Source organism: Roseateles saccharophilus (genome assembly GCF_004342485.1).
Lineage (GTDB): Bacteria > Pseudomonadota > Gammaproteobacteria > Burkholderiales > Burkholderiaceae_C > Pelomonas > Pelomonas saccharophila.
Window position 1 is genome coordinate 108,971 of record NZ_SMBU01000010.1, and the last position, 53,901, is coordinate 162,871.

General features: G+C 70.0%; 57 protein-coding genes (2 of these 57 only partly in view). 30 read left to right on the plus strand and 27 right to left on the minus strand.

The features are described from left to right. Positions 1-67: the 5' portion of a c-type cytochrome gene (locus EV671_RS10945; RefSeq protein WP_132571350.1), read on the minus strand. The gene continues 269 nt to the left of window position 1, outside the view; the window shows 67 of its 336 coding nt (coding positions 1-67); its start codon is at positions 65-67; its stop codon lies off the left edge, out of view. A 106-nt stretch (positions 68-173) separates the two neighbouring features. Between EV671_RS10945 and EV671_RS10950 the strand changes: the two genes are divergently transcribed. From EV671_RS10950 to EV671_RS10960, 3 genes are read left to right on the plus strand one after another with little or no spacing between them, the layout of a single operon-like run. Continuing rightward, complete coding sequence (locus EV671_RS10950) at positions 174-605, plus strand: YchJ family protein (RefSeq protein ID WP_132571351.1); 432 nt, start codon at positions 174-176, stop codon at positions 603-605. 5 nt (positions 606-610) lie between these two features. Beyond that, positions 611-1,297, plus strand: a complete 687-nt coding sequence (locus EV671_RS10955) for a pseudouridine synthase (protein WP_132571352.1) — start codon at positions 611-613, stop codon at positions 1,295-1,297. A 34-nt stretch (positions 1,298-1,331) separates the two neighbouring features. After that, positions 1,332-2,330 (plus strand): zinc-dependent alcohol dehydrogenase family protein, encoded by a 999-nt coding sequence (locus EV671_RS10960; RefSeq protein ID WP_132571353.1) that lies wholly within the window; start codon positions 1,332-1,334, stop codon positions 2,328-2,330. An 8-nt stretch (positions 2,331-2,338) separates the two neighbouring features. Here EV671_RS10960 and EV671_RS10965 read toward each other — a convergent pair whose 3' ends face one another. After that, positions 2,339-3,061 carry a substrate-binding periplasmic protein gene (locus EV671_RS10965; RefSeq protein ID WP_165917527.1) on the minus strand — a complete coding sequence of 241 codons (723 nt, stop codon included), beginning with the start codon at positions 3,059-3,061 and terminating at the stop codon, positions 2,339-2,341. A 184-nt stretch (positions 3,062-3,245) separates the two neighbouring features. On the opposite strand from EV671_RS10965, the gene EV671_RS10970 reads away from it, so the two are divergent. Further along, on the plus strand, positions 3,246-3,551 hold the full coding sequence (locus EV671_RS10970; RefSeq protein WP_132571355.1) for an Arm DNA-binding domain-containing protein: 306 nt from the start codon (positions 3,246-3,248) through the stop codon (positions 3,549-3,551). Between the two features lie 21 nt (positions 3,552-3,572). Here EV671_RS10970 and EV671_RS10975 read toward each other — a convergent pair whose 3' ends face one another. Next, positions 3,573-3,776, minus strand: a complete 204-nt coding sequence (locus EV671_RS10975) for a hypothetical protein (protein ID WP_132571356.1) — start codon at positions 3,774-3,776, stop codon at positions 3,573-3,575. Positions 3,777-3,891: 115 nt separating this feature from the next. On the opposite strand from EV671_RS10975, the gene EV671_RS10980 reads away from it, so the two are divergent. Further along, on the plus strand, positions 3,892-4,896 hold the full coding sequence (locus tag EV671_RS10980) for an STAS-like domain-containing protein (protein ID WP_132571357.1): 1,005 nt from the start codon (positions 3,892-3,894) through the stop codon (positions 4,894-4,896). A 214-nt stretch (positions 4,897-5,110) separates the two neighbouring features. Here the strand turns inward: EV671_RS10980 and EV671_RS10985 are convergent, their stop codons facing one another. From EV671_RS10985 to EV671_RS10995, 3 genes are all read right to left on the minus strand, one after another. Then, entirely contained in the window at positions 5,111-7,012 is a 1,902-nt protein-coding gene (locus EV671_RS10985) for a CocE/NonD family hydrolase (protein ID WP_132571358.1), read from the minus strand. A gap of 70 nt (positions 7,013-7,082) precedes the next feature. After that, positions 7,083-8,159 (minus strand): WD40/YVTN/BNR-like repeat-containing protein, encoded by a 1,077-nt coding sequence (locus EV671_RS10990; protein WP_132571359.1) that lies wholly within the window; start codon positions 8,157-8,159, stop codon positions 7,083-7,085. Between the two features lie 3 nt (positions 8,160-8,162). Then, positions 8,163-8,432, minus strand: a complete 270-nt coding sequence (locus EV671_RS10995) for a MoaD/ThiS family protein (RefSeq protein ID WP_132571360.1) — start codon at positions 8,430-8,432, stop codon at positions 8,163-8,165. Between the two features lie 90 nt (positions 8,433-8,522). On the opposite strand from EV671_RS10995, the gene rarD reads away from it, so the two are divergent. From rarD to EV671_RS11010, 3 genes are all read left to right on the plus strand, one after another. Then, the gene (rarD, locus tag EV671_RS11000; RefSeq protein WP_132571361.1) at positions 8,523-9,398 is read left to right on the plus strand and encodes an EamA family transporter RarD; all 876 of its coding nucleotides are present in this window, start codon (positions 8,523-8,525) and stop codon (positions 9,396-9,398) included. Positions 9,399-9,425: 27 nt separating this feature from the next. Next, positions 9,426-9,668, plus strand: coding sequence for a glutaredoxin domain-containing protein (locus EV671_RS11005; RefSeq protein ID WP_132571362.1), 243 nt, complete (start codon positions 9,426-9,428; stop codon positions 9,666-9,668). Positions 9,669-9,777: 109 nt separating this feature from the next. Next, on the plus strand, positions 9,778-10,257 hold the full coding sequence (locus EV671_RS11010; protein WP_132571363.1) for a hypothetical protein: 480 nt from the start codon (positions 9,778-9,780) through the stop codon (positions 10,255-10,257). 84 nt (positions 10,258-10,341) lie between these two features. On the opposite strand, the gene ahpF is transcribed toward EV671_RS11010, so the two are convergent. From ahpF to lysA, 4 genes are all read right to left on the minus strand, one after another. Next, positions 10,342-11,919, minus strand: coding sequence for an alkyl hydroperoxide reductase subunit F (gene ahpF, locus EV671_RS11015; RefSeq protein ID WP_132571364.1), 1,578 nt, complete (start codon positions 11,917-11,919; stop codon positions 10,342-10,344). A 131-nt stretch (positions 11,920-12,050) separates the two neighbouring features. Beyond that, the gene (gene ahpC, locus EV671_RS11020; protein ID WP_132571365.1) at positions 12,051-12,614 is read right to left on the minus strand and encodes an alkyl hydroperoxide reductase subunit C; all 564 of its coding nucleotides are present in this window, start codon (positions 12,612-12,614) and stop codon (positions 12,051-12,053) included. A gap of 127 nt (positions 12,615-12,741) precedes the next feature. After that, entirely contained in the window at positions 12,742-13,875 is a 1,134-nt protein-coding gene (locus EV671_RS11025) for an HD-GYP domain-containing protein (RefSeq protein ID WP_132571366.1), read from the minus strand. Between the two features lie 51 nt (positions 13,876-13,926). Beyond that, on the minus strand, positions 13,927-15,171 hold the full coding sequence (lysA, locus tag EV671_RS11030) for a diaminopimelate decarboxylase (protein WP_415840425.1): 1,245 nt from the start codon (positions 15,169-15,171) through the stop codon (positions 13,927-13,929). Between the two features lie 70 nt (positions 15,172-15,241). On the opposite strand from lysA, the gene EV671_RS11035 reads away from it, so the two are divergent. Then, the gene (locus EV671_RS11035) at positions 15,242-16,150 is read left to right on the plus strand and encodes a LysR family transcriptional regulator (RefSeq protein WP_132571367.1); all 909 of its coding nucleotides are present in this window, start codon (positions 15,242-15,244) and stop codon (positions 16,148-16,150) included. Here EV671_RS11035 and dxs read toward each other — a convergent pair. The 3 genes from dxs to xseB are packed head-to-tail and all read right to left on the minus strand — an operon-like array spanning position 16,098 to position 19,147. Beyond that, positions 16,098-17,993, minus strand: a complete 1,896-nt coding sequence (dxs, locus tag EV671_RS11040; RefSeq protein WP_132571368.1) for a 1-deoxy-D-xylulose-5-phosphate synthase — start codon at positions 17,991-17,993, stop codon at positions 16,098-16,100. The two genes, EV671_RS11035 and dxs, sit on opposite strands and share 53 nt — an antisense overlap. 11 nt (positions 17,994-18,004) lie before the next feature. Then, positions 18,005-18,892 carry a polyprenyl synthetase family protein gene (locus EV671_RS11045; protein ID WP_132571369.1) on the minus strand — a complete coding sequence of 296 codons (888 nt, stop codon included), beginning with the start codon at positions 18,890-18,892 and terminating at the stop codon, positions 18,005-18,007. Between the two features lie 3 nt (positions 18,893-18,895). Then, complete coding sequence (gene xseB / locus EV671_RS11050; protein ID WP_132571370.1) at positions 18,896-19,147, minus strand: exodeoxyribonuclease VII small subunit; 252 nt, start codon at positions 19,145-19,147, stop codon at positions 18,896-18,898. 233 nt (positions 19,148-19,380) lie between these two features. On the opposite strand from xseB, the gene EV671_RS11055 reads away from it, so the two are divergent. The 4 genes from EV671_RS11055 (at position 19,381) to EV671_RS11070 (ending at position 22,745) form a co-directional block, all read left to right on the plus strand. Next, the gene (locus EV671_RS11055) at positions 19,381-20,505 is read left to right on the plus strand and encodes an aromatic ring-hydroxylating oxygenase subunit alpha (RefSeq protein WP_132571371.1); all 1,125 of its coding nucleotides are present in this window, start codon (positions 19,381-19,383) and stop codon (positions 20,503-20,505) included. Next, complete coding sequence (locus EV671_RS11060; protein WP_243655680.1) at positions 20,505-21,407, plus strand: DMT family transporter; 903 nt, start codon at positions 20,505-20,507, stop codon at positions 21,405-21,407. Before EV671_RS11055 ends, EV671_RS11060 begins: the two co-directional genes overlap by 1 nt. A gap of 2 nt (positions 21,408-21,409) precedes the next feature. Then, positions 21,410-22,243 (plus strand): sulfurtransferase, encoded by an 834-nt coding sequence (locus EV671_RS11065; protein ID WP_132571372.1) that lies wholly within the window; start codon positions 21,410-21,412, stop codon positions 22,241-22,243. A 67-nt stretch (positions 22,244-22,310) separates the two neighbouring features. Continuing rightward, positions 22,311-22,745 carry a universal stress protein gene (locus tag EV671_RS11070; protein ID WP_132571373.1) on the plus strand — a complete coding sequence of 145 codons (435 nt, stop codon included), beginning with the start codon at positions 22,311-22,313 and terminating at the stop codon, positions 22,743-22,745. A 124-nt stretch (positions 22,746-22,869) separates the two neighbouring features. Here the strand turns inward: EV671_RS11070 and EV671_RS11075 are convergent, their stop codons facing one another. The 5 genes from EV671_RS11075 to EV671_RS11095 all read right to left on the minus strand — a co-directional run bounded on the left by EV671_RS11075 (position 22,870) and on the right by EV671_RS11095 (position 27,403). Further along, positions 22,870-23,466 (minus strand): PAS domain-containing protein, encoded by a 597-nt coding sequence (locus EV671_RS11075; RefSeq protein ID WP_132571374.1) that lies wholly within the window; start codon positions 23,464-23,466, stop codon positions 22,870-22,872. Between the two features lie 117 nt (positions 23,467-23,583). Continuing rightward, positions 23,584-24,621: an alpha/beta hydrolase family protein gene (locus EV671_RS11080; RefSeq protein WP_132571375.1), complete on the minus strand. Its 1,038-nt coding sequence runs from the start codon at positions 24,619-24,621 to the stop codon at positions 23,584-23,586. Between the two features lie 96 nt (positions 24,622-24,717). Continuing rightward, on the minus strand, positions 24,718-25,767 hold the full coding sequence (locus EV671_RS11085; protein ID WP_132571376.1) for an AraC family transcriptional regulator: 1,050 nt from the start codon (positions 25,765-25,767) through the stop codon (positions 24,718-24,720). Beyond that, complete coding sequence (locus EV671_RS11090; RefSeq protein WP_132571377.1) at positions 25,754-26,536, minus strand: ZIP family metal transporter; 783 nt, start codon at positions 26,534-26,536, stop codon at positions 25,754-25,756. The genes EV671_RS11085 and EV671_RS11090 overlap by 14 nt, the downstream gene beginning before the upstream one ends. A gap of 63 nt (positions 26,537-26,599) precedes the next feature. Beyond that, on the minus strand, positions 26,600-27,403 hold the full coding sequence (locus tag EV671_RS11095) for a dienelactone hydrolase family protein (protein ID WP_132571378.1): 804 nt from the start codon (positions 27,401-27,403) through the stop codon (positions 26,600-26,602). Positions 27,404-27,457: 54 nt separating this feature from the next. On the opposite strand from EV671_RS11095, the gene EV671_RS11100 reads away from it, so the two are divergent. After that, positions 27,458-28,951: a Ppx/GppA phosphatase family protein gene (locus EV671_RS11100; protein WP_132571379.1), complete on the plus strand. Its 1,494-nt coding sequence runs from the start codon at positions 27,458-27,460 to the stop codon at positions 28,949-28,951. 23 nt (positions 28,952-28,974) lie between these two features. Here EV671_RS11100 and EV671_RS11105 read toward each other — a convergent pair whose 3' ends face one another. Both EV671_RS11105 and ppk1 read right to left on the minus strand, forming a co-directional pair. Continuing rightward, a complete protein-coding gene (locus EV671_RS11105; RefSeq protein WP_132571380.1) occupies positions 28,975-29,436 on the minus strand; it encodes a SixA phosphatase family protein in 462 nt (153 codons plus the stop codon). Between the two features lie 10 nt (positions 29,437-29,446). After that, positions 29,447-31,507: a polyphosphate kinase 1 gene (ppk1, locus tag EV671_RS11110; protein WP_132571381.1), complete on the minus strand. Its 2,061-nt coding sequence runs from the start codon at positions 31,505-31,507 to the stop codon at positions 29,447-29,449. A 62-nt stretch (positions 31,508-31,569) separates the two neighbouring features. Between ppk1 and EV671_RS27370 the strand changes: the two genes are divergently transcribed. The 7 genes from EV671_RS27370 (at position 31,570) to EV671_RS11140 (ending at position 40,110) form a co-directional block, all read left to right on the plus strand. After that, the gene (locus tag EV671_RS27370; protein WP_165917528.1) at positions 31,570-32,445 is read left to right on the plus strand and encodes a hypothetical protein; all 876 of its coding nucleotides are present in this window, start codon (positions 31,570-31,572) and stop codon (positions 32,443-32,445) included. Positions 32,446-32,456: 11 nt separating this feature from the next. Then, positions 32,457-34,169 (plus strand): single-stranded-DNA-specific exonuclease RecJ, encoded by a 1,713-nt coding sequence (gene recJ / locus EV671_RS11115; RefSeq protein ID WP_243655681.1) that lies wholly within the window; start codon positions 32,457-32,459, stop codon positions 34,167-34,169. A 123-nt stretch (positions 34,170-34,292) separates the two neighbouring features. Next, positions 34,293-36,113, plus strand: a complete 1,821-nt coding sequence (locus EV671_RS11120; RefSeq protein WP_132571383.1) for a bifunctional diguanylate cyclase/phosphodiesterase — start codon at positions 34,293-34,295, stop codon at positions 36,111-36,113. Positions 36,114-36,130: 17 nt separating this feature from the next. Further along, positions 36,131-38,047 carry a methyl-accepting chemotaxis protein gene (locus EV671_RS11125; protein WP_132571384.1) on the plus strand — a complete coding sequence of 639 codons (1,917 nt, stop codon included), beginning with the start codon at positions 36,131-36,133 and terminating at the stop codon, positions 38,045-38,047. 102 nt (positions 38,048-38,149) lie between these two features. Then, a complete protein-coding gene (locus EV671_RS11130; protein ID WP_132571385.1) occupies positions 38,150-39,019 on the plus strand; it encodes a 3',5'-nucleoside bisphosphate phosphatase in 870 nt (289 codons plus the stop codon). 38 nt (positions 39,020-39,057) lie between these two features. After that, complete coding sequence (locus EV671_RS11135; RefSeq protein ID WP_132571386.1) at positions 39,058-39,693, plus strand: L-threonylcarbamoyladenylate synthase; 636 nt, start codon at positions 39,058-39,060, stop codon at positions 39,691-39,693. 147 nt (positions 39,694-39,840) lie between these two features. Beyond that, a complete protein-coding gene (locus tag EV671_RS11140; RefSeq protein WP_132571387.1) occupies positions 39,841-40,110 on the plus strand; it encodes a hypothetical protein in 270 nt (89 codons plus the stop codon). Between the two features lie 94 nt (positions 40,111-40,204). On the opposite strand, the gene EV671_RS11145 is transcribed toward EV671_RS11140, so the two are convergent. Together EV671_RS11145 and EV671_RS27750 are read right to left on the minus strand one after the other, a co-directional pair. Next, entirely contained in the window at positions 40,205-40,549 is a 345-nt protein-coding gene (locus tag EV671_RS11145) for a glutaredoxin family protein (RefSeq protein WP_132571388.1), read from the minus strand. Between the two features lie 57 nt (positions 40,550-40,606). Further along, entirely contained in the window at positions 40,607-42,328 is a 1,722-nt protein-coding gene (locus EV671_RS27750; RefSeq protein ID WP_132571389.1) for a methyl-accepting chemotaxis protein, read from the minus strand. Between the two features lie 255 nt (positions 42,329-42,583). Between EV671_RS27750 and EV671_RS27755 the strand changes: the two genes are divergently transcribed. From EV671_RS27755 to EV671_RS11170, 4 genes are all read left to right on the plus strand, one after another. Next, positions 42,584-44,146, plus strand: a complete 1,563-nt coding sequence (locus tag EV671_RS27755) for a methyl-accepting chemotaxis protein (protein WP_132571390.1) — start codon at positions 42,584-42,586, stop codon at positions 44,144-44,146. A 122-nt stretch (positions 44,147-44,268) separates the two neighbouring features. Beyond that, positions 44,269-44,652, plus strand: a complete 384-nt coding sequence (locus EV671_RS11160) for a BlaI/MecI/CopY family transcriptional regulator (protein ID WP_132571391.1) — start codon at positions 44,269-44,271, stop codon at positions 44,650-44,652. Beyond that, positions 44,645-45,865: a M56 family metallopeptidase gene (locus EV671_RS11165; RefSeq protein ID WP_132571392.1), complete on the plus strand. Its 1,221-nt coding sequence runs from the start codon at positions 44,645-44,647 to the stop codon at positions 45,863-45,865. Before EV671_RS11160 ends, EV671_RS11165 begins: the two co-directional genes overlap by 8 nt. 7 nt (positions 45,866-45,872) lie before the next feature. After that, the gene (locus tag EV671_RS11170; protein WP_132571393.1) at positions 45,873-47,087 is read left to right on the plus strand and encodes a M56 family metallopeptidase; all 1,215 of its coding nucleotides are present in this window, start codon (positions 45,873-45,875) and stop codon (positions 47,085-47,087) included. A gap of 21 nt (positions 47,088-47,108) precedes the next feature. Here the strand turns inward: EV671_RS11170 and EV671_RS11175 are convergent, their stop codons facing one another. From EV671_RS11175 to EV671_RS11190, 4 genes are all read right to left on the minus strand, one after another. Beyond that, positions 47,109-47,888, minus strand: coding sequence for an oxygen-binding di-iron domain-containing protein (locus EV671_RS11175; RefSeq protein WP_132571394.1), 780 nt, complete (start codon positions 47,886-47,888; stop codon positions 47,109-47,111). A gap of 106 nt (positions 47,889-47,994) precedes the next feature. Beyond that, the gene (locus tag EV671_RS11180; RefSeq protein WP_132571395.1) at positions 47,995-48,351 is read right to left on the minus strand and encodes a RidA family protein; all 357 of its coding nucleotides are present in this window, start codon (positions 48,349-48,351) and stop codon (positions 47,995-47,997) included. After that, a complete protein-coding gene (plsY, locus tag EV671_RS11185) occupies positions 48,348-49,031 on the minus strand; it encodes a glycerol-3-phosphate 1-O-acyltransferase PlsY (protein WP_415840427.1) in 684 nt (227 codons plus the stop codon). Before plsY ends, EV671_RS11180 begins: the two co-directional genes overlap by 4 nt. Then, positions 49,028-49,522: an aminoacyl-tRNA deacylase gene (locus EV671_RS11190; RefSeq protein WP_132571397.1), complete on the minus strand. Its 495-nt coding sequence runs from the start codon at positions 49,520-49,522 to the stop codon at positions 49,028-49,030. The genes plsY and EV671_RS11190 overlap by 4 nt, the downstream gene beginning before the upstream one ends. An 89-nt stretch (positions 49,523-49,611) precedes the next feature. Between EV671_RS11190 and EV671_RS11195 the strand changes: the two genes are divergently transcribed. Genes EV671_RS11195 through EV671_RS11215 form a run of 5 tightly spaced genes read left to right on the plus strand, consistent with a single transcriptional unit; the run spans position 49,612 to position 52,459 of the window. Then, the gene (locus EV671_RS11195) at positions 49,612-50,160 is read left to right on the plus strand and encodes a DUF2975 domain-containing protein (RefSeq protein WP_132571398.1); all 549 of its coding nucleotides are present in this window, start codon (positions 49,612-49,614) and stop codon (positions 50,158-50,160) included. Further along, positions 50,160-50,390 carry a helix-turn-helix domain-containing protein gene (locus EV671_RS11200; RefSeq protein WP_132571399.1) on the plus strand — a complete coding sequence of 77 codons (231 nt, stop codon included), beginning with the start codon at positions 50,160-50,162 and terminating at the stop codon, positions 50,388-50,390. Before EV671_RS11195 ends, EV671_RS11200 begins: the two co-directional genes overlap by 1 nt. A gap of 5 nt (positions 50,391-50,395) precedes the next feature. Continuing rightward, positions 50,396-51,127: a hypothetical protein gene (locus EV671_RS11205; RefSeq protein WP_132571400.1), complete on the plus strand. Its 732-nt coding sequence runs from the start codon at positions 50,396-50,398 to the stop codon at positions 51,125-51,127. Beyond that, positions 51,124-51,771, plus strand: a complete 648-nt coding sequence (locus EV671_RS11210; RefSeq protein WP_132571401.1) for a hypothetical protein — start codon at positions 51,124-51,126, stop codon at positions 51,769-51,771. The genes EV671_RS11205 and EV671_RS11210 overlap by 4 nt, the downstream gene beginning before the upstream one ends. A gap of 52 nt (positions 51,772-51,823) precedes the next feature. Next, on the plus strand, positions 51,824-52,459 hold the full coding sequence (locus EV671_RS11215; RefSeq protein ID WP_132571402.1) for a LysE family translocator: 636 nt from the start codon (positions 51,824-51,826) through the stop codon (positions 52,457-52,459). Here the strand turns inward: EV671_RS11215 and EV671_RS11220 are convergent. Further along, positions 52,439-53,901, minus strand: partial view of an acetate--CoA ligase gene (locus tag EV671_RS11220; RefSeq protein WP_132571403.1) — the 3' portion only. Its footprint extends 238 nt past the window's final position; the window shows 1,463 of its 1,701 coding nt (coding positions 239-1,701); its start codon lies beyond the right edge, outside the window — the gene reads right to left on this strand; its stop codon occupies positions 52,439-52,441. The genes EV671_RS11215 and EV671_RS11220 overlap by 21 nt on opposite strands.

Genomic DNA, 53,901 nt, shown 5'->3' on the forward strand with positions numbered 1-53,901 from the left:
CGGCGGTGCCGGCCAGACCCAGGGCGACCGAGGCGACCAGGGCCGCGAGCGTCAGAGATGTCTTCATGTCGAACCTCCGCACCAACCAGATGGTGAGGCAAGGATAGGCAGGCGTGCCCGCGGCGAATTGCGCCAGATCAACGCCCCTGCGCGTCGGCCGTAGAGTGCCTGCCATGCTCAATCCACACGCCCCATCACGCTCACCCGCCCGGCCCTGCCCCTGCGGCTCCGGGCTGGACGACGCCGCCTGCTGCAGTGCGCTGCACGCTGCCTTCGACACCGGCCTTGGCCTGGGTGCCGCGACGCCCGAGGCGCTGATGCGCTCGCGCTACACCGCCTTCGTGCGGGACCTGCGCCCCTATCTGCTCGCGAGCTGGCATCCCAGCACGCGGCCGGCGGCGCTCGAACCGCCCGAGCCGGGCCTGAAATGGCTGGGCTTGAGCGTGAAGGGCAGCGCGATGCAGGACGCCGACCACGGCACGGTCGAGTTCGTCGCCCGCAGCAAGCTCGGCGGCCGGGCGCACCGGCTGCACGAGGTCAGCCGCTTCGTGCGCGAGGGCGGCGAATGGTTCTATGTCGATGGCGACTTGAAGGCGGCGACCTGAGCGTGATGCTGCCCCTGCTCCACGCGGACGAGCACCTCGTCGCCATCGACAAGCCGCCGGGCCTGCTGGTGCACCGCACCCAGCTCGCCGCCCGCGAGGACGAGGCCGCGCTGCAGTTGCTTCGCGACCAGCTCGGCCGGCCCGTCTGGCCCGTGCACCGGCTGGACCGCGGCACCTCGGGCGTGCTGCTGTTCGCGCTGTCGCCCGAGGTGGCCGCGCTGCTCGGCACGATGTTCGAGCAGGGATGCATGCACAAGCGCTACCTGGCCCTGGTGCGCGGCTGGCCGCACGAGGACGCGGGCCTCATCGACCACCCGCTGGCGCGCGACCCCGAGCAGCCCTCGGCCGGCCAGCCCATGCTCGACGCGCAGACCCGCTGGCACGTGCTGAGGCGCGACGAGTGGCCGGTCGCCAGCGACCCGCGCTTCCCGACCACCCGCGTCGCCCTGCTGGAGGCCGAGCCGCTGCAGGGCCGCCGCCACCAGATCCGCCGCCACCTGAAGCACATCGCCCATCCCATCCTCGGCGATGCGACGCATGGCAAGGGGCCGCTGAACCGCGCGGTCGCCGCCTTTCTCGGCACGCAGCGGCTGTGGCTGCATGCGCGAGAGCTGAGCCTGGTGCATCCGGTCACTGGCGTGCCGCTGCAACTGCAGGCGCCACCCGATGCACGGTGGCCCGCTTCGGGATAAGAATCCTCCGCTCCAACCCCGACAGGAGACCGGCATGGCCATCCAAGGCATCAAGGCGCAGTACGAGCATCGCGGCCCGGTGCCGCAGGACGTCATCCAGGCCCTGGCCTTCGAGCCGCCCGCGCCGGGCTCCGGCCAGGCTCTCGTGGCCGTGCTGGCCGCGCCCATCAACCCATCCGACGTGCTGATGCTGACCGGCGGCTACGGCATCCTGCCGCCGCTGCCGGCCGTGGGCGGCAGCGAGGGCGTGGGCCGCGTCATCAGCGTCGGCGAGGGCGTGAGCCATCTCGCGGCCGGCCAGACGGTGCTGCTGCCGGCCGGCAGCGGCACCTGGGCCAGCCATCTCGTCGCCGACGCGAAGCGCCTCGTGCCCCTGCCTGCCGGTGCGGACGCGCAGCAGCTGTCGATGCTGACGGTGAACCCCGCGACGGCCTCGCTGATGCTGTCGGAGTTCGTCGCGCTGCAGCCGGGCGACTGGGTCATCCAGAACGTCGCCAACTCGGGCGTGGGCGGCTACCTGACCCAGCTGGCCCGGCTGCGTGGCCTTCGCACGGTCAACATCGTGCGGCGCGAGAGCGCGGCGGCCGTCGTGAAGGCCGATGGTGGCGACGTGGTGCTGGTGGATGGCGACGACCTCGCCAGGCGCGTGAAGGACGCGGTGTCGGGCGCGCCCATCCGTTTGGGGCTGGATGCCGTGGGCGGCAAGGCGACGAACCGGCTGGCGATGTGCGTCGCCGAGGGCGGCACCGTCATCAACTACGGGCTGATGAGCGGCGAACCCTGCGTCGTGTCGCCGCAGTCCTTCGTGTTCAACGACCTGACGCTGCGTGGCTTCTGGCTGGCCAAGTGGTTCCGCACCGCCAGCCGCGAGGCCCAGATGGCGCTGTATGGCGAGCTGACGAAGCTGATCGCCACCGGCCAGCTGAAGGTGCGCATCCACGCGACCTATCCGGTGGAGCAGATCAAGGAGGCCATCGCCGCCGCAGCCAGCGGCGAGCGCGACGGCAAGATCCTGGTCGTGCCCCACCCCTGAGAAGGGGCTCAGCGGACTGCGGCGGGCAGCCAGCGCGCGCGGATGCGCTGCAACTCGCCGCGCGCCTCCAGGCGCTGGATGGCCTGGTCGAAGGCCTGCAGGTCGGCCTCGGTCAGCGTCTTGCGGCTGAGCTTGTAGCTGACGCTGTCGTGCAGCATGGGGATGGCCAGCTCGACGAGGGGCAGGTCGGCCGCGCGCGCGGCGTAGGCGATGGCCATGCTGTCGCCGAACAGCACGTCGCCGCGGCCGAGTTGCAGCAGCTGCACGCCCTTGGCATAGTCTTCGAACCGGGTCAGCAGGCCGCGCGCTTCGAACTCGCCGACGATGGCCAGGCTCGCCGGCCCGCGGTGGGTGAGCAGGCGCAGACCGGCGCCCAGCAGCTCGTCCATCGAGCGGGCCTTGGGTATGGGTGCGTCGGCACGCACGAAGGCGCCGTAGGCCTCCTCGCGGTAGGGCCGCGTGTACCAGGCCACGGCGCTGGGGACGACGGTCGCGGCGACCAGCAGGTCGAGCTCGCCACGGGTCAGCATCGGCAGGCGGCGGTTGCGCGGCACCTCGCGCACATAGCTCACCTCGCAACCCACCTCCTTGGCGACGGCCGCGAGCAGCTCGGTCTCCAGGCCGGTGTGATGGCCGTCCGCATCGACGAAGGAATAGGGTCGCCAGTCCTCGAAGGGCACGCGCAGCGGCCGCGTGCAGGCCGCTGCTGCCATCAGCGGTGCGAGCAGCATCAGCCACCCCATAAGAACAAATCATGTGAACGCATGAAGACGCAAAAGCCCCAGGCGCATCAAGCACTTGGGGCTTTTTTCATGTCACGTCCGATCATGTCCGCGCATTGCAGCGCAGGGGAACAAGGGGCACATTTGGAGGAACGGAGGCGAAATCGCCCCACCGGCCGAGGATTGTTCCCCTATGCCCCTCACCGACCTGGAATGCAGGAACGCCGCTTGCCCGGCTGAACTGAAGCGCGTCCGGTTTGCCGATGGCCAGGGTCTTTACTTGGAAGTCGCGCCCAACGGCTCCAAGCGCTGGTTCTGGAAGTACTACTTCGACGGCAAGGAGAAGCGCCTGGCGCTGGGCTCCTACCCCGAGACTGCGTCGAAGGCCGCACGGCTGAGGCGAGATGAAGCCCGGCTGCTCCAGCAGGCCGGCTCGGACCCTGCGCAGGAGCGGATCGTTGCCAAGCTGCAACGCAAGGCGGTAGCTCGATCAGGGTGAAGACACCCCCGTCGGCCAGCGTCAGTTCTCGACGCCGGCGCCCTGACCAGTTCGTGCAACGGGCTCCGCGTGTCGACAGAACCAGGCCACGAAGGAGGACTTGGCGCGGGGCCTGCTGTAGCGCTGCTTCCTGAACGTCAGGCGGACGCGACCTGCCCAGCCGGCATCGATCTCGACGCGCATCTCGTCGTCGATGGCACAAGCAGGGTCGGGCAAACTGAGCATGAACAGCTACACGCCAGCCCGACGCCGGGAGTCCAGCCTCATCACAAGGGAGGCAACTTGACATTTTCTTTGTGGATGCTTTCCAATTATTGTCGACGTGCTTTACAATTTTGGTATGACAACCGCAGACGAATTCCAGCTTCTACGGCTAGTGGCGGCTGACGCGCGCAACGTGGCCACGCGGCTGGCCATTGCATTAGGCCTCACCCGCCAGGCCGCCAGCGCGCGGCTGCTCAAGGCCGTAAAGGCAGGGCTGCTTGAGCGCACTGGTCATGGTGCCGGGGTGCGCTATGCCCTGCGCACCACCAGCGAGGTGCAGCACTCCTACGAGCGCGCGGGGCTCTCCGAGCAGCGGGTCTGGCAGAGCCTGCTGGCTCCGGTCGTGGCTGACCTACCCGAGAACGTGCGCGACGTCTGGCACTACGGCTTGACCGAGATGATCAACAATGCGGTGGACCACTCTGGCTCGCCCCAGGTGCATGTGGGCCTGCGGCGCAATGCCTTATTCACCCAGGCCTGGGTGGTGGACGACGGTGAAGGCATCTTCCTGCGCATCCAGCGTGCTTTGGATCTGTTCGACCCGCGTGAGGCCATCCTGGAGCTAGCTAAGGGCAAGTTCACCACCGATCCCGCCAACCACTCGGGCGAAGGCATCTTTTTCTCGTCCAAGGTGTTCGATGTGTTCGACATCCGTTCGGGGCTGGCGCATTTCGCCCACGACGACGGCAAGGTGGACGTGCTCTTCGAGCGCGACGCCGCAGCCCCTGGCACCACGGTGTTCATGCAACTGGCCAACGACAGCCCGCGCACCACGCGCGAGGTGTTCGACAAGTTCGCGGCTCCCGAGGAATACACCTTTGCCAAGACCCTTGTGCCGGTGCGCCTTGCCCAGCACGAAGGCGAAAAACTCGTCTCGCGCTCGCAGGCCAAGCGCCTGACCATGCGTTTCGAGCGCTTCCAGACCGTGGTGCTGGACTTCACCGCCGTGGCCGAGATCGGTCAGGCCTTCGCTGATGAGGTATTCCGCGTGTTCCAGAACGCCCACCCCGGCACCACCCTGGTTCCTGTGAACATGGCTCCGGGCGTGAAGGCTATGGTGTCCAGGGCACGCGCCGGCTGATCGCGTGAACAGCGCAGGGCTTGGGTGGTAGCGTCGCTGGCGTAGGGGAACAAATCGGGGAACATTCAAGCGCCAAAAGCCGCAGAGTGAGCATTGGCGCGGCCTGCATTGAAGTGTTCAATCTCCAGCAGCATCAGCAGTCGTCTCGGCATGTCGGCCTCCACGGTGGCGGCTGGCACAGGATAGCGCCGCAGACACGGCACCGGGGCCTGCCTCAGTGCGGCGCCAGCACCTTCACGTCCAGCCCCGAGGCCTGGCCCTTCCCGTGGTAGAGCTTCTGCGTGGCGGCCTGGAAGTCCTCGGCCTTGGCGCTGCGCAGGGGCACGAAGCTCTGCGGGTTGCGGTCGATCAGCGGGAACCAGCTGCTCTGGACCTGCACCATGATGCGGTGGCCGCGGCGGAAGCTGTGGTTGATGTCCTGCAGCTCGACCCTGAGCTCCTCGACCTGGCCCGGCACCATGGCCTCGGCGGCCTCGAAGCCCTTGCGGAAGCGCCCGCGTAGCGGGTCGCCGCGCACGAGCTGCTGGTAGCCGGCGAGCGGGGCATCCGGCGCCTCGGCATCCTCGCTGCGGGGCTGGCGCTTCTTCGGCGCTGCGCCCTCTTCCTCTTCCAGGTCGCTGGGGTAGACGTCAATGAGCTTGACGACCCAGTCAGCATCGGTGCCGCTCGTGGATGCGAACAGCCTCGCGGTGATGGGGCCGGCGAGGGTCACGTCCTCCTCGAGCACGTCGCTGCGGTAGGTCAGCACATCGGGCCGGGTGGACGCGAAGCGCTGGTCGCCCACCATGTACTCCTGCGGCACGCCCTGGGTCGTGTAGCCGACGAAGGGCACAGGCTTGGCCGGGTCGCTGGTCCAGGTATCGAAGGCGGGCTCGGCCGCATCGAGCGGCGTGAAGCTGAGCCGGCCGCCGGCGGCGAAATAGAGCCTGCGGGCCTGGGCCTCGCGCGGCGGCCAGGCGTCGTAGTGGCGCCAGATGTTGGTGCCGGTCTCGAAGACGGTGGCGCGGGCGATCTTCGGCGCCTTGGGGTCGGGCGCGTCGCGCAGGTATTGCTCGAAGAAGGGCAGCAGCACCTCCTTCTGGAACTGCTCGGCCGTGGGCTGGTGGAACTGCACGCGGCCCAGGCTGCGACCCGGCGCGCCTATCCAGCCGCCGTGCACCCAGGGGCCCATGACGAGGCGGTTGTCGGTCGCGGGGCTCTGCTTCGCGATGGCGCGGAAGGTGGCCAGCGGGCCGGCCAGGTCCTCGGCATCGAACCAGCCGCCGACGGTCAGCACGGCGGCGTGGATGTTCTTCAGATGGGGCGTGATCGCACGTGTCTTCCAGAAGGCGTCGTAGCTGTCGTGGCCGAGCTGGTCGTCGAAATAGTGGTTGGGCTTGCCATCCTGGGCCAGGCGCGCGGCCATCGCGTCGAGGTTGCTGAACTGCAGGAAGAACTCATAGCCGTCGGCGGTGCCGTAGTCGAACTCCGGCCAGCGCTTGGGCGGCTTCACAGGCGTGAGCTGGGGCTTGAAGGATGTGTAGAAGCCGAAGTTGGCGGCCAGCATGAAGGCGCCGCCGTGGAAGCTGTCGTCGCCCATATAGAGGTCGGTCACCGGCGCCTGGGGCGACGCGGCCTTGATGGCCGGGTGCGAGTCGATGATGGACGCCGACGTGTAGAAGCCCGGGTAGGAGATGCCCCAGAGGCCGACGCGGCCGTTGTTGCCCGGCACGTGGTCGATCAGCCATTGCACGCTGTCATGGGTGTCGCTGCTCTCGTCGGTGTCGGTGGGCAGCTTCTTGACCGGCCGGTGCGGCGTCATCTCGACAAACGTGCCCTCGGACATGAAGCGGCCGCGCACGTCCTGGCAGACGAAGATGTAGCCGGCCTTCAGGAAGTCGTCGTTGGGCGCGATGTGGCGCACGCCGTCGCCCTCGACGCCGTAGGGACCGCAGCCATAGGGCGTGCGCGTCATCAGCAGCGGGTAGCGTCGGGTCTGGTCCTTGGGCACGTAGACGGCGGTGAAGAGCTTGCTGCCGTCGCGCACCGGGATGCGGTACTCGTACTTGGTGTAGTGCTCGCGGGGTTCGTACTTGGGAGGCTCGGACGGTGTGTCGGCCAGCGCGGGCGCGGCCATGCAAAGGGCGGCAAGTGCCGCGCAGCAAATTTTCAAAGGCCCCTCCCTGGGCTGGCGTGGAAAGAAGGAATCAGCCGAACTTGACCGCGTAGATCGGCGGCAGATGGGCCGACACGGTCTGCCAGCTGTCGCCGGCATCGGCGCTGGCCCACAGGCCGCCGGTCGTCGAGCCCATCATCAATTGCTCGCCGGCGTCGTCCACCGCGAGGCCGTGGCGGAAGACCAGGTCGTAGCAGTGCTGCTGCGGCAGGCCGGTGCGCAACACGTCAAAGCTCTTGCCGCCGTCGCGGGTGCGCGTGACGCACAGGGCCGCATCGACCGGCACGCGGCGTTCGTCCTTGACGGCCGGCACGAACCAGGCCGTCTGCGGGTCGGCCGGATGCGCGGCGACGGCGAAGCCGAAGCTCGACGGCTGCGCCTGTGTCTCGACCCAGCTGGCGCCGTTGTCCTCGGAGCGGAAGATGCCGCAGTGGTGCTGGCACCAGAGCACGTCCGGCGCCGCGCGGCAGCGGGCGATGAGGTGGGGGTCCTGCGAGTTCTCGTCGCCCGCCAGCTCGGGCGGCATGAAGTCGGCGCGCATGCCCTTGGCGCGCAGGCCCCAGGTCCGGCCGCCGTCGGTGGTGCGCCAGGCGCCGCCGCAGGAAACGCCGACCAGCAGTTCCTCCGGCCGGCCGGGATATGGGCAGATGGAGTGCAGGGCCGGCGCGGGGTTGCCGCCGCCCATCCACTGCAGGCGCCGCGGGTCGCCCCACAGCATCTCGTCGAGCTGCCAGGACTCGCCCTTGTCGCGGCTGACGAACAGCCCGCCCGGCACACTGCCGCACCAGATCGCGTCGCCCGCGCGCTCCAGCGCGAACACCTGCTGCAGCTTCCACTCCGGGCCCTCGGCCCCGGCAGGCTGCGGCGGGAAGCTGGGGGCCGCCACCTCGCGCCAGGTCCGGCCGGCGTCGTCGCTGGCGTGCAGCTTGGCACCGAAGTGGCCGAGGTTGAGGCCGGCCAGCATATGGCCCGAGGCGTCGGGCGGCAGCAGCATCGTGACGGGGTCGGCGAGGAAGCTGAGGTTCTCGATCTGCCAGCCCCCGCCGCGGCGGCGCAGTTCGAACAGGCCTTTGCGGGTCGCGGCCCAGGCGCGGTCTTGAGTCGTCATGGTTCAGCCTCCAGAGAGTGCTTGCAGGACGTGGACCCGGCTGCCCGGGCCGAGCGGATCGGACAGCCCGCGCAGGTCGCGCGCACGCCGGCCGTCGACGAAGACGACGACATTGGGGCGCAGATGGCCCTGGTCGTCGAGGATGTAGCCGCGCAGGCGCGGGTTGGTCGCGAACGCGGCGTCCAGGCCCGCGCGCAGCGTGGCCGCCGCCGTGTCGACGACGGGCGTGTCGACGAAGCGGCGCAGCTGGGGCGTGAACTCGATGCGGGCCATGCGCGGCATCATCGGCCCTGCCCTGGCCGAGTTCCAGTGCCGAAAGCCCTGGCTTCCGGCAGGCGCGGGGCGCCCGCCGAGAATGCACCGATGAATCGAGGCATCTTCTACGCCCTTGGCGCCTATCTGAGCTGGGGGCTGTTCCCGCTCTACTTCCGCCAGATCGCGGCCGTGCCGGCGTTGCAGATCGTTGCGCACCGCACGCTGTGGTCCCTCGTGTTCGTCGCCGTCGTCATGCTCACGACGGGGCGCCTGGCCTGGCTGAAGAGCGTGAGCCTGGCGACGTGGCGGCGCTTTGCGCTGTCGGCCGCGCTGATCGCGGTGAACTGGCTGACCTATGTCTGGGCCGTCGGCCACGGCCAGGTCATCAACGCGAGCCTGGGCTATTTCATCAACCCGCTGGTCAACGTGGCGCTGGGCTTTGCGGTGCTGCACGAAAGGCCAAGGCCGGTGCAGTGGCTGGCCGTGGGGCTGGCGGCCCTCGGCGTGCTGTGGCTGACGCTGGCGGCCGGCACGCTACCCTGGGTGGCCCTGGTGCTGGCGCTGAGCTTCGGCCTCTACGGCCTGATGCGCAAGACCGCGGCCCTGGGCGCGCTGGAGGGCCTGGCGCTGGAGACGCTGATCCTCGCGCCGCTGGCCGTCGCGGGCCTGGCCTGGTGGTGGCAGGCCGGCGACCTCGCCGGGCAGACGACCACGGACTGGGCCTGGCTGATCGGCACCGGGCCGGTGACGGCCGGCGCGCTGCTGCTGTTCGCAGCCGGCGCGCGGCGCATCCCGCTCGCCACGCTGGGCATCGTACAGTACGCGTCGCCGTCGCTGCAGTTCCTGCTCGGCGTCTTCCTGTTCCACGAACCCATGGACGCGAACCGCCTCGTGGCCTTCGCCTGCATCTGGGGCGCGCTGGCGGTCTACAGCGCCGAAGGCCTGTGGCAGACGCGCCGGGCGCTGACGGTCAGGCCGATCTGAGCCTGCGTGGCTATCTACACTCGAGCCATGCAACTCAATATCGTCGTCTACTCCAAGTCCGCCTGCCCCCAGTGCGATACCGTCAAAAGCCTGCTGAAGGCGAAAAACCTGGGCTTCGAGGAGATCAAGATCGACGACGAGGCGCAGCGCCTGGCCTTCTACGAGAAGTGCGGCCCCGCCGTTCGGCAGATGCCCCAGGTCTTCATCAATGACCAGCGCGTCGGCGGTGTCGCCGGCCTGCAGGCGGCGTTCGCGCAGCTGAAGCTCTGAGAATTCGGGGCCGTTGGCGGACGGTTCTTTACAGACCGCCGGGCCGGAATGGCGTCAACTGTCGCCCGATGCCCGAGTTGAGCAGCTTGGATTTCCGCGCGAGGCCGCCATGAAGCCCTTTCTCCGCACGCTGATCGTGTCCGCCCTGGTGGCCTCGACGGGCCTGGCCGGTGCCGGCCCGCGCCACTACGATCCCCCGCCCTACCGCCACCGCGATCACGATCACGACGGCTGGGGCCTGGGCGGACTGATCCTGGGCCTGGCCATCGCAGTACCGCTGATCGCGCTGGCCAGCCAGGGTGATCGACCGCCCGAGCCGGTCTATGTGCCGCCACCGGCCCCGTTGCCGCCGCCCGCGCCACCGGTGTACGCGCCGGCTCCTGTGTACACGCCCGCGCCGGTGCCTGCGCCGAACCGCCCCGCGCCGGTCATCTATCCGCGCAACGGGCAGAGCAACGCGCAGATCGAAGCCGACAGCCGCGAATGCAACCGCTGGGCCACGACGCAGCAGGCCGCGATGTCCGACTCGAGCGTGTTCCAGCGCGCCGTCGAGGCCTGCATGGACGGGCGCGGCTACACGCTGCGCTGAGTCGGGACCGAGGACAGCACCTGCGTGCTGTCCGACGCCCGACGAAGGCCCACGACCTGCAGGTCGCGGGCATGAACAAGCAGCTCAGCTGCGCATCAGGTAGTCGAAGGCACCCAGGGCCGCCTTCGCGCCGTCGCCGGCGGCGATGACGATCTGCTTGAAGGGCACCGTCGTCACGTCGCCCGCGGCGAACACGCCGGGCATCGAAGTCGCACCCTTGGCGTCGACGATGATCTCGCCGTGCTTGCTGAGCTCAACGGTGCCGCGCAGCCACTCGGTGTTGGGCACCAGGCCGATCTGCACGAAACAGCCGTCGATCTCGATTCGCTTCGCCTCGCCGCTCGCGCGGTCGGTGTAGTTCAGGCCGTCGAGCTTGCCATTCGTGCCGGTGAACTCGGTCGTCAGCGCCTGCGTGATGACGGTCACGTTGGGAAGGCTCCTGAGCTTGTTGACGAGCACCGCGTCGGCGCGCAGCTCGGCCGCGAACTCGAGCAGCGTCACATGCTTGACGATGCCGGCCAGGTCGATGGCGGCCTCGACGCCCGAGTTGCCGCCACCGATGACGGCGACCGGCTTGCCCTTGAACAAGGGGCCGTCGCAGTGCGGGCAGTAGGCCACGCCCTTGTTCCTGTACTCGGCCTCGCCGGGCACGCCGACATGGCGCCAGCGCGCGCCGGTCGTCAGGATGACGGTCTTGCCCTGCAGCGTCGCGCCATTGGCGAGCCTCACGCCGACCAGGCCGCCCGGCTGCCCGGCCGGGATCAGCGCCTCGGCGCGCTGCAGGTTGTGGATGTCGACCTCGTAGTCCTTCACATGGCCTTCCAGCGCAGCGGCGAACTTGGGGCCGTCGGTGGCGGAGACGGAGATGTAGTTCTCGATGCCCAGCGTGTCGTTGACCTGGCCGCCGAAGCGCTCGGCGGCGACGCCGGTGCGGATGCCCTTGCGCGCCGCATAGACGGCCGCCGCTGCGCCGGCGGGGCCGCCGCCGATGATGAGCACGTCGTAGGGCGCCTCGGCGGCCAGCTTCTTTGCCTCGCGCGCCTGTTTTTCCGATTCAGCGCCGGTGTCCAGCTTGGCGACGATCTCTTCGAGGGTCATGCGGCCGGAGGCGAAGGGCTGACCGTTCAGCCAGACGGCCGGCACGGCCATGATCTCGCGGCCCTCGACCTCGCGCTGGAACAGGCCGCCGTCAATGACGGTGGTCTTGATGCGCGGGTTCAGCACGGCCATCAGCGACAGCGCCTGCACGACGTCCGGGCAGTTGTGGCAGGTGAGGCTCATATAGACCTCGAAGTCGAGGTCCGCGTCCAGCGCCTTCACGGCATCGACCGTGGCCTGCTCGACCTTGGGCGGATGGCCGCCGGTCCACAGCAGGGCCAGCACGAGCGAGGTGAATTCGTGGCCGAGCGGGATGGCCGCAAACCTCAACGATCCAGGCAGGCTCTGCTCGCTGCCGGCGCGGCGCAGCAGGAAGCTGGGCTTGCGGGCATCGCTGCCGTCGGTGCGCAGCGTGATCTTGTCGCTCATCTCGGCGATCTCGGCCAGCAGTTCGCGCATCTCGGCGGCGGCGGGCGTGTCGTCCAGCGTCGCGACGATGTCGAAGGGGAGCGTGACGCGCTCCAGATAGGCCTGGAGCTGGGTCTTGAGGGCGGCGTCCAACATGGCGGTAATCCTTTCAGGGTGACGTGGCGGGGCGGGCCACTGCTGAAAGGGTCCCGGGTGGAGGCCCTTTCAGCAGAGCCTGTTCGACTCTGCGGAGGGAAGGAGCCCTCCCGGGCCCCTTGCAAAAGGCATCAGATCTTGCCGACCAGATCCAGCGACGGGGCGATGGTCTTGGCGCCTTCGTTCCACTTGGCCGGGCAGACCTGGCCGGGGTTCTTGGCGGTGTACTGGGCAGCCTTCAGCTTGCGCAGCGTTTCCTTGACGTCGCGGGCGATCTCGTTGGAGTGGATCTCGGCCGTCTTGATGACGCCTTCCGGATTGATGACGAAGGTGCCACGCAGGGCCAGGCCTTCTTCGGGGATATGCACGCCGAAGGCATTGGTCAGCGTGTGGGTCGGGTCGCCGACCAGCGGGAACTTGGCCTTGCCGACGGCGGGCGAGGTCTCATGCCAGACCTTGTGCGAGAAGTGGGTGTCGGTCGTGACGATGTAGACCTCGGTCTCCAGCTTCTGGAACTCGGCGTAGTTGTCGGCGGCGTCCTCGACTTCGGTCGGGCAGTTGAAGGTGAAGGCGGCCGGCATGAAGATCAGCACGGACCACTTGCCCTTGAGCGACTCCTCGGTGAGGGTCACGAACTTGCCGTTGTGGAAGGCCTCGGTCTTGAAGGGCTGGACTTGGGTGTTGATCAGGGACATTCGAAAGCTCCGGAAGGGGCGGTTGATGGGATAGGCATAACTATATCGAAAACAGAGTTTTGGTTGAAAACGTTAATCAAATCATCATCATTGAGCCAACCTATCGCTCGCCCGGCCGGAAGCCGGTTCAAGCCTCGTAGCGGCGGTCGAAAAGCTGGTGCGGGCTGAGCTTGACGCGCAGTGTCTGCGGCGCAGCCAGGCCGGTGATGGCGTACTCGGCCTGGGCGCTGTCGCGGCGCACCGGCGCGCCCAGCGGGTCGCCATGCCGGTTCATGACCGCGCTGACAAGGGGCGTGCTGCCCGATGCGCCGCGCCGCACGGCCACGGCCGTCTCGCCGCTGGCGAGCTTGACCAGTGTGCCGGGCGGGAACATGCCGAACTCCTTGACCAGCAGCGCCGCAAAGGGATGGCCGTTGCTGCCCGTGTAGAGCAGCTTGGCCGCCTGCGGCGCGGGCAGCCCGGCACGGCCGCCGCGGCTGGCGAGCTTGGCCAGGAAGATGTCGGCCAGGCGCAGCAGTTGGGCCGTCTCGCAGGGCTCGGCCAGGCCCTGCGGGTAGCCGCCGCCGCCCGGCTGCTCATGGTGCTGGGCCACGGCCGACAGCCATTCGGCGTCATCCAGCCCGGCGTTGCGCAGCCAGGCGACGGCCTCGTCCGGGTGGCGGTTGATGGCCGCCCGCTGCGGCGGCTGCAGCTTGCCGCCGCGGGAGGCCAGGCGCCCCTGCAGGTCGATGATGGACAAGTTCATCGTCAGCGCCGCGCCGACGAGGCTCCTCTGCCGCTCCGGCGCCCAGCCCAGGCGCCGCGACACCACGGCGCAGACGGCGGCCGTGTGCAGCAGATGGGCCAGGCCGTAGACCTCGTGGCGGCTGTGGTCATGCTGCACGACGACGAAGAGCATCTGGTCCGTGAAGCGCTCCACCCAGCCGATCAGCTGCGCGGCGCACTCCTTCACGCGCGGCAGGAAGAGCGGCTCCTGGGGCGCCCTCAGCAGCGTGGACAGGCGCGTCTGCAGCCCCTCCCAGCGCCCGAAGAAATCCTCGCCGGCGGCGACGCCGCCGTCGGCACCACGGGCGGATGCGTCACGCAATTCGTCCATGTCGACGAAGACGCCGCGGTTCAGCAGCGCCTCGCGCATCTGCTCGCTCGGCACGATCTGCCCCTTGGCGAGCAGCAGCTTGCCCTCGGCATCCCGGACGCCGAAGGGCAGCGCGGCACCCGCCTTGATGTGGCCACCAACCTGCAGAATGGGAACGAGCTTCATGGCCGGATGATCTCCGGACTTCGAGCTAACGGTCCCAGGCGCTGGACGCGCTCAGATTTCGAGCGCCAGCAACTCCTCGACGGTCTGGCGGCGGCGGACCAAGCGGCTCGCGCCGCCGTCCACCAGCACCTCGGCCGCCAGCGGCCGGCTGTTGTAGTTGCTGGACATGGACGCGCCATAGGCCCCGGCGTCGTGGATGACGAGCAGGTCACCCACCTCGGCCTCGGGCAGCTCGCGCATCAGCACCTCGCCGCCGGCCGCCTGCGTGAACACGTCGCCCGACTCGCACAGCGGGCCGGCCACGACGCAGTCGCGCAGCGGGCGCCGGGCGCCGTCGCGTGGCAGCAGCGTCATCGCATGGAAGCTGCCGTACATGGCCGGGCGCATCAGCTCGTTGAAGCCGGCGTCCACCAGCATGAAGCGGTTGGCGCCCGCACTCTTGACCGCCCTCACCTCGGCCAGCAGCACGGCGCTCTCGGCCACGAGGTAGCGGCCGGGCTCCAGTTCCAGCGTCACCGGATGCCCCACCAGGCCCTCGGCCTCGCGACGCGCGGCATCCCAGAGGCTGAAGTAGTGATCCACATCGATGGGGTCGTCGACGCCACGGTAGGGAATGGACAGGCCGCCGCCGGCCGAGATGGCGTGAAGGTCATGGCCGGCCGCGACGGCCTCGCGCACGAAGCCGACCATGGCCTGGCCGACCTGGGCCAGATGGCCATAGTCCACGCCCGAGCCGATGTGCATGTGCAGGCCGACGAGGCTGAGCGCGTGCTGGCGGATCGCGGCCAGCGCGGCGCCGAGGTCGCCATGCCAGATGCCGTGCTTGCTGTGTTCGCCGCCGGTATTGGTCTTCTGGCTGTGGCCATGGCCGAAGCCGGGGTTGATGCGCAGCCAGACCGGGTGGCCGGGCGACACGGCGCCGAGCTGGTGCAGCATGTCGATGGAGCCGGCATTGACGGGAATGCGGTGCTCGACGACGGTGGCCAGCGTCGCGTGGTCGAACAGGTCGGCCGTGAAGACGATCTCGTCGCCGCCCGGAACATAGCCGGCGGCCAGCGCCCGCAGCACCTCGCCCCGAGACACCGAGTCGACCTTGACGCCCTCGGCGCGCAGCAGCTTCAGGATGTGGACGTTGGAGCAGGCCTTCTGCGCGAAGCGCACGACATCGAAGCGCTGCAGCGACGCGGCGCGCTCGCGGATGGTCGCGGCGTCGTAGACCCACAGTGGCGTGCCGTGTTCGGCAGCCAGGGCTTGCAGGCGGGAGGGCGTGAAGGCGGAAGGCAGGGGCTTGGTCATGGCTCGCAGCATGCGCGCCACAATTCATTCAATCAAATTGAAACTTATTCGAAGACAATTCAATTCTGATATGGATATCCAGCACCGCCACATCGAGGTCTTCCGCGCCGTCATGACGGCTGGCAGCGTCACCGGCGCCGCGGCGCTGCTGCACACCTCCCAGCCCACGCTCTCGCGCGACCTCGCGCGGCTGGAGCAGCTGCTGGGCTACGCCCTGTTCGAGCGCGAGCGCGGCCGGCTGAAGGCGACGGCGCGGGCGCGGGCGCTGTTCGACGAGGTGGAACGCAGCTTCCAGGGACTGGCCCGCGTCATCGAACGCGCCAAAGGGCTGGGCCGCGCCGAGGACACCGAGCTCAGCGTGCTCAGCCTGCCGGCGCTCAGCCACGCGCTGCTGCCGGGCGCGCTCGCGGCGCTGCTGGCCGAGCACCCGGCGGCGCGCGTGTCCATCACGCCGGCCGAGCCGCCGTTGCTGGACGCCTGGATGGGCGAGCAGCGCTTCGACCTCGGCCTGGCCGAGCAGGCCACGCCGCTGCCGGGCGTGCGCGTCGAGCCGGTTCTCGAAGCCGACGAGGTCGCCGTGCTGCCGGCCGGTCACGCGCTCGCGTCGCGCGAGCAGTTGGCGCTGGTGGATTTCGCCGGCCAGGACTTCATCAGCCTCGCCGCCGACGACCCCTACCGGCGCGAGATCGATACGCACTTCGACACGGCCGGCATCCCTCGCCGGCTGCGCCTGCAGACGCATAGCGCGGTCGCCGTCTGCGAATTGGTGCGGGCCGGCCTGGGCCTGGCCATCGTCAACCCGCTGACAGCGGCGGCTTGCGCGGGCGCCGGCCTGGCCGTGCGGCCGCTGGCCGTTTCCATCCCCTATCGCGTCAGCGCGCTGATCCCGCTGCACCGGCCGGCGCAGCCGTTGGTAGGCGAGCTGCTCAGCCGGCTGCGCTCGAGCGCACGACCTGGGGCTTGGCGCCGAAACGCTTGACGATGCTGGCCTCGATGCCGGCCGCGTCCAGGCCGCACAGGCTCATCAGCTTGGCCGGGTCGCCATGCTCGACGAACTCGTCGGGCAGGCCCAGCTGCAGCACCGGCACGTTCAGGCCGGCCGCGTTCAGCGCCTCGGTGACGGCGCTGCCGGCGCCACCCATGATGCAGCCGTCCTCGACGGTGACCAGGGCGTCATGCGTGCGCGCCAGCTCGGCGACCAACTCGGTGTCCAGCGGCTTCACGAAGCGCATATTGGCGACCGTCGCGTCCAGCCGCTCGGCGGCCTCCAGCGCCGGGTAGAGCAGCGTGCCGAAGGCCAGCACGGCAATCCGCTGGCCGCGGCGGCGAATCTCGCCCTTGCCCCAGGGCTGGGCCGTCATCTGCTTGACCGGCGTGACGCCGGCGCCGGCGCCGCGCGGATAGCGCACCGTCACGGGGCCATCGTGCAGGAAGCCGGTGTACAGCGCCTGGCGGCACTCGTCCTCGTCGGCCGGCGTCAGCACGGCCATATTGGGAATGCAGCGCGTGTAGGCGATGTCGTAATTGCCGGCATGCGTCGCGCCGTCGGCGCCGACGATGCCGGCGCGGTCCAGCGCGAACAGCACCGGCAGGTTCTGGATGGCCACGTCATGGACCATCTGGTCGTAGGCGCGCTGCAGGAAGGTGGAATAGATCGCGACGACGGGCTTGACGCCCTCGCAGGCCAGGCCGGCGGCGAAGGTGACCGAGTGCTGCTCGGCGATGCCGACGTCGTGATAGCGCTGCGGGAAGCGCTTGTGGAACTCGACCATGCCCGAGCCCTCGCGCATCGCGGGCGTGATGCCCACCAGCCGCTCGTCCTGCTCGGCCATGTCGCACAGCCATTCGCCGAAGACCTGCGTGAACGTGGTCTTGGGCGGCGTGGCCGGCTTCACGAAGCCCACGGCCGGGTCGAACTTGCCCGAGGCGGCGTGGTACTTGACCGGGTCGGCCTCGGCCAGCTTGTAGCCGGCGCCCTTCTTCGTGACGATGTGCAGGAACTGCGGGCCCTTCTTGTCGCGCAGGTTCTCCAGCGTCGGGATCAGCGCGTCGAGGTCGTGGCCGTCGATGGGGCCGACGTAGTTGAAGCCGAACTCCTCGAAGATCGTGCCCGGCACGACCATGCCCTTGGTGTGCTCCTCGAACTTGCGCGCGAACTCGTAGAGCGGCGTGTTCTTCAGCACGCTCTTGGCGCCCTCACGCGCGGCGGTGTAGATACTGCCGCTCATCAGGCGGGCCAGGTATTTGTTCAGCGCACCGACCGGCGGGCTGATCGACATGTCGTTGTCGTTCAGGATGACGAGCACGTCGCCGAGCAGGCCGCCGTGGGCCACGCCGGCATTGTTCAGTGCCTCGAAGGCCATGCCGGCCGTCATCGAGCCGTCGCCGATGATGGCCAAGGCCTTGCGGTTCTCGCCCTTGAGCTTGGCGGCCATCGCCATGCCGTGGGCCGCCGAGATGCTGGTGGACGAGTGGCCGGTGCCGAAGGTGTCGTACTCGCTCTCGTCGCGGCGCGGAAAGCCGCTGATGCCGCCGAGCTGGCGCAGGCCCGGCATGCGGTCGCGCCGGCCGGTCAGCACCTTGTGCGGATAGGTCTGGTGGCCCACGTCCCACACCAGCCGGTCTTCCGGCGTGTTGAAGACGTAGTGCAGGGCCACGGTCAGCTCGACGGTGCCGAGGTTGGAACCCAGGTGGCCACCGGTCTTGGAGACACTGTCCAGCACATAGGCGCGCAGTTCGTCGGCGAGCTTGCGCAACTCGGTGCGCGGCAGGCGACGCAGGTCGGCCGGGCTGTCGATGCTCTTGAGCAGCGTGTACTCCATGGCTAAACCTTTCAGCAGTCGCGTTCGACGACGGAGTCGGCCAGTAGGCCCAGGTGACTGGTGTCGGCCAGGCCGCTGGCGGCCAGGGCCGCCTTGGCCTCGGCGCGCAGCTGCTGGGCCAGTGCCCTGGCAGCATCCAAGCCGAGCACGCTGACATAGGTGGGCTTGTTGGCGTCCTGGTCCTTGCCGGCGGTCTTGCCAAGCACGGCCGAGTCCTGGGTCACGTCGAGGATGTCGTCAACGACCTGGAAGGCCAGGCCTAGCGCGGCACCGTAGTCGGACAGCGACTTCGTCGCCTGCGCCGAGGCCGGGCCGCAGGCGGCGCCCATCATCACGCTGGCCTGCAGCAGCACGCCGGTCTTGCGCCGGTGCATGTCGCGCAGCGTGCGCTCGTCCAGCGGTTTGCCGATGCTGGCCAGGTCGATGGCCTGGCCGCCGGCCATGCCGTCGTGGCCGGCCGAGCGGGCCAGCAGCGCGCACAGCCGCGCCTGCAGCGCGGGCGCGATGCCATCATCCGGCGTCAGCACATCGAAGGCCAGCGCCTGCATCGCATCGCCTGCCAGCATGGCCTGGGCCTCGCCGAAGGCGACATGGGTGGTCGGCTTGCCGCGGCGCAGCACATCGTTGTCCATGCAGGGCATGTCGTCGTGCACCAGGGAATAGGCATGGATGAGCTCGACCGCGCAGGCCGCGCGCATCGCGGCGAAGGCGTTGCCGCCGACGGCCGCGCAACTGGCCAGCACGAGCAGGGGCCGCAGCCGCTTGCCGCCGCCCAGCACGGCGTAGCGCATCGCCTCGCCGAGGCCGGCTGGCGCGTTCGCCGGCACCAGGCCGTCCAGGGCCGCCTCGAAGGCGGCCAGGGACGTGCCCACCCAATGGTCAAAGTCCTTTGCATCCATCGTTCAGGAGCCCTCCCAGGCCTTCAGTTCACCGTCGTCCAGCAGCTTGACCTGCTGCTCCACCGCGCGCAGCCGGCCGCGGCACAGGGCCAGCAGTTCGGCACCACGCTTGTAGGCATGCAAAAGCTGGTCCAACGGCAGCTGCTGGCCTTCCATCGCCGCCACCAGGCGCTCCAGCTCGTCGAGCGCCTGCTCGTAGCTGAGTTCACTGCCGTCCGTCGCGGCGGCCTTGGTGCGGGGGGAAGACTTGGTCATTTCAAAACGCGAAACGGCGATTGTAGTCAGCCGGTTTTGGCATCCATGTGGCACAAGGCGTAACACCGGCAGGCCGCGGCGGCCCCAGGTAGAATCCCGCCCTCTTTCCCGAGCGCGAGCGCGCGCGGCAAAGCTCCTCTCCTCTCAACCCACAGCAACCTGGCCGACTCGACACCCCGAGATGCGCCGGAGGGACGCAGCACCCAATTCCGCCTGAAAGACCCGCCTGGATCATGTCCGACCTGAGCCTTCCCGTCTCGGCGCTACAACGCAGCCAGACCCAGCTCCCGGTGAGCGCCTACTTCGACCCCGATCTGTTCCAGCGCGAGCAGGCCAGCATCTTCCAGCGAGGGCCCCGCTATGTCGGCCATGCACTGGCCGTCCCTGAAATCGGCGACCACTATGCCCTGCCCCAGGAAGGCGAAGGCCGGGCGCTGGTGCGTTCGGCCCAGGGCATCGAGCTGATCTCCAACGTCTGCCGCCACCGCCAGGCGGTCATGTTGCGCGGGCGCGGCAACACCCAGGCCAACATCGTCTGCCCGCTGCACCGCTGGACCTATTCCCACCAGGGCCAACTGATCGGCGCGCCGCATTTCGACCACGATCCCTGCCTGAACCTGAACCGCTACAAGCTGCGCGAATGGAACGGCCTGCTGTTCGAGGACAACGGCCATGACGTCGCCGCCGAGTTGGCCCGGCTCGGCCCGGGTGCGCAGCTGGACTTCAGCGGCTATGTGCTCGACAAGGTCCAGGTCCACGAGTGCAACTACAACTGGAAGACCTTCATCGAGGTCTACCTCGAGGACTACCACGTCGGCCCCTTCCACCCCGGCCTCAGCGGCTTCGTCACCTGCGACGACCTGGCCTGGGAATTCGGCAAGCACCACTCGGTGCAGACCGTCGGCGTGCACAAGGAACTGGAGCGCCCCGGCTCGCCGGTCTACCAGCGCTGGCACGACCAGTTGCTGAAGTACCGCGCCGGCCGCCCGCCGCAAGCCGGCGCGATCTGGCTGACCTACTACCCGCACATCATGGTCGAGTGGTACCCGCATGTGCTCGTCGTGTCGACGCTGCACCCGGTGTCGCCGCAGAAGACCGTCAACCTCGTCGAGTTCTACTACCCCGAGGAGATCGCCGCCTTCGAGCGCGACTTCGTCGAGGCCCACCAGGCCGCCTATATGGAGACCTGCATCGAGGACGACGAGATCGGCGAGCGCATGGACGCCGGCCGCAAGGCCCTGATGATGCGCGGCGACGACGAGGTCGGCCCCTACCAGAGCCCGATGGAAGACGGCATGCAGCACTTCCACGAGTGGTTCCGCGGGCAGATGGGCATGAATCCAGGCGATAGCGTCTGATGCCCGCCCAGGTGCTCATGGTGCTGGCGACGCTGCTGTTCGCCACCATGGGCGTCTGCGTCAAGCTGGCCAGCGAGTTCTACGCGGCCAGCGAGATCGTCATGTACCGCGGCCTCGTCGGCTCCGTGATGATGGCCCTGCTGTCGCAGCGCCATGGCGTCAGCCTCAAGACCCGGCTGCCCGGCATGCACCTGTGGCGCAGCATCTCCGGCGTCACGTCGCTGTGCCTGTGGTTCTATGCCATCGGCAAGCTGCCGCTGGCCACGGCCATGACGCTGAACTACATGTCCTCGGTCTGGATGGCCCTGTTCCTGCTCGGCGGCGCCGTGCTGCTGGGCGCCCAGCGCCTGGACTGGCGGCTGATGGCGGCCGTGCTGCTGGGCTTTGCCGGCGTCGCGCTGATCCTGCATCCGACGCTGGACCAGCGGCAGCTCTGGCACGGCCTGGCCGGCCTGGTGTCCGGCATGATCGCCGCGATGGCCTACTTGCAGGTGACGGCCCTGGGCCGCGTCGGCGAGCCCGAGCTGCGCGTCGTCTTCTACTTCTCCATCGGTGGCTGCGTGGCCGGCGCCCTCATCACGGCCGTGGCCGAGGGCGGGCTGCACGGCCACACGCTGTGGAGCGCCAGCCTGCTGCTCGCGGTCGGCGTGCTGGCCACCACCGCCCAGGTCTGCCTGACGCGCGCCTACTCCATCGGCCGCCCGCTGGTGAACGCCTGCCTGCAATACCTCGGCATCGTCTTCTCCTTCGGCTACGGCATGCTGCTGTTCAAGGACCCGCTGACCTGGTCCGCCACCGTCGGCATGCTGCTCATCATCGGCGCCGGCCTGGCCGCCACACTGCTGCGCTCCCAGGTTGCGCCGCCGCCCAAGGACAGCCAGTTCAACCCCAACGAATCCTGACCATGGTCTACACGACGCTGATCCCTCCCGCCCAGCTGCGCGAGCTGGCCGCCCCGCTGATCCTCGACTGCGGCTTCGACCTTGCCGACACCGCCGCCGGCGAACGCGCCTACGCCGCCGGCCACATCCCCGGTGCCTTCTATCTGCACCTGGACCGCGACCTGGCCGGCCCCAAGACCGGCCCCGACGGCGTCTTCCGCGGCCGCCACCCGCTGCCCGAGCGCGAGGCCTTCGCCGGCCTGATGCGCCGCCTGGGCCTGCGCCGGGGCCGCCAGGTCGTCACCTGCGACCGCCAGGGCGGCATGTATGCCGCACGGGCCTGGTGGATGCTGCGCTGGCTGGGCCACGCCGAGGTCGCCGTGCTCGACGGTGCCTGGGACGGCGAGCTGACCACGGCCCTGCCCACCGCGACGCCGACCGACTGGCAGCCCGGCGCCCCCCTCGTCGGCCAGATTGACGCCGCCACGCTGTTGAGGAAGCTCGGCGGCCTGCGCCTCATCGATGCCCGCGCGCCCGAGCGCTTCCGCGGCGAAGTCGAGCCGCTGGACAAGGCCGCCGGCCACATCCCGGGCGCCCGCAACCGCCTGTTCAGGGACAACCTCGGCGCCGACGGCCGCTTCAAGCCCGCGGCCCAGCTGCGCGCCGAGTTCCAGGCGCTGAACGCGCCCTATGCGGCCGGCGCCGTCGTGCACCAATGCGGCTCGGGCGTCACGGCCTGCCACAACCTGCTGGCCATGGCCCATGCGGGCCTGGGTGAACCGCTGGGGGGCCTGCTCTACGCCGGCTCCTGGAGCGAGTGGTCGGCCGACCCGGCCCGGCCGCTCGCCACTGGTTGACTCAACGCAAGCACGCGGCCCCCGCAAGGGCGCACACTGGAGTCCTCAGCAACGACTGGAGGACCGAATGTTCAAGCGCATCCTCGTCCCGACCGACGGCTCCGACATCACCGCCCATGCGGTGGACACCGCCATCCAGCTCGCCAAGGTGCATGGCGCCGAGCTGCTGACGCTCAGCGTCATGGAGCCCTTCCCCTACAGCGCGGTCTCCGAGATCCAGCCCGTGCCACCGCAGGAATTCCTCGACGCCCAGCAGCGCGTGGCCACCAAGCGGGTCGAGACCGTCAGTGCCGCCGCCGCGGCCCTGGGCCTGGCCTGCCGCGCCCACACGGTCGAGGCCCTGCACGCCTGGGAGGCCATCATCGACCACGCCAAGAACGAGCAGGTCGACCTCATCGTCATGGCCTCGCACGGCCGCCGCGGCGTGGCCGCCCTGCTGCTCGGCAGCGAGACCCAGAAGGTGCTGACCCACACGGAGCTGCCGGTCCTGATCGTCAAGTGATCTTGAGCCACCGTTGAGGTGGGGCCGGCGGCGAGACTGCCGGCACCGGCGCGGGCCAGTGGCGCAACGCCGAGTGCCCCTGGCGGCGGGCCTTCGCGGCCTGCTGCCGTAGTGTGAACAGGCCCTAGGCGGCCAGTTGCGCAGCGGCGGCGTTCAGCAGGTCACCCACCAGGCCCAGCACCCGATCCCGCTCGAACGCGATGCGCGCCATCTCGGCGTGGCTGGCCACTTCACCGGACGGGCCGGCACCCAGTAGCCGGTGGAAGGGCAGCAGCAGCGACTGCCCCGCCATGACACCCCGGGTGCCCTCCGGCAGGCCGCCGCCCGGGGTCAGGGGGCGTCCGGTCAGGTCGATCATCGTGCCGACCATGCGCAGCGCCACCCCGGCCACGCTGCGCTCGATGATGCGGCCGCGGGAGTGAACGACGCGATAGCCCGAGCCATTGCTGCGCAGCCGGAACCTGGCCTCGTAGCCCGGCTGCTCGCCGCGGGCATGCGCGCGCATGGCCGCCAGCATGCCGTCCAGGTCATCGGGATGGACCCGGCAGCGCCAGAAGTGCGTGCTGTCGGCGGCGTGCGGGTCCGGGAAGCCCAGTTGCCGCTTCCATTGCGGCGAATGGTGGACGGTCTCGAGCTCGAAGCGCAGGTCCCAGACCCCGAGCTCGCCCGTTTCCAAGGCCTGCCGCCAAGCCTCGCCGGCCGCACGGTATTGCATGTCCATGGGGCGATTGTGCTGGCTCGATGGTTGGCGTTTGACGAAAAGGCCTTGCTCCGCCCCAGCCCCGACCTTTGGCTGCCCTCGGGCTTGGCCGCGAAGAATGGGCGGCACAAATACAAACTAAGGTGCGGCGCCCGACAGCAGGTGGCGGCGGAAGAAGTCCACCGTCGGCACGATCCAGCGCGGCGTCGCGGCCGCGCGGTCGAAGCCCTCGGGGTCGCAGATCAGATCGCACTCCAGAGCGCCCAGCACGCCCGGCGGCGGCGGCGGCGCCAGCAGCGCGCCGTGGCCGGCGTCGGGCAGGTCGGCCAGGTGCTCGCAGGTCTGGCAGGCGGCCAGGATGGCGTCGCTGTGCCAGCGCGCCGGCAGCCAGCGGTCCCGGCCGACGGTGACGAGGCCCAGCGGCACGCGCGGCCTGGCCAGGCTGGCCGGGTCGAAATCGGCCGCGGCCGGCACGCCGGCGACGATGGCGGCAAAGCGCGGGTCGTCGTAGGTCTGGGGTGTCGCTTCGCCGAAGCGCGAGTTCAGCACGCGCCGGGCCAGCCACAGCTTGAAGCCGTCCAGCCAGCCGCCGCTCAGCCGCGTAGCCAGGCCCACGCAGGCATTGAAGTCCTCGGCCAGATGCTGTTCGCAATGGGCGCGGAAACGCTCGGGCGACCAGGCGCCGCCGGCCAGGCTCAACGCCGTGTGGCCGCCTGCCGACATGCCGTAGGCGCCGACGCGGTCCAGCCTCAGGCCGGCGAAGCGCGGGTCGGCGGCCACGCGGTCGATGGCACGCGACATCTCGGCCGGCCGCAGCTTCCAGCTCTCCGGGCCGGGGTGGCCGCCGTCGCGCGTGCTGTCGCCGCGGTGCCGGGGCAGCGCGACGACAAAGCCGGCGTTCACCAGCGCCTGCGACACCTCGGCATTGACCCAGGGGTTGCCGCCCGAGCCATGCGAGACGACGACGAGGCGGCCGTTGCCGGGCAGCGGCGCGGCGTCGGGCGCGAGCTCCAGTTCGAACACGCCGCGCTGCACCGGCCGGGCCGGCTCGGCGGCGGGGTAGAAGACGGTGACGGCCTCGCCGACCTCGTCGGCGGGCAGGGTCAGCGCGCCCATGGGCGTCGCCTGGGCGGTGAGGCACAGCGCGAGGCCGGCCAGCAGGGGTCGCAGGAACATTCGGGGCTCCCTGGGAGTTGGGGAACCCGCAGCATCAGCAGCGGCGGCAGCGAAGTCTGGCCGAAACCTCGCTTTTTCGGGTTTCGGCGCTGGTTTTTAGGAATCGGCCAGCGATTTCTGCCGGAACTCGGTCGGCGTCAGCCCGGTCTCGGCCTTGAAGGCGCGGTTGAAGGGGCCGACGGAGCCGAAGCCCACGTCCAGCGCGATCGTCAGCACCGGCAGCGCCCTCTCGGTGGGGTCGGCCAGGCGGCGCCGGGCCTCGGCCAGCCGCAGTCCGTTCACATAGGCATTGAAGTTGCGGTGGCCCAGGCCCTGGTTGATGACGCGGCGCAGCCGGTACTCCGGCGTGCCCAGCTGCGCGGCCAGGCCGGCCAGGCTCAGGCCCTCCTGCGCATAGCCGCGGCCCTCGCCCATCGCCCGGGCCAGCGCGGCGGCGACGGCCTCGTCCTGCGGGTCGCGCGGCGCCGGTACGGGCGGCGGCGCGGCGGGCTCGGGCGCCTCGTCCCAGAGCCCGGCCGCGCGCGGCGCGAGCAGGCGCGCGGCCATGAAGCCGGCCAGCGCCAGCAGCATGGCCACATCGGCCAGCGCCGCGCCATGGGCCAGCCGACCATCGGCGGAGCCGGCGCGCAGTACCACCATGACGAGGGCATAGGCCATGCCACCGCCGACGACGATGCCGCGCCAGCGCCGACGTTTCTCGACAAGGTCGGCACGCCAGGGCGCCACCACGGCCGCCAGGCCGAGCAGCACGAAGGCGACGGGGATGGCGCGCATCAGCACGAAGCCCGGCCACCAGCACTGCCACAGGCAGACCGTCGCGCCATAGGCGAACACCGCGCCCCAGACCGCGCCGTGCCGGCGGCGCAGCCTGAAGTCCTCGTCGAAGACGGCGCGCGCGAACAGCCAGAACGCGACGGCCGAGGCCAGCGACACGCCGATGCCCGGCGCCTGCACCGGGCAGCTCAGCGCGTACTCGGCCCAGGGCGAGGCCGACACGGCCTGCACGGCCAGCGACAGCGCCAGCACGATGCCGGTCCACACGACGGCGCTGCGCCGCGCATGCCGGCGCTGCGGCCACAGCGCCAGCGCCATCAGCACCAGCAGCGCGATCAGCGCGCCGCGCAGCGCCGCGTCAATGAGCCCCATGCAGCAGGCTGGACACGCCGAAGGCCACGCCCAGGCCCACGGCCAGCCACAGCACCTGGGCCAGCGTCTCGCGCCAGGCCAGGCGCTGCTGCAGCTGGGGCAGCAGGTCGGCCACGGAGATGTAGATGAAGCTGCTGGACGCCAGCACCAGCAGATAGGGCAGCAGGCCCTCGAAGCCGCCGATCAGGAAATAGCCCAGCACGCCGCCCAGCACCGCTGCCATGCCCGAGATCGCATTGAAGAGCAGCGCCTTGGCGCGGCTGAAGCCGGCGTTCAGCAGCACGATGTAGTCGCCCACCTCCTGCGGGATCTCGTGGGCCACGATGGCCAGCGCCGTCGCGAAGCCCAGCCGCGCGTCGGCCAGGAAGGCCGCCGCGATGATGGCGCCGTCACAGAAGTTGTGGATGCTGTCGCCCACCAGCACCGTGAAGCCGCCGCGCCCGGCCTGCTCGGCGTCGAAGTGGTGATGGTGGTGGTGGCCGTCGTCTTCGTGGTGGTGGGTGTGGCGGTAGAGCTCCACCTTTTCCAACAGCCAGAAGAACAGCAGCCCGGCCAGCAGCGCGGCGAACAGGGTCTGCGGCTGGGCCGTGCGGCTCTCGAAGGCCTCGGGCAGCACGTTCAGCAGCGAGGTGCCCAGCAGGATGCCGGCCGACAGACTGACGAGGCTCTTCACGAGGCGGGTCAGCACGCCGACGGTGAGGCTGGCGGCGACGAGCACGGAGAGCAGCCCGCCCGCAAAGGTGGCGAGCACGATGTAGAGAAGGGTCATGGCTTGCGCAAAGAAACGGGGCCGCTCGTGTACGGCCCCGACTTCGTCAGCCTAGCAGAGCTGTCAAGCTACCCCGTTCCTGCGCAACCAGGCCAGGCAGCGCGCCCAGCCGTCGTCCGCCTGGGGCTTGCGGTAGCTGGGCCGGTAGTCGGCGAAGAAAGCATGCGGCGTGTCGGGGTAGACGACGAACTCGCAGGCGGTGTTGCCCGCGGCCTTCAGCGCGGCCTCCAGCTGCGCCAGCGTGTCCACCGGGATGCCGCCATCCGCCGCGCCGTACAGGCCCAGCACCGGCGCCTGGATGCGGGCCGCGCGCTCGATGACGGTCGCATCGCCGGCGTGATAGCTGCGCGCCACCGGGCCGTACCAGGCCACGGCGGCCTTCACGGCGGCGCTGTGCGCGGCATAGGACCAGGCCGTGCGCCCGCCCCAGCAGAAGCCCGTGATGCCGAGCCGGCCGGTGTCGCCGCCCTGGGTCCCGGCCCAGGCCACGGTGGCGTCCAGGTCGGCGTTGACCTGTTCGTCGGCCGCCTTGCCGACCACCTCGGCGATGAGCCTGGGGATGTCGGTGTAGGCGCCGGCATCGCCATGGCGGGCGAACAACCCGGGGGCGATGGCGAGATAGCCCTGTCTCGCCAGGCGCCGGCAGACATCGGCGATGTGCTCGTGCAGCCCGAAGATCTCGCAGGCCACCAGCACCACCGGCAGGTTCCTGCCGCCGGCCGGCGCGGCGCGGTAGGCCGGCATCTGGAATCCATCCACGGGGATGCTGACCGGCCCCGCCTCCAGGCCCATGCCGTCGGTCCTGATGGTCTGTGCCGTCACCGGCAGGACGGCGGCGGCGAAACGACCGGTCTCGACTTTCGGCATGGAGGCTCCCGGGTTACGAAGGAGCGTCAAATTTTGCCGCGACAATTCCGGCCCATGACGACGCGCCCCGACTCAGCCGGCCAGATTTGGGCCTCCATCGACATCGGCTCCAACAGCTTCCGCCTGGAGCTGGCCCGGCTGGCCGGCGAGCGCTACCAGCGCGTCAGCTACGTCAAGGAGAGCGTGCGCCTGGGCGCCGGCCTGGATGCCCAGGGCATGCTGACCGAGGCCGCCATGGAGCGCGGCCTGGCCTGCCTGAAGAGCTTCGGCGAGCAGCTCGTCGGCATCCCGGCCGGGCGCATCCGCGCCGTCGCCACGCAGACCCTGCGCGAGGCCCGCAACCGCAACGCCTTCCTGGCCCGCGCCCAGGCCGTGCTGGGCCATCCGGTCGAGGTCATCTCCGGCCGCGAGGAAGCGCGCCTGATCTTCGCCGGCGTCGCCCGGCTGCAGCCGTCCAGCAAGCCGCGCCTGGTCATCGACATCGGCGGCCGCTCCACCGAGATGATCCTGGGCCGTGGCCGCAAGCCGCTGCTGGCCGAGTCCTTCGGCGTCGGCAGCGTGGGGCTGTCGATGCGCTTCTTCGCCGACGGCCGCTACACCGAGGAGGCCTTCCGCGCCGCCCAGGTCGCCGCCGGCGCCGAGCTGGAGGAGGCCCTCACGCTGTTCCGCCCCGAGCTCTGGCAGGAAGCTCTGGGCTCCTCGGGCACCGTGGGCGCGGTGTCGCAGATCCTCGCCGCCGCCGGCCAGACCGACGGCCGCGTCACGCCCGCCGCGCTGCGCTGGTGCATCGAGCAATGCCTGGCGGCCGGCTCGCAGGACCGGCTGCAGCTGCCCGGCATGAAGGACGACCGCCGCCCCGTCGTCGCCGGCGGCCTGTGCATCCTCTACACGCTGCTGACCCAGTTCGGCATCGACGAGCTGCTGCCCACCAAGGGCGCGCTACGCCAGGGCGCCATCTTCGACCTCGCCGAGCGCCTGCAGCCCAGCGGCGCACGCGACCCGCGGGCGGCCTCGGTGGCCGAGCTGCAGGCCCGCTTCGGCGTCGACCTGGCCCAGGCCGAGCGCGTGGCCACGAAGGCCGAGCGCCTGTACCGCCGGCTCACGCCCCGGCCGGCGCCGGAGCTGCTGCGCGAGCTGCGCTGGGCCGCGGCCCTGCACGAGCTGGGCATGCTGGTGTCCCACCACGACCACCACCGCCACAGCGCCTATGTCATCGGCCATGTCGATGCCGCGGGCTTCTCCACCAACCAGCTGCAGCGCCTGGCGGCCCTGGCCCTGGGCCAGCGCGGCGGGCTGCGCAAGATGGAGGCGCAGCTGGCCGACACCAGCCTGCTGGAGCAGCTCGTCGCGCTGCGCCTGGCCGTCATCCTGTGCCATGCGCGCACGCCGGTGGTCGCCGAGGGCATCAAGTTGTCGCGTGCCGGCCGGCAGCTGACGCTGCGCTGCCCCAAGCGCTGGTCGGCCGACCAGGCCCGCACGCGCTTCCTGCTGAAGGAAGAGTCCGAGGCCTGGGCCCGCACCGGATTGCTGGAGCTGGCCCTGGCCTGAGCCCCGGCCGGCGCAAACAGCGTCTAAAGAGAATCCGGCCCCTGCACCGCATGCAGCGTGACCTCGGGCTCGCCGTCGCGCTGGCGCCAGCGCAGCCACCAGACGCCGCCCTTCTTCACGGCCCAGGGCTGATCGACGCCGGCCAGCAGCTGCGCGGCCAGCAGCCCCAGCGTCGGCTGGTGGCCGCAAAGCAGCACCGGTTCGCTGGACCTGGGCCAGCGCGCGGCCTCGACGAGGGCGGCAACCGGGGCGTCCGGCGCGATGGCCGGCACGATGCGCACCTCGCGGCCCAGGGCCTCGGCCGTCTGGCGGCAGCGCAGCGCGGGGCTGACGAGCACCCGCGTCGAAGCCGCCAGGCGGTGGTTGAGCCAGGCCGCCATGCGCCGGGCCTGGCGCTCGCCCTTGGGCGTCAGCGCGCGCTGCAGGTCGTCCTGGCCGGGGGCGATGACCTCGGCTTCGGCGTGGCGCCAGAGGATCAGGTCCACCACCGTCCCCTCATTCGGAGTAGCGCCGCATCAGCGCCTGCTGCGCGCTGATGCCGTCGTTGCCGCCGATGCGCAGCGAGCGTCCGTCGGGGCCGAGCTGCCAGGCGTCCTTGGTGTCGTGCAGATAGGGCTGCAGGGCCTCGTCGATGACGCGCTGACGCAGGCGTGCCTCCAGCACCGGCCAGGCCACCTCGATGCGGCGGAACATGTTGCGACTCATCCAGTCGGCGCTGGACAGGAACAGCGCCTCGCCATCGTCGCCCTCGCGCGGCGCGGCCCAGCGGAAGTAGCAGATGCGCGAATGCTCCAGGAAGCGGCCCACCACCGAGCGCACGACGATGTTGTCGCTGACGCCCGGCAGGCCCGGCGGCAGCATGCAGGCGCCGCGCACGATCAGGTCGATCTTGGCGCCGGCCTGGGCGGTGCGCAGCAGCGCGTGGATGAGTTCGGCGTCGGTCAGCGCATTGATCTTTACGACCACGCGCGCCGCCTTGTAGCCGCCCAGGGCCGCGGCCTCCACCTGGCCCAACAGCTCGATCATGCGGCTGTGCATGTTGAAGGGCGCCAGCAGCATGCGCCGCGGTGCCTTGAACTTGCCCAGCGACGCGAGCTGGCGGAACACCGAGTCGGCGTCCGAGGTCAGGTCGGCGTCGGCCGTCAGCATGCCGAGGTCGGTGTACAGGCGCGCGGTCTTGGGGTTGTAGTTGCCGGTGGAGATGTGGGCGTAGCGGCGCAGCTTGCCGCCCTCGCGCCGCGTGACCATCAGCAGCTTGGCGTGGGTCTTGTAGCCGACGATGCCGTACACCACCTGGGCGCCGACCGCCTCCAGGCGCTCGGCCCAGTTGATGTTGGCCTCCTCGTCGAAGCGCGCCTTCAGCTCGACGACGGCCATGACCTCCTTGCCGCGCCGCGCCGCCTCGATCAGCAGGTCCATCAGCTCCGACTTCGCGCCGGTGCGGTAGATGGTCTGCTTGATGACGAGCACGTCGGGGTCCTCGACCGCCTCGCGCAGCAGCTGCACGACGGGCTCGAAGCTCTCGAAGGGATGGTGCAGCAGCACATCGCCCTTCTTCAGCTTCTCGAAGATGGACTTGTGCCGCGGCAGGCGGCGCGTCGGCCAGGCCGGCTCGAAGGGCCTGAAGCGCAGATGGGCCGCGTCCGTCTGGTCGATGAGTTCGTTCAGGCGCACCAGGTTGACCGGGCCGTTGACGCGGTAGAGCGCGGCCGGCGGCAGGCCGAACTGCTCCAGCAGGAACTCCGACAGGTCGGTCGGGCAGCTGTTGACCACCTCCAGCCGCACCGCACGGCCGAAGTGGCGCGTCGTCAGCCCCGAGCGCAGCGCGTGGCGCAGGTTGGCGATTTCCTCCTCGTCCACCTCGAGGTCGGAGTCGCGCGTGACGCGGAACTGCGAGAAGGACTCCACCTTGCGGCCCGGGAACAGGTCCTCCAGGTGGGCGCGGATCACGCTGGTCAGCAGCGCATAGGCCTGCCGGCCATCACTGAGGCTGGCCGGCAGCTTGATGACGCGCGGCAGCACGCGCGGCACCTTGACGATGGCGATGCGGTTGTCGCGGCCGAAGGCGTCCTTGCCCGACAGGCGCGCGATGAAGTGCAGCGACTTGTTGGCCACCTGCGGAAAGGGGTGGGCCGGGTCCAGGCCGACCGGCACGAGCAGGGGCCGCACCTCGCGCTCGAAGTATTTCTGCACCCAGCGGCGCTGCGCCTCGTCGCGGTCGGCGTGGTTGAGCACGACGATGCGCTGCTTCAGCAGCAGCGGCGTGAGCTGCTCGTTGAAGATGCGGTACTGCTCGTCGATCAGCGTGTGGGCGGCCCGGCCGACGCGGTCCACGTCTTGGCTTGTGACGGTGCTCAGCGGGTCGCGCGCGGCTTCCAGCATGTCGGCGAAACGCACCTCGAAGAACTCGTCGAGGTTGCTCGACACGATGCAGATGTAGCGCAGCCGCTCCAGCAGCGGCACGTCCTCGCGCTGGGCCTGGGCCAGCACGCGGCGGTTGAATTCGAGGATGGCTTGTTCGCGGTTGAGCAGCTTCAACGGAGTCGGGGCGGTCATGGCGAAAAGTGTATGAAGCTTGTGTGACAACCCGTTGAAGTGCCCCCGGGATAATCCCGCCCATGCATCTGATGATCCCCCATGCCAGCGCGCTGGACGAAGCCGCGCGGCATGCGTTCTCCAGCCTGGCCCTGCCCAACCTGGCCGCCCAGCTGGCCCGGCTCAGCCCCGCCGGGACCTGGGGCGACGACGAGTTCTCGCCCCAGCCGCCCCATCACCTCGCCCTCGCCGCGCTGCGCGGCCAGGCCGAGCCCAGCGCCGCGGCCTGGGCGCTGGACGCCGGCCCCGAGCTGGCCTGGGCGCTGATGACGCCGGTGCACCTGGCCGTTGGCACCGATGGCGTCGACGTGCTGCCGCCGGCGGCCCTCAACCTGTCCGAATCCGACGCAGCCCGCTTCGCCGCGCTGCTGCGCGAGCTCTGGCCCGAGAGCGAAGGCTGGCAATGGCGGCTGCTGGACGCGACGCGCTGGGCCATCGGCCACGCCAGTGGACTGGACGGTTTGCAGGCCGCCAGCATCGAGCGCGCCGCCGGCCAGCACATCGAGCCCTGGCTGCCCGAGAGCCGCGTGCTGCGCCGCTGGCAGAACGAGGCCCAGATGCTGCTGCACGGCCACGCCTTGAACGAAGCACGCGAGGCGCGCGGCGAGCACCCGGTCAACTCGGTCTGGATCGGCGACATCGGCCGCAGCGGCGGCCAGGCCGCCGGCGTGACGGTCGACGCCCGCCTGACCGAGCCGCTGCTCAGCGGCGACCTCGCCGCCTGGTCCGAGGCTTGGAGCAGCCTGGACGCCGGCCCGCTGGCCAGGCCGCTGACCAGCCTGACGCTGTGCGGCGAACGCTTTGCGACGCGCTTCACGGCCCAGCCGCTGTCGCTGGTCGAGAAGCTCAGGCGCCGCTTCAAGGCGCCCGACGTCGCAGCCGTGCTGGAGGCCTTGTGAATTCGCCGAGATTGATCGAACGCGAAGTGAACCCGCGCACCGCCTGGGCGCTGGAGGAGGCCGGTGTCGCGCCATTGCTGGCCCGCCTGCTCGCCGCACGCGGCGTGCGTGAGGCGACGGAGCTGGACGAGAACCTGGCCCAGCTGCTGCCGCCCGCGGGCCTGAAGGGCTTGAACGAGGCTGCGACGCTGCTGGCCGATGCGATCCAGAACGGCGAGCGCCTCGTCATCGTCGCCGACTACGACTGCGACGGCGCCACCGCCTGCGCCGTCATGCTGCGCGGCCTGAGGCAGCTCGGCGCGCGGCCAGACCAGCTCGGCTATGTCGTGCCCGACCGCGCCGTGCACGGCTACGGCCTGACCCCCACCATCGTCGACCTCGCGCTGGAGCAGCGGCCGGCCCTGCTCGTCACCGTGGACAACGGCATCGCCAGCCTGGCCGGCGTCGCCCACGCACGCGAGCGCGGCCTCAAGGTGCTGGTGACCGACCACCACCTGCCGGCCGTCGTCGACGGCGCGACCGTCGTCCCCGAGGCCGACGCCATCGTCAACCCCAACCAGCCCGGCTGCACGTTCGCGAGCAAGTCGCTGGCCGGCGTCGGCGTGGCCTTCTATGTGCTGCTGGGCCTGCGCGCCGAACTGCGCTCCCGCAATGCGCTGCCCTCGCCCGAGCCGCGCCTGGACGGCCTGCTCGACCTCGTGGCCCTGGGCACCGTCGCGGACGTCGTCAAGCTCGACGCCAACAACCGCCGCCTCGTGGCCCAGGGCCTCAGGCGCATGCGCGCCGGCCGCGCCCAGCCCGGCGTGATGGCGCTGTTCAGCGCCGCCAAGCGCGATGCGAGCAAGGCCCAGGGCTTCGACCTCGGCTTCGCGCTCGGGCCCCGCATCAACGCGGCCGGCCGCCTGGCCGACATGACGCTGGGCATCGAGACGCTGACCACCGACGACGCCGAGCGCGCGCTGGACCTCGCCACCCAGCTCGACACCATCAACCGCGAGCGCCGCGAGATCGAGAGCGGCATGCGCGAGATGGCCGAGGCGCGGCTGGACGCGCTGGTCGAGGCCCTCGAGGGCGCGCTGCCGCCGGCCGTGGCGCTGTTCGACGCCGACTTCCACGAGGGCGTCGTCGGCATCGTCGCGTCGCGCATCAAGGACCGCGTGCACCGCCCGACCTTCGTGTTCGCGCGCGGCACCGACGGCCATCTCAAGGGCTCGGGCCGCTCCATCCCGGGCTTTCATCTGCGCGACGCTCTGGACCTGGTCGCCAAGCGCGAGCCCGACCTGCTCGCCAAGTTCGGCGGCCATGCGATGGCGGCCGGCGCGACGCTGGCCGTCGACGACATCGATCGCTTCGCACTGGCGTTCGCGCGCGTCGCCGAGGAGTGGCTGAACGAGCAGGACCTGACCCGCACGCTGCGCCACGACGGCGCCCTGCCCGCCGACGCCGCCACGCCCGAAACCGCGCGGCTGCTGGACACCCAGGTCTGGGGCCAGGGCTTCGAGCCGCCGGTGTTCTGCGACCGCTTCGAGCTGATCTCGCAGCGCCTGGTCGGCGAGAAGCACCTGAAGCTGCGCCTGCGCCAGGGCGGCCGCCTCATCGACGCGATCTGGTTCAACCACATCGACATGCTGCCCGAGCGCGTGACGCTGGCCTACCGGCTCAGCCTTGACGAATGGCAGGGGCAGCAGCGCGTTCAATACCTCATCGAAGCTGCGCAGACGTGAAGGATTTGGCAGCCCCTCACGGCCTGCCCTACCAAGTCACCGGACTGTCACAGGGGCTTCCAAGAATCCGACTCGCCAGCAGGTCCGGTTTTCTCGGGCCCGCGCGCCGACCCGGAGCCCCCCATGCGCGTGAACGCGCCAGACCCTCTTGCAGACGCTCTCGATCGCCTGATCGACCAGCGCAGCTTTGACCTTCACTTCCAACCCCTGGTCGCGATCGACCGGGCCGAGATCTTCGGCTTCGAGGCGCTGACCCGCGGCCCGGCCGACGGGCCGCTGCATTCCCCCCTCGTGCTGTTCGAGGCCGCCGCCCGCCTGGGCCGCCTCATCGAGCTGGAGCACCTCATCGTCAGGCGCGCCGCCCAGCGCTTCAAGGCGCTGGGCCTGCCGGGCCAGCTGTTCCTGAACGTGACCGCCGACACCCTGCTCGGCGCGCGCGAGCATGCGGGCCAGCTGGCCGCCGAGCTGGCCGAACTGGGCCTGCCGACATCGCGCGTCGTCATCGAGCTGACCGAGACCCGCCCCATCGAGGACGTGGCCCAGCTCGACGACGCGCTGCAGGCCCTGCGCGGGCGCGGCTTTCGCGTCGCGCTGGACGACCTCGGCGAGGGCTTCGCCTCGCTGCGCCGCTGGATGGAGATGCGGCCCGACTTCGTCAAGATCGACCGCCACTTCATCGACGGCATCGCCCAGGAACCGCTGAAGCAGCAGTTCGTGCGCAGCATCGTCGAGATGGCGGCCACCAGCGGCTGCGAGGTCGTCGCCGAAGGCCTGGAGCAGGAGCCCGACCTCGACGTGCTGCGCCGCCTGGGCTTGACCATCTGTCAGGGCTATCTGTTCGCCCGCCCGAGCGCCAACCCGCGCGCGTCGCTGGGCGCGCAGTGGAGCGGGCGGCTGGCCGCCGACGCCCAGCCGCGCCTGCTGCAGAACGACCTCGCGCTGCCGCTGGCCCACGGCGCGATCACGACCGCCGCCCAGCTCGCCCGTCGCGGCCTGACGTTGACCGCCAAGACCAGCTGCCGCAGCGTCGTCGACCTCTTCCACGGCGACGACCAGCTGCTCGCCATTCCCGTGCTCGACGAGCAGCGCCGGCCCATCGGCGTGCTGCGCTCGCTGCATGTGCTCAAGCGCAGCACCGAGCGCTACTTCATGGACATCTTCGACAAGCGCAGCTGCGTCGAACTGATGGACGCCCAGCCGCTGGTGTTCGACGTCGCCACGCCGCTGCGCGCGATGAGCGATGCGCTGGCCAACCTCGACGAGCGCCTGCTCATCGACGGCTTCATCGTCACGCTGGACGGCGCCTATTTCGGCTCGGGCCGCAGCTCCGACCTGCTCAAGGCCGTGTCCGACCTGCAGGTGCATGCCGCGCGCTATGCCAACCCGCTGACCCTGCTGCCCGGCAACGTGCCCATCGACAACCACCTGGACCGCCTCATCGAGGCCGGCGAGACCTTCGCCGCCGTGGTCTGGGACATCGACCACTTCAAGCCCTTCAACGACGTCTACGGCTACCGCATCGGCGACGACATCATCCGCCTCGCGGCCCGCGTACTGACCCAGGCCGTCGACCCGCAGCTGGACTTCGTCGGCCACATCGGCGGCGACGACTTCGTCATGGTGCTCTGCAGCACCGACTGGGAGGCCCGGCTCACTCGGGTCTGCGAGGCCTTCGATGCCGGCGTGCGCAGCTTCTTCTCGGCCGAGCACCTGGCCGCGGGCGGCTATGTCACGCTGAACCGCCAGAACCAGCCCAGCTTCCACCCGCTGCCCACCATCTCGGCCGGCGCCGTGCTGCACCTGCCGGGCAGCTTCGAGAGCGCCCGCGCGCTGAGCGCCGCGCTGGCCGAGCCCAAGCGCGTGGCCAAGGGCCGCGCCGGCGGCAGCCGCTTCTTCGTCGACCGCCGCCAGCCGCAGCAACGCGCGCTGCTCGCGGCCGCCTGAACCCTCTCTTCCGCCCCATGAGCTTCCTGAAGTTTTCCGAGCACTGGAGCCTGCGCACGCGGCTCACCCTCGTCACGCTGCTGGCGCTGCTGCTGGGCATCGTGCCGAGCGCCGTGCTGCTGCGCGGCTATGCCGCCGAGCAGGCCGTTGCCGCCCGCCAGCACCAGGCCCTGCCCGCCAACCGCGCCTGGCTGACCCTGCTGGCGCGGCTGCAGGACCAGCGCGGCCTGGCCGCCGAGGCCCTGTCCACCAAGCCCGACGCCAAGCCCGCGGCCCTGGCCGCAGCGGACGCCGTGAAGGCCGCGCTGAAGGCCATCGACGCGGCACTGGGCGACGGCATCGCGCCCGAGCTGGCCGCCGCGCAGCGCGAGCGGGTGGCCGCGCTTCGCAGCCACTGCAGCGAGCTGGCCACGGCGTTCTCGGAGGGGCGGCTGAACCCACCCAAGCTGATGGCGGCCCAGCTCGGACTGGCGCAGGAGAGCTTCGATGCGCTGGCCGAACTGAATGCCGGCGCCGGCCTGCTGCTGGACGCCGAAGCGGCCTCACATTTTTCCATCGAGGCCGGCCTGCAATCGGCGCCGCGCGTGCAGGACGCGCTGTCCGAGCTGGCCGCGCTGGCCCGCTCGGCGGCGGTGGACGACCTGGCCACGATGTCCGCCGCGCAGACGCGCTACCACGAGCATTCGATGCAGATGCAGCTGCGCCTGCAGCTGGCGATGCAGTACGGCGACACCGAGCTGAACCAGCGCCTCGCGCCGCTGCTGCGCGATGCCAAGGCCCAGCGCCAGCTCGTGGACGACACCCTGGCCGCCGCGGCCATGGACGTGAACTACCCGCTGGACCAGCTGGCCGCCAAGCTGATCGAGGCCGGCAAGCTGCAGGCCCAGCTCAGCGCCCAGGTCATGGACACGCTGGACGGCGAGCTGGCAGCGCGCGCCGAACGCGCGGCCCACCGCCGCGACGCGCTGATGCTGCTGCTGCCGGCCGCGCTGGCGTTGATGCTCTTCATCATGGTGCGCTCCATCCGCCAGCTGCTGACCCCGGTGCGGCAGATGGTGGAAGTCACCGAGCGCATCGCCGCGGGCGACCTGTCGCAGGACGTGCCCCAGGGCCGGCGCGACGAGCTGGGCCGCGTGCTCACGGCGCTGCAGCACATGCAGCTGCGCCTGCGCGGCCTCGTCGAGCGCATCCACGACGACGCCGGCGGCATCCGCCTCGCCGCCCAGGAGATCGCCACCGGCAACCAGGACCTGGCCCGGCGCACCGAGGCCGCCGCCGCCCGGCTGCAGCAGACGGCCGCCAACGTGCAGCTGCTGACCGAGGCCGTGCGCCACAGCAGCGAGGCGGCGCGGGACGCCGAGACGCTGGCCGGCTCGGCCGCCGAGGTCGCCGCCCAGGGCGGGCGCGTGATGGACCAGGTGGTGGACAGCATGCGCGGCATGGCCGACGCCAGCCACCGCATCGCCGACATCACCGGTCTCATCGACGGCATCGCCTTCCAGACCAACATCCTCGCGCTGAACGCGGCCGTCGAGGCCGCGCGGGCCGGCGACGCGGGCCGGGGCTTCGCGGTCGTGGCCGCCGAGGTGCGCGCGCTGGCCCAGCGCAGCGCCACCGCGGCGCGCGAGATCAAGACGCTGATCAACCAGTCCGTCGAACGGGTGGAGGCCGGCACCGGCCATGCGGCGCAGGCCGGCGGCGCGGTGGAAGCCATCCTCGGCAAGGTGCACGAAATGAGTGCGCTGATCCACCAGATGGCCGAACAGACCCGCGCCGAGGCCCAGCAGACTCTGGATGTGGGCGACGCGGTGCGCGCCATCGACGCGATGACGCAGCAGAACGCGGCCCTCGTCGAGGAGGCCGCCGCCTCGGCCGACAGCCTGCGCGGCCAGGCCCAGGGCATGGACGAGACGGTCAACGCTTTCAGACTTTGAGACGTAGGCCCCTCGCCCCGAGGCCAGCTTGGGGCTGCCCGGCGCTCGGCCCGCAATGCCGCCATCCGCATCGAGGCTTTCGTCGCCTGCGAGAATCGAAGCGTGAACCTTGATGCCACGCTCAACGCCGACCTGCACTGCCACTCGGTCGTCTCCGACGGCACGCTGACGCCCGAGGCCCTGGTCGAGCGGGCCAAGGCCGGCGGCGTGCAACTGTGGTCGCTGACCGACCACGACGAGATCGGCGGCCAGCAGCGCGCCATCGACGCGGCGCGCGCGGCCGGCCTGGCCTACCTGACCGGCACCGAGATCTCGGTCAGCTTCGCCGGCCGCGTCGTGCACATCGTCGGCCTGGGCTTCGACCACGAGTCGCCCGAGATGATCGAGGGCCTGCGCGCCACGCGTGGCGGCCGCGAGCCGCGCGCCCGCGAGATGGCGGCCAGCCTGGCCCGGGTCGGCATCCACGGCGCCTTCGAGGGCGCGCTGCAATACGTCGGCAACCCCGACCTGATCTCGCGCACGCATTTCGCGCGCTTCCTCGTCGAGGCCGGCCATTGCACCGACGTGCCCGACGTGTTCCGCCGCTACCTCACCGATGGCAAGCCCGGCTTCGTGCCGCACAAGTGGGCGGCGCTGAAAGATGCGGTGGGCTGGATCACCCGCGCCGGCGGCATCGCCGTCATCGCCCACCCGGGCCGCTACGACTTCACGCCGACCGAGGAGTACGCGCTGATCACCGAGTTCATCGGCCACGGCGGGCGTGGCATCGAGGTCGTCACCGGCAGCCACACGGCGGCCGAGTTCGTGCAGTACGCCGACACGGCCCTCGAGTTCGGCCTGTTGGCCTCGCGCGGCAGCGACTTCCACTGCCCCGAGGAAAGCCGCATCGACCTGGGCGCACTGCCGCCACTGGCCGGCCGCCTGACGCCGGTCTGGGCCGCGTTGGAAGACCGCATCCACCACCGCGCCTGAACACGGATCGGCAGCGCGGCGCACGGTAGGATGCCCGCGTGGCCCAGCTCTTCGAAGTTCACCCCGACAACCCGCAGCCGCGCTTCCTGCGCCAGGCCGCGCAGATGCTGCAGGCCGGCGGCCTGGGCGCGATCCCGACGGATTCCAGCTACGCCTTCGTCTGCCGCCTGGACGACAAGGCCGCCGCCGAGGCGCTGCGCCGGGTGCGCGGCGTGGACGAGAAGCACCACTTGACGCTGCTGTGCCGCGACCTGTCCGAACTGGCCAACTACGCGATGGTGGACAACCGCCAGTACCGGCTGCTCAAGCTGGCCACGCCCGGCCCCTACACCTTCATCCTGCCGGCCACCAAGGAAGTGCCGCGCCGCCTGTCCCACCCCAGCCGGCGCACCATCGGCCTGCGCGTGCCCGACCACCGCGTCACGCAGGACCTGCTCGCCTTGTTCGGCGAGCCGCTGCTGTCGACGACGCTGATCCCGCCCGGCGACAGCGAGCCGATGAACGACGCCGCCCAGGTCTGCGACCGCCTGGACCGCCAGCTGCAGTTCGTGCTGGATGCCGGCGCCTGCCCGGCCCAGCCGACCACGGTGCTGGACCTGAGCCAGGGCGACGAGCCCGTGCTGGTGCGCCAGGGCCGTGGCGAGCTGGCGCGGCTGGGCCTGCAGCTCGACTGAACCCGCAGTTCATCCAGCGCTTTTGCAATTCATCCAGCGCGGCTCGCGCTTGATCGCAGCCGCCTGGAAGCCCCTGGGCTCATTGCCGAAACTGACTCCATCGAACCAGCAATCACGCGGTTCGAAACCCACCGAACGGAGTCCATCATGAGCCTGCAGACCTCCTTCTTCGCCGCCGTCGTCCTGGCCCTGTCCACCGCCGCCCAGGCCGCCCCGCAAGCCACCGTCAAGCTGGAACGCGTCGTCGTCACCGGCAAGGCCACCCGGGAGGTCGCGCAACTGCCGCGCGTCGTCGTGACCGGCTATGCCCAACGCGAAGTGGCCCAGCTGCCGCGCGTCGTGGTCGTCGGCTACAGCGAAGCGACGCTGGCCCGCCAGGTCCTGGCCGCCGCCAAGACCGCCGCCAAGAACATCTGAACGAGGCCTCGCTTCATGCCGAAGACGATGCCTTCCACCACCACCGAGCCGAGTCGGCAGCGCTGCAGAGCCAGCGTTGCCGACTCGGCTCGACCTATTGCAGGATCTCGACCAGCCGAGCGCGGTCGAAGCCGATGACCCGCTGACCACGCACGACCAGCGTGGGCGTCCCCAGGGCGCCCTGGGCCCGGTAGTCCGCCACGCACTGCGGATCGCGCTCGATGAAGCACTCGCTGAAGGGCAGGCCCTGTTGCGTCATCCAGCGCCGCGCCGCCAGGCAGTAGGGACAGGTTTCCGAAGAGAGCATGCGGATGTCGCCCGGCCTGACCTTCTGGGCCAGCAGCTTGCCGTCCTGGGTCGAGACATGGCCACGCCAGGCCCAGGAGGCCGCGGCCGCCAGCGCGACGACGACAAGCAAGGAGCGGGGCGGCAGGGACATTCCGCAGATGCTAATCCACCGCGTCGGGTTTGATTTGCAGCCTTCCAGCTCAGCAGACTAGAACGCAGTCCACTCTGCCTGGTCCGTCGAAGCGACGGCCATGTCGGTGAAGGCCGGGGGGGCAGCCTGCCGGGTTGCCCTGGCCGCGGGCTCGCCCCCTCCCAACCGGGTCCCGAGCACAACGGGCGCGGGCGGCTTGGCCGGCGCCCGACGCTGCGACTGACCAGTGGGCTCATCGAGCTTGAACGTGGCCACCTTCTCGGCGAGTTGCCTGGCCTGGACGCTCAGGCTTTCGGCCGCAGCGGCACTCTCTTCGACGAGCGCGGCGTTCTGCTGCGTGACCTGGTCAAGCTGATTGACAGCCTCGCCAATCTGGACGATCCCCTTGCTCTGCTCGCTGCTGGCCGTGCTGATCTCGCCGATCAGGTCGGCGACCTGCCTGACCTGGTTGACCACATCGTCAATCGTGCGACCGGCTTCGCTGACCAGTGCATTGCCGGCCTCGACGCGCTCGACACTGCTGCCGATCAAGGTTTTGATCTCGCGCGCAGCCTCGGCGCTGCGCTGTGCCAGGGAGCGCACCTCGCCGGCCACGACCGCGAAGCCGCGCCCCTGTTCGCCCGCGCGTGCGGCTTCCACCGCGGCGTTCAAGGCCAGGATATTGGTCTGGAAGGCAATGCCGTCGATGGTGCCGATGATGTCGGCGATCTTCTTCGAGCTCGTCGTGATCTGGCTCATGGTTTCTATGACCTGACTCATGACCTGGCCGCCGTTTCCGGCGACACAAGCTGTGTTCTCGGCCAGCTGAGCGGCCTGCCGGGCGGTATCCGTGTTGTGGTTGACCGTCGCGCTGAGTTCTTCCATCGAAGCTGCCGTCTGCTGCAGATTGCTGGCTTGCTCCTCGGTGCGCTGGCTCAGGTCGGCATTGCCCTGGGCGATCTGGCCGCTGGCCGTGGCGACACTCTCCGCATTGCCGCGCATCGTGCCGACGATGCCGACGAGGGCATCGTTCATGCGCTGCAGCGCAGCCAGCAGTTGGCCGGCCTCGTCCTTGCGCGTCGCCGTCAGCCGCAGCCGAAGGTCGCCCGAGGCCACGGTCTCAGCGGCCGCCACGGCCTCGCGGATGGGCGTCACGACGGAGCGCGTGATCAGCAGGGCCATGGCCGCGCCGATGGCAGCCGCGGCCCCTGCGGCAATCAGGACAGTCGCTGAAGCGAAGTTCACCGATGCGTCGGTGGCCCGGGCCGACTCGCGCATGAGCTCTTTCTGGAAATCTACGAGTGCATCCAGCCTCGCGAAATAGTCCCGTTGACGCGTTCTGACCTCACCCAACAACGCGTCACGCGCGACGTCCCGCTGCTGCTGTTGCACGAGCTCCAGCACTCGTTGCATCGACGTGGTGTAGGCAGTCCTCGCCTCCAGGGCCGTGGCCATCAGCTTCGCCCCATCGCCGTCGCCGATGGTTTGGCGCAGCTTCTCGTACAGCTCGGCCGTGCCCTTGCGGTTGGCCGCGATGACCCCCATCTCCCGCTCGATCATGCTCCCGTCGCTCAACAGCATGATGTTGCGCACCGCCCTCGCCGTGAGGTTGGCGTTGTTCTTGATTTCGGTCAGCTGTTCGACCTTGACGATTCGGTCATTGACCATCACCGCCAACTGGTCATCGATCCGTCTGAGCTGTAAGCGCGCGTAGGCGGCCATCAGCACACAGAAGCCGATGGAAATCGCAAATGCAAGGCCGAGTCGCTGACCAATACGCAGGTCGGTTAGGAAACCCATTTCTATCTCCCTTGTCGCTGGATAGAGAAACACGTCTGCCGCTCGAACTCGCAATCATGATCCCAAGCGGCGCGACTGTGGTGACAGGGCGTCGATGTTTTTATTCCCACCCCGTGGCGTCGTTAGATCAGATCCCCGTCATCGTCGGCAGCTCCTGGCCGCCAACCCCCATTCGAAACACCAGACCGGGTCGACACCCAGGGGCCCTTGGGGCAGACTGAGGCTCAGGCACAGAGATGCCAGGAAGGAGACTTCATGGAAGCCTTGAAGCAGGTGCGCATCGGCAGGCGTCTCACGTTTGCGTTCGCCGCCGTGCTGGCCTTGATGCTGGTCGTGTCCGTCGTCGGCGTACGCGGCATCTACAGCGTCGCTGCCGGGCTGGAGACGGTCTACAAGGACCGCACCGTGCCGTTGGCCCAGCTTGGCGAACTGAACAACCTGTCCACGCGCAACCGCCTCATCATCGTGGAGATGCTGCGCGCACCAGGTTTCGACGAGATCAAGCGCCGCAGCGACGAACTCAACGCCAATCTCAAGCGCGCCCAGGAGTTGGAGGGTCAGTACATGGCCACTCAGCTGTCCGCCGATGAGAAAACGCTCGCCGAACGCTACGCAGCGACACGCAAGGCCTACGCGGAACAGGGCCTGCGGCCGATCAGCGCAGCGCTGTCCACCGGCGGGATGTCGGAGGCGATGCAAATCTATGAAGAAAAGACGCTGCCGTTGTCAACCCAGACACGGGAGCTGTCTGACCAGCTGGTCAAGCTGCAGGTGGATGTGGCCGCCGCCGAGTATGGGCGCGGCCAGGCGACGCGGGCCTCGGCTCTCATGCTGTGTGTCGTGCTGACGGCAGCAGCGCTGATCCTGGGCCTGGGAATGGCCATGATGATCACGCGCTCGATCACTGCGCCCGTGCAGCAGGCCGTGGGCTTCGCCCAGGCCGTTGCCAGCGGCGACCTGACCGCCGACATTCGTGCCCAGGGCAGAGACGAAATCGCCGAGCTGCTCGGCGCATTGGCGAGCATGCGTGACGGCCTGGTGCAGATCGTGCGCCAGGTTCGCAGTGGTGCCGACTCCATCCTGCACGGCGCCGGCGAGATCGCAAGCGGCAATGCCGACCTGTCGCGGCGCACCGAGGAGCAGGCCGCCAATCTCGAGCAGACGGCGGCATCGATGGAAGAAATGAATGCGACCGTGCGCCAGAACGCGGACACGGCGCGTGCGGCGACCCAGCTCGCCGATTCGGCCAGCAGTGTGGCCACGCGAGGCGGCGAGGTCATGCAAGATGTCGTCGCGACGATGGGCAACATCTCGGCAAGCTCGAAGAAGATTGCCGACATCATTGGCACCATCGACGGCATTGCCTTCCAGACCAATATCCTCGCGCTGAACGCCGCCGTGGAAGCCGCACGCGCGGGCGAACAGGGGCGCGGCTTCGCGGTCGTGGCCGGCGAGGTGCGCTCCCTGGCACAGCGCAGCGCCGAGGCCGCACACGAGATCAAGGCGCTGATTGGCCAGAGCGTGAACAACGTCGACACCGGCTCGGTGCTCGTCGGCGAGGCCGGCAAGACCATGACGGAGATCGTGTCCCAGGTCAGGCACGTGACCGACCTGATCACCGAAATCGGTTCAGCGACACAGGAGCAGACCACCGGCATCGGTCAGGTCAGCCGGGCGGTCTCGCAACTCGACCGGGCCACGCAGCAGAACGCTGCCCTTGTCGAAGAAGCCGCAGCCGCCGCGGACAGCCTGCGCGGCCAGGCCCAGCGCATGCAAGAGGCCGTCAGCGTCTTCAGGCTCGACGGCATCGATCACTAGCCCAGCACATCGGTGGAATCGGCGGCGCGCAGGGGGGCGGCGCGGCAGGGCGAAGCTGTGAGGGGGGCTTGACGGCTGTGATTACACGCGTAATCATTCACCATCGTTTACATGCGTAATCAATGAACAAGCTTGCACCGCCCCCCATCAGCGAGGCCGAGGCCCAGGTCATGCAGCAGCTCTGGGAACGTTCACCGCAGGCGGCCGACGAGATCGCCGCGGCCCTCGGTCCGCAGCAAGGATGGCAACTCGCCACCGTGAAGACACTGCTGAACCGCCTGCTGAAGAAGGGCGCGGTGACTGCCGAGCGCGACGGCCGGCGCTTTCTCTACGCCCCCGCCGTGCCGAGGGACGCCTGGGTGGCCGACACCGGCCTGTCGCTGATCGACCGGCTGTTCGGTGGCCGGCTCGCGCCGCTGGTGGCGCAGTTCGCGTCGGAGCGCAAACTCAGCAAGGACGACTTGGCCGCGCTGAAGGCTCTGCTGAAGGAGCAAGGCCATGAGTGAGGCCGTGTTCGGCGCGCTGCTGCACCAGGCAATGCTGCTGAGCGTGGGCATCGCCTTGCTGTGGGCCATTCACCGGTCGACGCAGCGGCGGCTGGGCGCGGGAGCCACCTACGCGGCCTGGCTGCTGCTTCCGGCGCTGCTGCTGGCTCCTGCGCTGCCCCGGCCAGCGCAGGAGCCGTTGCGGGTCGTGCTGCAAGCTGCCGGCAGGTTGGCGATGCCGGCGCTTCCCACGCTGCCGGCGCCCGCCACATCCACGTCAGGTCTCTGGCTGGCGCTCTGGCTGGCCGGCACGGGCTTCTTCGTCGGGCTGCAGACGCAACGGCAATGGCGGCTGGATCGCCTGGGCGTGCGCCTGCCCGCCGGCAGCAGTCCCGCCCTTGTCGGCCTGCTGCGGCCTCACGTGGCGCTGCCGGCAGACTTCGAGCAGCGCTTCTCGCCAGCGGAGCGCGAGCTCATCCTCGCGCATGAACAGGTGCACCGCGCGCGCCTGGACAACCTCTGGAACCTGCTCGCCTGCGCGCTGACGGCGCTGCACTGGTGGAACCCGCTGGCCTGGTGGGCCGCCCGCCGAATGCGGGCCGACCAGGAGCTGGCCTGCGACGCCGCCGTGCTGGCGGCCCGGCCGCAGGCGCGAACCGACTACACCCGCGCCTTGCTCGCGGCCCACGACCTCACGCCCCATGCCGCGCCGCTGGCCAGTTGCTGGGGCACGGCCCATCCGCTCGTCGAAAGGATTGCGATGCTGAACCGCCCCCTGCCCCTGAACCGCCGCCGTGCGCTGGCCGTGGCCACCGCCGTCAGCCTGACCACTGCGCTGGCCTATGCGGCAGAAAGCCCGCCCGCCGTCGACGGGGGCTATGTGCAGCTGCACGTACAGCTGGAGAACAACCTGGGCAGCACCCGGTCGAGAGTCGCAACCGATGTGGCGATTCCGATCGGCAAGCTGACGAAGCTGGAGCTGCCCGACGCGAAGAGCGAGCCGATCTGGATCAGCCTGCTCACGAGCAAGACGCCGCGAGACGACGTGAAGTTCCACGCCGAGATCACGCGCGGCGAGCCTGCCGTGCAATGGGGCAGCACCATCCTCAATCCGGCCTGGGGCACCATCACACGCATCGAGATGAGCCGCTCCGGCTCGGAAGAAAAGGTGGTGCTGGAGCTGACGCCGACACGCGTGCCCGCCGACTTCCAGCCGCCGAAGAACACCTTCTGAGCTCACCATGACCAACACGCTGCTCGCCGCCCTGCAGCACCAGGCCCTACTGCTGAGCCTGGGCGTCCTGCTCCTGCTGGCCGCACGTCCGCTGCTGTTGAAGCGGTTCGGCGCGCGGGCGGCCTACGTGACCTGGCTGCTGTTGCCGGCGCTGCTGGCGACGCCACTGCTGCCCAGTCTCGCCCCAAGACCGCTGCCAGTGCTCATGGCGGTCGCGGGACTGGCCCGCACGGCCGCCGCGCCGTTGCTGCCTGCGCCGGACGCCGATCCGGCCTGGCCTCGCCTGCTGCTCGCCGCCTGGCTGGGCGGCGCCGCACTGGTGCTGGCGCTGCAGGCCGCCCGCCAATGGCGCCTCGCCCGACACGGCACAGAACTGCCAGCCGGCACCAGCCCGGCCCTCGTGGGCCTGTGGCGGCCGCGCGTGGCGCTGCCAGTCGACTTCGAGGTCCGCTTCACGCCGGACGAGCGCCGCCTCATCCTGGCCCACGAAGACGTCCACCGCGCCCGTGGCGACAACGCCTGGAACCTGCTCGCCTGCCTGCTGACCACACTGCATTGGTGGAACCCGCTGGCCTGGATGGCCGCGCGGCGCATGCAGGCCGACCAGGAACTGGCCTGCGATGCCGTCGTGCTGGGCCAGCGGCCCGACGCCCTCGCCACCTACACCCGTGCGCTGCTCGCGGCGCACGACCTCACGCCGCACGGTGCGCCGCTGGCGAGCCGCTGGGGCAGCACCCACCCCCTCGTCGAAAGGATTGCGATGTTGAACCGCCCCCACCCGCTGCCGCGCCGCCGCGCCGCCGCGCTCTGCCTGGCGCTCCTGGGCATCGTCGCCACGGCCTATGCGGCCCAGGCCCAGCCCGAAGCGCAAGCGCAGATCAACACGGCGCGCAAGGTCGAGATCCGGCTAGATATGGCGTCCGGCGAATCCAAGGCGTCACCGCGGCTCATCACGGCGCTCGGCACGCACTCGACCATCGAATGGGGCGAGCAACCCGGCGACACCTGGCGGCTGGACTTCATCGTCACGCAGGACGAGGACGGCAAACTGCAGGTGGTGACGGAATCCAGCCGCCGCGGCACGGTGCTGGGCCGCCACACCGGGCATATCGCCTCAGGCGAGATCTTTCACCATCAGCTAGGCAGCCCGGACGACGGCCCACCTCTGCAGATGACGCGCGTCGTCACGCTGCTGCCCGTGGATTTCAAGCTGCCGCAGTGACGGCCATGTGCCACGCGGGGCTCAAGCCGGCACGCGATAGTTCTCGACGCCGAAGAGGTCGATGCCGCAGTCCAACTGCTCGACCCAGTCGATGAACTCGCCCACCGCCGCGCCGACGATGGGCGCGCCGTGCTGGGGCACGATCATCGCGATGTCGAGCGGCCGCACCATGGCCGCCCACAGGCGCAGCACCTTGTTGCTGACCATGTAGCGGCGATGGAAGCCCTCCATGCGCGGGATGTGGCCGGCCAGCGACGACACCTGATGCGTCGGGTCCAAGCCAGTGCCCAGCGAGGCGCCCAGATCGCCCGAGAACAGGATGCGGCTGACCGGGTCGTAGAACTGGAAATTGCCCTCGGCATGCAGGAAGTGCGCAGGCAGCGCCCACAGCTCGAAGCGGCTCTCGCCCGTGCCCAGGCGCAGGCGCTCGCCGGCATCGGGCAGGCCGACGATGCGGCCGGTGGTCTTGCCCGGCTTGCAGAAGTGGGGCGCGAAACGCTCCCAGACGCGCGAGATGTAGACCGGCGCCTCGGTAGCCGTCATCCAGCGGTCCAACGAGGCAATGATGTCGGGGTCGGCGTGCGAGGCCAGGATGGCCGCGAGCTTGTGCGGCGGAAAGAAGGCCGACATGCCCACATAGAGCTCGTTGTAGGCGAGGTTCCCACCCGGGTCGAGGATGGCGCCGGTGTCGCCATTGACCAGCAGGAACTGGTTGGACTGCACGGCGTCGCCACCCTCGTGGCCGAGGTTGGCGAACATCACGCAGACATGCCGCCCCCGGCGGAACAATTCGATGGACATCGGGCGGCTCCCATTTTTGGACTGAAAAAGGAGCCTAACGACACGGCGCGGCGGCAGCCTTGCTCGTGATCAAAGGGCGCGCAGAAACTGCGCGCCGGGCGGACCGTCAAACCGCCGCGGTAACGACGATCTCCACCTTCCACTCGGGCCGCGCCAGGCCGGCGATGACGGTGGCGCGCGGCGGCGTGTGGCCGGCGGACACCCAGGCTTCCCAGGCAGTGTTCATGCCGGCGAAGTCGGCACGGTCGGCCAGGAAGATCTGGGCGCGCAGGATGCGGCCCTTGTTCGTGCCGGCGCGCTCCAGCAGCTTGTCGATGGCGGCCAGCACCTGGGCCGTCTGCCCGGTGATGTCGGCGTTGGTGTCTTCGGGCACCTGGCCGGCCAGATAGGCCACGCCGTTGTGCACGGCCATTTCGGACATGCGGGCACCGACGTCGAAGCGTTCGATCTCTTGCTTGCTCATGATTTCTTCCTGGCCTTGGCGGCGTGGGTGGGTTTGGATGCGGGATGTGCGGTGGGGCCGGCCTTCTGGCCGAGCTTGCTCTCGGTGCCGGCAAGCAGTTTCCTGATGTTGGCCTGATGGCGCCACACCAGCAGCAGACCCATGATGATGAGGGCCAACGCGGTCGGTCCGGCTTCCCAAATAAGCAACTGATAGATCGGCGCGAAGGCGGCCGACACGATGGCCGCGAGCGAGGAGTAACGGCTGAACCAGGCAATGATGAGCCAGGTCGCCAGCGTCGCAACCCCCAGGATGGGATTGAGCCCGAAGATGACACCGGCCGCCGTGGCCACACCCTTGCCGCCCTGGAAGCGGAAGAACACCGGCCACAGGTGGCCGAGGAAGGCGCCGAGGCCGACCAGCGCCGCCGTACCCTCGCCGAGGCCGAAACGCGGCCCCCAGATCGCGACGGCCAGCACCGGCAGATAGCCCTTCAGCGCGTCGAAGACCAGGGTCAGGACGGCCGCAGCCTTGTTGCCCGAGCGCAGCACATTGGTGGCGCCCGGGTTGCCCGAGCCATAGGAGCGCGGATCAGACAGGCCCATCGCGCGGCTGACGATGACGGCGAAGGACAGCGAGCCGATCAGATAGCCGCCGAGGGCGGCGAGCAGGGGGAAGAGGGTCTCTTGCATGCCCGTCATTCTCCGATAGCGCAATGCACCGGCCTCGCGCCGAGCAGCTCGGTGAGAACCCGCGGCTCGATGCCGACGAGGTAGCCCCGCCGGCCTCCGTTGATGCAGATCTTCGGCAGTTCGAGGATGCCGGCCTCGACGAACACCGGCATGGCCTTGCGCACGCCGAAGGGCGAGGTGCCGCCGACTTGGTAGCCGCTGTGGCGCTGGGCCACCTCGGGCTTGCAAGGCTCGACCTTCTTGCACGGGATCTGCCGCGCCAGTTCCTTCAGGCTGACCGTGCGGTCGCCATGCATCAGCACGATCAGCGGCTGCTGGGCTTCGTCCTGCATCACCAGCGTCTTCACGACGGCGTGCTCGTCCACGCCCAGCTGCCTGGACGACTCCGCCGTGCCGCCGTGCTCGACGTAGTCGTAGACATGCTCGCTGTAGGCGACGCCGGCGCGCTTGAGCGCCTGCGTGGCGGGGGTTTCGCTGACGTGGCTGGTCTTCTTGCTCATCCCCTTATTTTCGGGGAGGTGAATGATTCCGTCTTGCAACAAGCAATTATTGTTTTACAGTAAGTTTTTCTTGTTTCACGAAGGCCCCCATGCCCGACTCCTTCTCCGCCGACGGTCTGCGCCGCATCCGCCGCCTGGCCTGGGTCGTGAGGACGCTCTGCCTGCTCGGCGTGGTGGTCATCGGCACCCTGCCCTTCATCTTCTGGGCCGAGCCCGACTGGGTGGCCGAGGTGGCGTCCAAGCTGTGGGCGGTCGACACGCTGCAGCTCGACCTGGGCTCGCGGCTCTGGGGCCTGGCGGCCTCGCTGCTGCCGGCCTCGGTGAGCCTGTTCGCGCTGTGGCAGATGTGGTCGCTGTTCGGCTGCTTTGCGCAGGGTGAGCTGCTGACGCAGCGGCCGGCCCAGCATCTGCGCCGCCTGGGCCTGGGCCTGTGCGCGCTGGCCGCCGCCCAGCCGCTGGGCCAGACCCTGGTCGTCCTCGCGCTGACCTGGGGCAACCCCAAGGGCGAGCGCCAGCTGTGGTTCGGCCTGTCGGGCGACCACTACCTCGCACTGCTGTTCGGCCTGCTGCTGCTTGCCCTTGCACAAGTCCTGCACGAAGCCGCGCGCGTCGCCGACGAAAACGCAGAGTTCGTGTAATGCCGGTGATCGTCACCCTCGACGTCATGCTCGCGCGCCGCAAGATGCGTTCGCGCGAGCTGGCCGAGCGTGTCGGCATCACCGAGGCCAATCTGTCGCTGCTCAAGAGCGGCAAGGTGCGCGGCGTGCGCTTCGACACGCTGTCACGCATCTGTGAAGTACTGCAATGCCAGCCGGGCGACCTGCTCGCCTGGGAGCCGGGCCCCGAACCTCCCGACAACTCCGACTGACACCGATGAAAGCCCTGCCCGCCTGCCTTGCCCTGCTGTTGGCCGTGGCCGCCCACGCCGAGCCCGAGGTGCTGCCCACCGTCACAACCGAGATGAAGCGCGATGGCAGCGTGCTGCCCTATCGCAGCATCAACGAGCTGCTGACCAAGCTGCGCCAGCACGGCGAGGGCCTGTTCCGCATGGACTTCAACGTCGACACCGAGAAGACCAAGCCGGCGCTGGCCGACATCCGCATGGCCGTGCGCAGCGACGACGCCGACTATCCGCTCAAGATCGACACCGAGGGCCGCTTCGACCTGCCGGTGCTGCCCGAGGCCGAGGCCAAAACGGCCGACCTCGCCACCAATGTGGCCAAGGGTCAGATGGCCGTGCGCGGCACGCTCGAGCTGACGGTGGCACCCGAGCAGCTCGACATGGCCAAGGTGCGCCAGATCATGCGCGTGGCGCGCACGCTGCGCGAGGAGCTGCTGCCCTGGTACTTGCGCTGGCTGTTCCCGCGCATCGAAGCGGTGCGCGTCTGCAGTGCCACGCCGGGCTGGGAGCTGGAGTGGCGCGAGAACGGGCAGCTGCTCGGCCTGCCGCTGCCGCAGGCGGCCGGCGAGCGCGACCCCGACGCGAAAAAGGGCGAAAAGGGCCGCCCCTGCACGCTGCTGACCGGCCAGGAGAGCTGGCCCGATGCGGCACGGCTGCTGCCGCCGGCGGGCAGCAAGCTCTCCGTCAAGCTGCAGGGTTCGTGAACCCGCGCTGGCTCGCGCGCGGCCTCGTCGCGGCCCTGCACCTGGCCCTGCTGGCCGGGCTGTGGCTGTACCGGCCCGCCGGCCTGGGCGGCCACGACGAGCGGCGGCTGACGACGGTACGCCTCATCCGGCCCACGCCGCCCCGCCCGCAGGCGCCACTGCCACGCACCACGGCCACGCCGCGCGTGGAGCCGGCCCGGCCCCAGCTGATCCCGCCGCCGGCCGTCGCTACGGATGCCCAGCCGCAGAATGCCGCCCCTGTGCCGATAGCCGCCCCCACCGAGGCCAGGCCGGCCGAGCCCGCGCGCTCGACGCTGCGCCTGACGCTGCCGCCCGGCTATGCCGCCTCGTCCGCCGCCGCCCGCAACCCGGCGCTGAGCGACCCGCGCAGCAACACGCCGCGGCCGACGCTGGAGGACCGCATCGCCGAGGCCACCGGCGGCACCGGCGACTGGGTCGAGGAGAGCACCAGCGACAACCGCGCCCAGGCCGTCGGCGCCCAGGGCGACCACCGCTCCGTGTTCCGACGTGGCAACACCTGCGTCGAGGTGTTCCGCTCCCGCATCACCGACATGGACAGCTTCAACGGCAATGTCGCCCCGCGCGGCGTCAGCATGCTGGGCAAGCCCTACAAGTGCAGATGAGCCGGCGCGCCTCCTTAAACTTGCCAGCGCCCTAGCCCGACACGGAGTCCCCATGCCCTTCTCGACCTGGCTGCTGTTCTGCGGCGTCGCGCTGCTCGTCACCTTCTCGCCCGGGCCGGGTGTGCTGCTGGCCATCTCGAACTCGGTCGCCGTCGGCGCGCGGCAGACGGCGTTCAGTTCGCTCGGCAACGCGGCGGGCCTGTTCATCGTGTCTGCGGCGGCCACGGCCGGCATGGGTGCACTGCTGGCCCTGTCGGCCTCGGCCTTCCTGGCCGTGAAGCTGGTGGGCGCGCTCTACCTCGTCTATCTCGGCATCAGGCAGTGGCGCAGCGCACCGCTGCGGCTGGACGCGCGGGCCGCGTCGGCGGTGCAGCCGCACACGCCCGGTCGCCTCTTCCTGCAGGGCCTGGGCGTGGCCGTAACCAACCCCAAGGCCATCCTGTTCTTCACGGCGCTGTTCCCGCAGTTCCTGACGCCGGGCTCGTCGCTGCTGCTGCAGACGGTGCTGCTGACGCTCACCTTCACGGCGCTAGCGCTGGCCTCACACGCTTTTTACGTCGGCCTGTTCCGCACGCTGAGCCGCTTCCTGACCGAGGCGCGGCATCTGCGCCTGTTCAACCGCATCTCGGGCGGCCTCTTCGTGCTGCTGGGCCTGAGCCTGTTGAGGCTACGCAACCGCGCGGCCTGAGGCCGCCCGCTGCTCCTCCTGAAGACGCAGCACGCGGCGCTGCACCTTGCCGGTGGTCGTCATCGGCAGCGCCTCGATGAACTCGATCTCCTTGGGGTACTCGTAGGGCGCCAGGCGCGCCTTCACATGGGCCTGCAGCGCCTCGACCAGGGCCGCATCGCCCGCCTGCCCCTCGGCCAGCACGACATAGGCCTTCACGAGCGCGCCGCGCTCGGCGTCGGGCTTGGGCACGACGGCCGCGTTGGCGACGGCCGGGTGCTTGAGCAGGCAGTTCTCGATCTCGCCGGGGCCGATGCGGTAGCCGGCACTCTTGAAGACGTCGTCGGCCCGGCCCTCGTACCAGAGCGTGCCATCGGCGTCCTGGCGGGCCAGGTCGCCGGTGCGGCACCAGCTGTCGCCCGGCGTGCCACTGAACTTGGCCTGCGTCGCGGCCTCGTTGTTCCAGTAGCCGAGGAAGAAGACCGGGTCAGGCACGCCGTGGCGGTCGCGCGCATGCACGGCCACCTCGCCGATCTCGCCCTGCGCGCACTCGCGGCCCGCGTCGTCGATGACGGCCACGCGATGGCCCGGATAGGCCCGGCCCATGCTGCCCGGCCTGGCCGGCCACAGCGCCTGGCAGTTGCCGACGACGTAGTTCATCTCGGTCTGGCCGAACATCTCGTTGACCGGCACGCCTAGAGCGTCGCGGCACCAGGCGAACACGGCATCGCCCACCGCCTCGCCCGCGCTCATCAGCGCGCGCAGCTTCAGCGCGTGACGCTTGGGCCGAGGCTCGGCCTTCATCATGGCCTTGAGCGCGGTCGGGAACAGGAAGCTGTGCGTGACGCCATAGGTCGACATCAGCTCGAAGGCCTTGGCCGCCGAAAAGCGCCCCTGCCAGGCCACGATGGGACGGCCGAAATAGAGCGTGGGCAGCAATGCGTCCATCAGGCCGCCGGTCCAGGCCCAGTCGGCCGGGCTCCAGAAGACGGCATCGCTGGGCCGGGTCGCGTCGAAGGGGTCGAAGCCGAACCAGTCCTGGCTGGCGATGAAGCCGCTCAGGTTGCCCACCAGCGCGCGCTGCGGGATCAGCGCCCCCTTCGGCGCCCCGGTGGTGCCGCTGGTGTAGATCAGGATGGCCGGGTCGCTGTGCTTGGTAGCCACGGGCTTGAAGCGCGCCTCCTCGGCCTGCAAGGCCTCCATCCACGGCAGTTCGTCGCCCTGCACCGGGCTGTCGCCGACGACGAGGACGCGACGCAGCGCCGGGCAGCGGGCTTTCACCTCGCGCAGCGCCGCCAGCGCCTCGCAGGCCGCAATGGCCAGCACGGTGCCGCTGTCCTGCAGCCGGTACTCCAGCGCCTCGGCGCCGAACAGCATGGACAGCGGCATCGCCACCGCGCCGATCTGCTGGATGGCGATATGGGCCACGGCCGTCTCGAAGCGCTGCGGCAGCACGATGGCGA

Bases quoted from the DNA above. Each gene is read 5' to 3' on its own strand.
- EV671_RS10950 (WP_132571351.1), top strand. From the start codon at position 174: ATGCTCAATCCACACGCCCCATCACGCTCACCCGCCCGGCCCTGCCCC.
- EV671_RS10955 (WP_132571352.1), top strand. From the start codon at position 611: ATGCTGCCCCTGCTCCACGCGGACGAGCACCTCGTCGCCATCGACAAG.
- EV671_RS10960 (WP_132571353.1), top strand. From the start codon at position 1,332: ATGGCCATCCAAGGCATCAAGGCGCAGTACGAGCATCGCGGCCCGGTG.
- EV671_RS10965 (WP_165917527.1), bottom strand. From the start codon at position 3,061: ATGCTGCTCGCACCGCTGATGGCAGCAGCGGCCTGCACGCGGCCGCTG.
- EV671_RS10970 (WP_132571355.1), top strand. From the start codon at position 3,246: ATGCCCCTCACCGACCTGGAATGCAGGAACGCCGCTTGCCCGGCTGAA.
- EV671_RS10975 (WP_132571356.1), bottom strand. From the start codon at position 3,776: ATGCTCAGTTTGCCCGACCCTGCTTGTGCCATCGACGACGAGATGCGC.
- EV671_RS10980 (WP_132571357.1), top strand. From the start codon at position 3,892: ATGACAACCGCAGACGAATTCCAGCTTCTACGGCTAGTGGCGGCTGAC.
- EV671_RS10985 (WP_132571358.1), bottom strand. From the start codon at position 7,012: ATGGCCGCGCCCGCGCTGGCCGACACACCGTCCGAGCCTCCCAAGTAC.
- EV671_RS10990 (WP_132571359.1), bottom strand. From the start codon at position 8,159: ATGACGACTCAAGACCGCGCCTGGGCCGCGACCCGCAAAGGCCTGTTC.
- EV671_RS10995 (WP_132571360.1), bottom strand. From the start codon at position 8,432: ATGGCCCGCATCGAGTTCACGCCCCAGCTGCGCCGCTTCGTCGACACG.
- rarD (WP_132571361.1), top strand. From the start codon at position 8,523: ATGAATCGAGGCATCTTCTACGCCCTTGGCGCCTATCTGAGCTGGGGG.
- EV671_RS11005 (WP_132571362.1), top strand. From the start codon at position 9,426: ATGCAACTCAATATCGTCGTCTACTCCAAGTCCGCCTGCCCCCAGTGC.
- EV671_RS11010 (WP_132571363.1), top strand. From the start codon at position 9,778: ATGAAGCCCTTTCTCCGCACGCTGATCGTGTCCGCCCTGGTGGCCTCG.
- ahpF (WP_132571364.1), bottom strand. From the start codon at position 11,919: ATGTTGGACGCCGCCCTCAAGACCCAGCTCCAGGCCTATCTGGAGCGC.
- ahpC (WP_132571365.1), bottom strand. From the start codon at position 12,614: ATGTCCCTGATCAACACCCAAGTCCAGCCCTTCAAGACCGAGGCCTTC.
- EV671_RS11025 (WP_132571366.1), bottom strand. From the start codon at position 13,875: ATGAAGCTCGTTCCCATTCTGCAGGTTGGTGGCCACATCAAGGCGGGT.
- lysA (WP_415840425.1), bottom strand. From the start codon at position 15,171: ATGACCAAGCCCCTGCCTTCCGCCTTCACGCCCTCCCGCCTGCAAGCC.
- EV671_RS11035 (WP_132571367.1), top strand. From the start codon at position 15,242: ATGGATATCCAGCACCGCCACATCGAGGTCTTCCGCGCCGTCATGACG.
- dxs (WP_132571368.1), bottom strand. From the start codon at position 17,993: ATGGAGTACACGCTGCTCAAGAGCATCGACAGCCCGGCCGACCTGCGT.
- EV671_RS11045 (WP_132571369.1), bottom strand. From the start codon at position 18,892: ATGGATGCAAAGGACTTTGACCATTGGGTGGGCACGTCCCTGGCCGCC.
- xseB (WP_132571370.1), bottom strand. From the start codon at position 19,147: ATGACCAAGTCTTCCCCCCGCACCAAGGCCGCCGCGACGGACGGCAGT.
- EV671_RS11055 (WP_132571371.1), top strand. From the start codon at position 19,381: ATGTCCGACCTGAGCCTTCCCGTCTCGGCGCTACAACGCAGCCAGACC.
- EV671_RS11060 (WP_243655680.1), top strand. From the start codon at position 20,505: ATGCCCGCCCAGGTGCTCATGGTGCTGGCGACGCTGCTGTTCGCCACC.
- EV671_RS11065 (WP_132571372.1), top strand. From the start codon at position 21,410: ATGGTCTACACGACGCTGATCCCTCCCGCCCAGCTGCGCGAGCTGGCC.
- EV671_RS11070 (WP_132571373.1), top strand. From the start codon at position 22,311: ATGTTCAAGCGCATCCTCGTCCCGACCGACGGCTCCGACATCACCGCC.
- EV671_RS11075 (WP_132571374.1), bottom strand. From the start codon at position 23,466: ATGGACATGCAATACCGTGCGGCCGGCGAGGCTTGGCGGCAGGCCTTG.
- EV671_RS11080 (WP_132571375.1), bottom strand. From the start codon at position 24,621: ATGTTCCTGCGACCCCTGCTGGCCGGCCTCGCGCTGTGCCTCACCGCC.
- EV671_RS11085 (WP_132571376.1), bottom strand. From the start codon at position 25,767: ATGGGGCTCATTGACGCGGCGCTGCGCGGCGCGCTGATCGCGCTGCTG.
- EV671_RS11090 (WP_132571377.1), bottom strand. From the start codon at position 26,536: ATGACCCTTCTCTACATCGTGCTCGCCACCTTTGCGGGCGGGCTGCTC.
- EV671_RS11095 (WP_132571378.1), bottom strand. From the start codon at position 27,403: ATGCCGAAAGTCGAGACCGGTCGTTTCGCCGCCGCCGTCCTGCCGGTG.
- EV671_RS11100 (WP_132571379.1), top strand. From the start codon at position 27,458: ATGACGACGCGCCCCGACTCAGCCGGCCAGATTTGGGCCTCCATCGAC.
- ppk1 (WP_132571381.1), bottom strand. From the start codon at position 31,507: ATGACCGCCCCGACTCCGTTGAAGCTGCTCAACCGCGAACAAGCCATC.
- EV671_RS27370 (WP_165917528.1), top strand. From the start codon at position 31,570: ATGCATCTGATGATCCCCCATGCCAGCGCGCTGGACGAAGCCGCGCGG.
- EV671_RS11120 (WP_132571383.1), top strand. From the start codon at position 34,293: ATGCGCGTGAACGCGCCAGACCCTCTTGCAGACGCTCTCGATCGCCTG.
- EV671_RS11125 (WP_132571384.1), top strand. From the start codon at position 36,131: ATGAGCTTCCTGAAGTTTTCCGAGCACTGGAGCCTGCGCACGCGGCTC.
- EV671_RS11140 (WP_132571387.1), top strand. From the start codon at position 39,841: ATGAGCCTGCAGACCTCCTTCTTCGCCGCCGTCGTCCTGGCCCTGTCC.
- EV671_RS11145 (WP_132571388.1), bottom strand. From the start codon at position 40,549: ATGTCCCTGCCGCCCCGCTCCTTGCTTGTCGTCGTCGCGCTGGCGGCC.
- EV671_RS27750 (WP_132571389.1), bottom strand. From the start codon at position 42,328: ATGGGTTTCCTAACCGACCTGCGTATTGGTCAGCGACTCGGCCTTGCA.
- EV671_RS27755 (WP_132571390.1), top strand. From the start codon at position 42,584: ATGGAAGCCTTGAAGCAGGTGCGCATCGGCAGGCGTCTCACGTTTGCG.
- EV671_RS11160 (WP_132571391.1), top strand. From the start codon at position 44,269: ATGAACAAGCTTGCACCGCCCCCCATCAGCGAGGCCGAGGCCCAGGTC.
- EV671_RS11165 (WP_132571392.1), top strand. From the start codon at position 44,645: ATGAGTGAGGCCGTGTTCGGCGCGCTGCTGCACCAGGCAATGCTGCTG.
- EV671_RS11170 (WP_132571393.1), top strand. From the start codon at position 45,873: ATGACCAACACGCTGCTCGCCGCCCTGCAGCACCAGGCCCTACTGCTG.
- EV671_RS11175 (WP_132571394.1), bottom strand. From the start codon at position 47,888: ATGTCCATCGAATTGTTCCGCCGGGGGCGGCATGTCTGCGTGATGTTC.
- EV671_RS11180 (WP_132571395.1), bottom strand. From the start codon at position 48,351: ATGAGCAAGCAAGAGATCGAACGCTTCGACGTCGGTGCCCGCATGTCC.
- plsY (WP_415840427.1), bottom strand. From the start codon at position 49,031: ATGACGGGCATGCAAGAGACCCTCTTCCCCCTGCTCGCCGCCCTCGGC.
- EV671_RS11190 (WP_132571397.1), bottom strand. From the start codon at position 49,522: ATGAGCAAGAAGACCAGCCACGTCAGCGAAACCCCCGCCACGCAGGCG.
- EV671_RS11195 (WP_132571398.1), top strand. From the start codon at position 49,612: ATGCCCGACTCCTTCTCCGCCGACGGTCTGCGCCGCATCCGCCGCCTG.
- EV671_RS11200 (WP_132571399.1), top strand. From the start codon at position 50,160: ATGCCGGTGATCGTCACCCTCGACGTCATGCTCGCGCGCCGCAAGATG.
- EV671_RS11205 (WP_132571400.1), top strand. From the start codon at position 50,396: ATGAAAGCCCTGCCCGCCTGCCTTGCCCTGCTGTTGGCCGTGGCCGCC.
- EV671_RS11215 (WP_132571402.1), top strand. From the start codon at position 51,824: ATGCCCTTCTCGACCTGGCTGCTGTTCTGCGGCGTCGCGCTGCTCGTC.